Origin of the sequence: Crocosphaera sp. XPORK-15E (genome assembly GCF_034931425.1) — a bacterium.
Classification (GTDB): Bacteria; Cyanobacteriota; Cyanobacteriia; order Cyanobacteriales; family Microcystaceae; genus UHCC-0190.
This window is the reverse complement of sequence record NZ_JAYGHQ010000003.1, coordinates 56228-113898: the sequence shown is the minus strand read 5'-3', so window position 1 is coordinate 113898 and position 57671 is coordinate 56228. Positions and strand designations below refer to the sequence as shown.

Annotated in this window: 58 protein-coding genes, 2 tRNA genes, 2 pseudogenes and 1 riboswitch (2 of these 63 running past the window's edge); of the genes and pseudogenes, 36 read left to right on the top strand and 26 right to left on the bottom strand. The window is 36.9% G+C overall.

Going from position 1 to position 57671, the window contains the following annotated elements; translation table 11 throughout:
• Positions 1-389 carry the final stretch of a dipeptide epimerase gene (locus VB691_RS03445; RefSeq protein WP_323290059.1) on the top strand. It extends 661 nt beyond the left edge of the window, so the window shows 389 of its 1050 coding nt (coding positions 662-1050); its start codon lies beyond the left edge, outside the window; it ends in the stop codon at positions 387-389.
• A 98-nt stretch (positions 390-487) separates the two neighbouring features.
• Positions 488-2482: a DUF262 domain-containing protein gene (locus VB691_RS03440; protein WP_323290058.1), complete on the top strand. Its 1995-nt coding sequence runs from the start codon at positions 488-490 to the stop codon at positions 2480-2482.
• A gap of 156 nt (positions 2483-2638) precedes the next feature.
• Here the strand turns inward: VB691_RS03440 and VB691_RS03435 are convergent, their stop codons facing one another.
• Complete coding sequence (locus tag VB691_RS03435; RefSeq protein ID WP_323290177.1) at positions 2639-2779, bottom strand: type II toxin-antitoxin system RelE family toxin; 141 nt, start codon at positions 2777-2779, stop codon at positions 2639-2641.
• 117 nt (positions 2780-2896) lie between these two features.
• Positions 2897-3112, bottom strand: coding sequence for a hypothetical protein (locus VB691_RS03430; protein WP_323290057.1), 216 nt, complete (start codon positions 3110-3112; stop codon positions 2897-2899).
• 257 nt (positions 3113-3369) lie between these two features.
• Between VB691_RS03430 and VB691_RS03425 the strand changes: the two genes are divergently transcribed.
• The 5 genes from VB691_RS03425 to VB691_RS03405 all read left to right on the top strand — a co-directional run bounded on the left by VB691_RS03425 (position 3370) and on the right by VB691_RS03405 (position 6479).
• A complete protein-coding gene (locus VB691_RS03425) occupies positions 3370-3612 on the top strand; it encodes a hypothetical protein (RefSeq protein ID WP_323290056.1) in 243 nt (80 codons plus the stop codon).
• Positions 3609-4049, top strand: coding sequence for an HNH endonuclease (locus tag VB691_RS03420; RefSeq protein ID WP_323290055.1), 441 nt, complete (start codon positions 3609-3611; stop codon positions 4047-4049). The genes VB691_RS03425 and VB691_RS03420 overlap by 4 nt, the downstream gene beginning before the upstream one ends.
• Before the next feature lie 190 nt (positions 4050-4239).
• Positions 4240-4677 carry a DUF29 domain-containing protein gene (locus VB691_RS03415; protein WP_323290054.1) on the top strand — a complete coding sequence of 146 codons (438 nt, stop codon included), beginning with the start codon at positions 4240-4242 and terminating at the stop codon, positions 4675-4677.
• A gap of 30 nt (positions 4678-4707) precedes the next feature.
• Positions 4708-5301: a Uma2 family endonuclease gene (locus VB691_RS03410; protein ID WP_323290053.1), complete on the top strand. Its 594-nt coding sequence runs from the start codon at positions 4708-4710 to the stop codon at positions 5299-5301.
• A gap of 149 nt (positions 5302-5450) precedes the next feature.
• Positions 5451-6479 (top strand): DUF1611 domain-containing protein, encoded by a 1029-nt coding sequence (locus VB691_RS03405; protein ID WP_323290052.1) that lies wholly within the window; start codon positions 5451-5453, stop codon positions 6477-6479.
• Positions 6480-6523: 44 nt separating this feature from the next.
• On the opposite strand, the gene VB691_RS03400 is transcribed toward VB691_RS03405, so the two are convergent.
• The 3 genes from VB691_RS03400 to glpX form a co-directional block, all read right to left on the bottom strand.
• The gene (locus tag VB691_RS03400) at positions 6524-7810 is read right to left on the bottom strand and encodes a glutamyl-tRNA reductase (protein WP_323290051.1); all 1287 of its coding nucleotides are present in this window, start codon (positions 7808-7810) and stop codon (positions 6524-6526) included.
• 262 nt (positions 7811-8072) lie between these two features.
• On the bottom strand, positions 8073-9308 hold the full coding sequence (locus VB691_RS03395) for a transposase (RefSeq protein WP_323290050.1): 1236 nt from the start codon (positions 9306-9308) through the stop codon (positions 8073-8075).
• A 307-nt stretch (positions 9309-9615) separates the two neighbouring features.
• A complete protein-coding gene (gene glpX / locus VB691_RS03390; RefSeq protein WP_323290049.1) occupies positions 9616-10653 on the bottom strand; it encodes a class II fructose-bisphosphatase in 1038 nt (345 codons plus the stop codon).
• A 673-nt stretch (positions 10654-11326) separates the two neighbouring features.
• Here glpX and VB691_RS03385 point away from each other — a divergent pair.
• Together VB691_RS03385 and VB691_RS03380 are read left to right on the top strand one after the other, a co-directional pair.
• Positions 11327-11533, top strand: a complete 207-nt coding sequence (locus VB691_RS03385) for a type II toxin-antitoxin system HicB family antitoxin (protein ID WP_323290048.1) — start codon at positions 11327-11329, stop codon at positions 11531-11533.
• Positions 11530-11712, top strand: coding sequence for a type II toxin-antitoxin system HicA family toxin (locus VB691_RS03380; protein ID WP_323290047.1), 183 nt, complete (start codon positions 11530-11532; stop codon positions 11710-11712). The genes VB691_RS03385 and VB691_RS03380 overlap by 4 nt, the downstream gene beginning before the upstream one ends.
• Positions 11713-11756: 44 nt before the next feature.
• On the opposite strand, the gene VB691_RS03375 is transcribed toward VB691_RS03380, so the two are convergent.
• From VB691_RS03375 to ppsA, 4 genes are all read right to left on the bottom strand, one after another.
• Complete coding sequence (locus VB691_RS03375; protein ID WP_323290046.1) at positions 11757-11981, bottom strand: DUF2283 domain-containing protein; 225 nt, start codon at positions 11979-11981, stop codon at positions 11757-11759.
• Position 11982: 1 nt separating this feature from the next.
• Positions 11983-13098 (bottom strand): hypothetical protein, encoded by a 1116-nt coding sequence (locus tag VB691_RS03370; RefSeq protein ID WP_323290045.1) that lies wholly within the window; start codon positions 13096-13098, stop codon positions 11983-11985.
• Positions 13095-13601 (bottom strand): DUF4365 domain-containing protein, encoded by a 507-nt coding sequence (locus VB691_RS03365; RefSeq protein ID WP_323290044.1) that lies wholly within the window; start codon positions 13599-13601, stop codon positions 13095-13097. Before VB691_RS03365 ends, VB691_RS03370 begins: the two co-directional genes overlap by 4 nt.
• Positions 13602-13812: 211 nt before the next feature.
• Positions 13813-17481 (bottom strand): phosphoenolpyruvate synthase, encoded by a 3669-nt coding sequence (gene ppsA / locus VB691_RS03360; protein ID WP_323290043.1) that lies wholly within the window; start codon positions 17479-17481, stop codon positions 13813-13815.
• A gap of 331 nt (positions 17482-17812) precedes the next feature.
• Between ppsA and VB691_RS03355 the strand changes: the two genes are divergently transcribed.
• The 3 genes from VB691_RS03355 to VB691_RS03345 all read left to right on the top strand — a co-directional run bounded on the left by VB691_RS03355 (position 17813) and on the right by VB691_RS03345 (position 21625).
• A complete protein-coding gene (locus tag VB691_RS03355) occupies positions 17813-18406 on the top strand; it encodes a Uma2 family endonuclease (protein ID WP_323290042.1) in 594 nt (197 codons plus the stop codon).
• Positions 18407-18960: 554 nt separating this feature from the next.
• Positions 18961-19437, top strand: coding sequence for a hypothetical protein (locus VB691_RS03350; RefSeq protein WP_323290041.1), 477 nt, complete (start codon positions 18961-18963; stop codon positions 19435-19437).
• 508 nt (positions 19438-19945) lie between these two features.
• Positions 19946-21625, top strand: a complete 1680-nt coding sequence (locus VB691_RS03345; RefSeq protein ID WP_323290040.1) for a transglutaminase domain-containing protein — start codon at positions 19946-19948, stop codon at positions 21623-21625.
• Positions 21626-21714: 89 nt separating this feature from the next.
• On the opposite strand, the gene VB691_RS03340 is transcribed toward VB691_RS03345, so the two are convergent.
• Positions 21715-21788 (bottom strand) — tRNA-Arg (locus VB691_RS03340).
• 195 nt (positions 21789-21983) lie between these two features.
• Between VB691_RS03340 and VB691_RS03335 the strand changes: the two genes are divergently transcribed.
• From VB691_RS03335 to VB691_RS03300, 8 genes and pseudogenes are all read left to right on the top strand, one after another.
• Positions 21984-22604: a Uma2 family endonuclease gene (locus VB691_RS03335; protein WP_323290039.1), complete on the top strand. Its 621-nt coding sequence runs from the start codon at positions 21984-21986 to the stop codon at positions 22602-22604.
• A 286-nt stretch (positions 22605-22890) separates the two neighbouring features.
• On the top strand, positions 22891-23409 hold the full coding sequence (gene hoxE, locus VB691_RS03330) for a bidirectional hydrogenase complex protein HoxE (RefSeq protein ID WP_323290038.1): 519 nt from the start codon (positions 22891-22893) through the stop codon (positions 23407-23409).
• Between the two features lie 6 nt (positions 23410-23415).
• On the top strand, positions 23416-25023 hold the full coding sequence (locus VB691_RS03325; RefSeq protein WP_323290037.1) for a NuoF family protein: 1608 nt from the start codon (positions 23416-23418) through the stop codon (positions 25021-25023).
• Positions 25024-25033: 10 nt separating this feature from the next.
• Positions 25034-25751: pseudogene (gene hoxU, locus VB691_RS03320) on the top strand (bidirectional hydrogenase complex protein HoxU).
• Positions 25752-25812: 61 nt separating this feature from the next.
• On the top strand, positions 25813-26358 hold the full coding sequence (locus VB691_RS03315; protein WP_323290036.1) for an oxidoreductase: 546 nt from the start codon (positions 25813-25815) through the stop codon (positions 26356-26358).
• An 85-nt stretch (positions 26359-26443) separates the two neighbouring features.
• The gene (locus VB691_RS03310; protein WP_323290035.1) at positions 26444-27868 is read left to right on the top strand and encodes a Ni/Fe hydrogenase subunit alpha; all 1425 of its coding nucleotides are present in this window, start codon (positions 26444-26446) and stop codon (positions 27866-27868) included.
• A 201-nt stretch (positions 27869-28069) separates the two neighbouring features.
• Positions 28070-28549: a hydrogenase maturation protease gene (locus VB691_RS03305; RefSeq protein WP_323290034.1), complete on the top strand. Its 480-nt coding sequence runs from the start codon at positions 28070-28072 to the stop codon at positions 28547-28549.
• A 20-nt stretch (positions 28550-28569) separates the two neighbouring features.
• Positions 28570-29010, top strand: a complete 441-nt coding sequence (locus VB691_RS03300; RefSeq protein ID WP_323290176.1) for a gamma-glutamylcyclotransferase family protein — start codon at positions 28570-28572, stop codon at positions 29008-29010.
• Here VB691_RS03300 and VB691_RS03295 read toward each other — a convergent pair.
• The 4 genes from VB691_RS03295 to VB691_RS03280 all read right to left on the bottom strand — a co-directional run bounded on the left by VB691_RS03295 (position 28970) and on the right by VB691_RS03280 (position 31562).
• The gene (locus tag VB691_RS03295; protein WP_323290033.1) at positions 28970-29455 is read right to left on the bottom strand and encodes an anti-sigma factor; all 486 of its coding nucleotides are present in this window, start codon (positions 29453-29455) and stop codon (positions 28970-28972) included. The two genes, VB691_RS03300 and VB691_RS03295, sit on opposite strands and share 41 nt — an antisense overlap.
• A 115-nt stretch (positions 29456-29570) precedes the next feature.
• Positions 29571-30224, bottom strand: coding sequence for a sigma-70 family RNA polymerase sigma factor (locus tag VB691_RS03290; RefSeq protein WP_323290032.1), 654 nt, complete (start codon positions 30222-30224; stop codon positions 29571-29573).
• A 92-nt stretch (positions 30225-30316) separates the two neighbouring features.
• Positions 30317-30838 (bottom strand): late competence development ComFB family protein, encoded by a 522-nt coding sequence (locus VB691_RS03285; protein ID WP_323290031.1) that lies wholly within the window; start codon positions 30836-30838, stop codon positions 30317-30319.
• Positions 30839-31352: 514 nt separating this feature from the next.
• The gene (locus VB691_RS03280; RefSeq protein ID WP_323290030.1) at positions 31353-31562 is read right to left on the bottom strand and encodes an Hfq-related RNA-binding protein; all 210 of its coding nucleotides are present in this window, start codon (positions 31560-31562) and stop codon (positions 31353-31355) included.
• A gap of 101 nt (positions 31563-31663) precedes the next feature.
• Here VB691_RS03280 and dapF point away from each other — a divergent pair, with 101 nt between their 5' ends.
• From dapF to hemN, 9 genes are all read left to right on the top strand, one after another.
• A complete protein-coding gene (gene dapF, locus VB691_RS03275) occupies positions 31664-32506 on the top strand; it encodes a diaminopimelate epimerase (protein ID WP_323290175.1) in 843 nt (280 codons plus the stop codon).
• A 114-nt stretch (positions 32507-32620) separates the two neighbouring features.
• Complete coding sequence (locus VB691_RS03270) at positions 32621-33325, top strand: Uma2 family endonuclease (protein ID WP_323290029.1); 705 nt, start codon at positions 32621-32623, stop codon at positions 33323-33325.
• Positions 33326-33540: 215 nt separating this feature from the next.
• The gene (locus VB691_RS03265) at positions 33541-35256 is read left to right on the top strand and encodes a metallophosphoesterase family protein (RefSeq protein ID WP_323290028.1); all 1716 of its coding nucleotides are present in this window, start codon (positions 33541-33543) and stop codon (positions 35254-35256) included.
• A 219-nt stretch (positions 35257-35475) separates the two neighbouring features.
• Positions 35476-35904 carry a hypothetical protein gene (locus tag VB691_RS03260; RefSeq protein WP_323290027.1) on the top strand — a complete coding sequence of 143 codons (429 nt, stop codon included), beginning with the start codon at positions 35476-35478 and terminating at the stop codon, positions 35902-35904.
• 5 nt (positions 35905-35909) lie between these two features.
• Entirely contained in the window at positions 35910-36371 is a 462-nt protein-coding gene (locus tag VB691_RS03255) for an NADAR family protein (protein WP_323290026.1), read from the top strand.
• Between the two features lie 23 nt (positions 36372-36394).
• Positions 36395-36958: a Uma2 family endonuclease gene (locus VB691_RS03250; protein ID WP_323290025.1), complete on the top strand. Its 564-nt coding sequence runs from the start codon at positions 36395-36397 to the stop codon at positions 36956-36958.
• A gap of 104 nt (positions 36959-37062) precedes the next feature.
• The gene (locus VB691_RS03245; protein WP_323290024.1) at positions 37063-38019 is read left to right on the top strand and encodes an MDR/zinc-dependent alcohol dehydrogenase-like family protein; all 957 of its coding nucleotides are present in this window, start codon (positions 37063-37065) and stop codon (positions 38017-38019) included.
• A 365-nt stretch (positions 38020-38384) separates the two neighbouring features.
• A complete protein-coding gene (locus tag VB691_RS03240) occupies positions 38385-39149 on the top strand; it encodes a heme oxygenase (biliverdin-producing) (RefSeq protein ID WP_323290023.1) in 765 nt (254 codons plus the stop codon).
• Between the two features lie 140 nt (positions 39150-39289).
• Positions 39290-40687, top strand: coding sequence for an oxygen-independent coproporphyrinogen III oxidase (gene hemN / locus VB691_RS03235; protein ID WP_323290022.1), 1398 nt, complete (start codon positions 39290-39292; stop codon positions 40685-40687).
• Positions 40688-40856: 169 nt separating this feature from the next.
• Here hemN and fumC read toward each other — a convergent pair whose 3' ends face one another.
• The 6 genes and pseudogenes from fumC to VB691_RS03205 form a co-directional block, all read right to left on the bottom strand.
• The gene (fumC, locus tag VB691_RS03230; RefSeq protein ID WP_323290174.1) at positions 40857-42236 is read right to left on the bottom strand and encodes a class II fumarate hydratase; all 1380 of its coding nucleotides are present in this window, start codon (positions 42234-42236) and stop codon (positions 40857-40859) included.
• Between the two features lie 68 nt (positions 42237-42304).
• Positions 42305-43300, bottom strand: coding sequence for an HTTM domain-containing protein (locus VB691_RS03225; RefSeq protein ID WP_323290021.1), 996 nt, complete (start codon positions 43298-43300; stop codon positions 42305-42307).
• The gene (locus tag VB691_RS03220) at positions 43288-43854 is read right to left on the bottom strand and encodes a hypothetical protein (RefSeq protein WP_323290020.1); all 567 of its coding nucleotides are present in this window, start codon (positions 43852-43854) and stop codon (positions 43288-43290) included. Before VB691_RS03220 ends, VB691_RS03225 begins: the two co-directional genes overlap by 13 nt.
• A gap of 217 nt (positions 43855-44071) precedes the next feature.
• Positions 44072-45385: an ABC transporter substrate-binding protein gene (locus VB691_RS03215; protein WP_323290019.1), complete on the bottom strand. Its 1314-nt coding sequence runs from the start codon at positions 45383-45385 to the stop codon at positions 44072-44074.
• Between the two features lie 498 nt (positions 45386-45883).
• A pseudogene (locus tag VB691_RS03210) lies at positions 45884-46066 on the bottom strand (IS1634 family transposase); the annotation flags it as partial.
• Positions 46067-46149: 83 nt separating this feature from the next.
• Entirely contained in the window at positions 46150-46428 is a 279-nt protein-coding gene (locus VB691_RS03205) for a hypothetical protein (RefSeq protein WP_323290018.1), read from the bottom strand.
• A gap of 200 nt (positions 46429-46628) precedes the next feature.
• On the opposite strand from VB691_RS03205, the gene VB691_RS03200 reads away from it, so the two are divergent.
• A complete protein-coding gene (locus tag VB691_RS03200) occupies positions 46629-47006 on the top strand; it encodes a hypothetical protein (protein ID WP_323290017.1) in 378 nt (125 codons plus the stop codon).
• Between the two features lie 444 nt (positions 47007-47450).
• Here the strand turns inward: VB691_RS03200 and VB691_RS03195 are convergent.
• Positions 47451-47523 (bottom strand) — tRNA-Phe (locus tag VB691_RS03195).
• A gap of 124 nt (positions 47524-47647) precedes the next feature.
• Positions 47648-47743: riboswitch (TPP riboswitch) on the top strand.
• Between the two features lie 7 nt (positions 47744-47750).
• Here VB691_RS03195 and thiC point away from each other — a divergent pair.
• Genes thiC through VB691_RS03175 form a run of 4 tightly spaced genes read left to right on the top strand, consistent with a single transcriptional unit; the run spans position 47751 to position 50290 of the window.
• Entirely contained in the window at positions 47751-49130 is a 1380-nt protein-coding gene (gene thiC, locus VB691_RS03190) for a phosphomethylpyrimidine synthase (protein WP_323290016.1), read from the top strand.
• A 55-nt stretch (positions 49131-49185) separates the two neighbouring features.
• Positions 49186-49773 carry a Uma2 family endonuclease gene (locus VB691_RS03185; RefSeq protein ID WP_323290015.1) on the top strand — a complete coding sequence of 196 codons (588 nt, stop codon included), beginning with the start codon at positions 49186-49188 and terminating at the stop codon, positions 49771-49773.
• Between the two features lie 32 nt (positions 49774-49805).
• Positions 49806-50021, top strand: coding sequence for a hypothetical protein (locus VB691_RS03180; protein ID WP_323290014.1), 216 nt, complete (start codon positions 49806-49808; stop codon positions 50019-50021).
• Positions 50018-50290, top strand: coding sequence for a type II toxin-antitoxin system mRNA interferase toxin, RelE/StbE family (locus tag VB691_RS03175; RefSeq protein ID WP_323290013.1), 273 nt, complete (start codon positions 50018-50020; stop codon positions 50288-50290). The genes VB691_RS03180 and VB691_RS03175 overlap by 4 nt, the downstream gene beginning before the upstream one ends.
• Positions 50291-50303: 13 nt before the next feature.
• Here VB691_RS03175 and VB691_RS03170 read toward each other — a convergent pair whose 3' ends face one another.
• The 5 genes from VB691_RS03170 to VB691_RS03150 all read right to left on the bottom strand — a co-directional run bounded on the left by VB691_RS03170 (position 50304) and on the right by VB691_RS03150 (position 56052).
• Positions 50304-52364 (bottom strand): prolyl oligopeptidase family serine peptidase, encoded by a 2061-nt coding sequence (locus VB691_RS03170; RefSeq protein WP_323290012.1) that lies wholly within the window; start codon positions 52362-52364, stop codon positions 50304-50306.
• Between the two features lie 134 nt (positions 52365-52498).
• Positions 52499-53431 carry a copper resistance protein B gene (locus VB691_RS03165; RefSeq protein WP_323290011.1) on the bottom strand — a complete coding sequence of 311 codons (933 nt, stop codon included), beginning with the start codon at positions 53429-53431 and terminating at the stop codon, positions 52499-52501.
• Positions 53432-55276: a copper resistance system multicopper oxidase gene (locus tag VB691_RS03160; RefSeq protein WP_323290010.1), complete on the bottom strand. Its 1845-nt coding sequence runs from the start codon at positions 55274-55276 to the stop codon at positions 53432-53434. It lies immediately after the preceding gene.
• A 118-nt stretch (positions 55277-55394) separates the two neighbouring features.
• Positions 55395-55598: a hypothetical protein gene (locus VB691_RS03155; RefSeq protein ID WP_323290009.1), complete on the bottom strand. Its 204-nt coding sequence runs from the start codon at positions 55596-55598 to the stop codon at positions 55395-55397.
• 88 nt (positions 55599-55686) lie between these two features.
• Positions 55687-56052, bottom strand: coding sequence for a hypothetical protein (locus tag VB691_RS03150; protein WP_323290008.1), 366 nt, complete (start codon positions 56050-56052; stop codon positions 55687-55689).
• A 155-nt stretch (positions 56053-56207) separates the two neighbouring features.
• Here VB691_RS03150 and rppA point away from each other — a divergent pair, with 155 nt between their 5' ends.
• Together rppA and rppB are read left to right on the top strand one after the other, a co-directional pair.
• Entirely contained in the window at positions 56208-56909 is a 702-nt protein-coding gene (gene rppA, locus VB691_RS03145; protein WP_323290007.1) for a two-component system response regulator RppA, read from the top strand.
• Positions 56910-56919: 10 nt separating this feature from the next.
• A protein-coding gene (rppB, locus tag VB691_RS03140) for a two-component system sensor histidine kinase RppB (RefSeq protein WP_323290006.1) crosses the window boundary here: on the top strand, positions 56920-57671 show its 5' portion. The gene runs 610 nt beyond the window's last position; 752 of the gene's 1362 nt are visible here — the first part of the coding sequence; the start codon lies at positions 56920-56922; its stop codon lies beyond the right edge, outside the window.

The window sequence follows — 57671 nt, the reverse complement described above, 5'->3', positions numbered from 1 at the left end:
GAGATGAAGGAAACTTACCCCAATTATATCAGCGATCGCCTTTACCTATTTTTGCCGATGAAAGTTGTTTTAATAGTGAAGATATTATCAAACTTTCTCCCTATATTCATGGTATTAATATTAAACTAATGAAAGCAGGAGGATTAACGGAAGTAATGCGAATGATTGCTATAGCTAAAGCTTGTAAATTACAAATTATGTATGGTTGTTATTCTGATAGTATTTTAGCCAATACTGCGATGTGTCATCTTGCACCTTATGCTGATTATTTAGACTTAGATAGTCATTTAAACTTGATTGATGATCCTTTTGACGGTGTTACTTTAGAAGAAGGAAAGTTAATGTTGAATAATTTACCAGGATTAGGCGTAAATTATTGCGGATATTAGAATTTTAAAAATAGATTTATATAATTTATCATCGTTTGTGTGATTTTTCTTACTTAGATGGGAATACTAAGAAAGAAGATCTATTTAGGGATAAACTCATGCAAGCATCACAAACTAAACTACAAGATATTCTTGATAATACAAGACAATATATTATTCCTCTCTTTCAACGCCCCTATAGTTGGAAAAAATCAGAATGGCAAACCTTATGGGATGATATTTTAGAACTCTATACAACAGACTCTCCCCGCATTCATTTTATGGGATCGATTGTAACAAGTCAAATCCCATCAGTACCTCAAGCAGTAACCAAATACTCATTAATTGATGGTCAGCAGAGACTAACAACTATTGTTATTTTATTTTGTGCTTTGCGAGATTATGCAAAAAAAGCTGAAGAACAGAGACTAGCAGAAGAAATTAATGATAAAATGTTAGTTAATAAGTTTAGCGAAGGAATAGATTATTATAAATTGCAACCAACACAAGCTGATCGTCAAGTATTTCAAAATATTATTAATAATGAAGAAAATTTAAGCAATTATAGCGATATTTTAGAATGTTATATATTTTTTGATAAGCAACTTAGAAAAAATCGAATAAATACAAGAAAAATCAAACAAATTATCGGCAATAATCTATCTTTTATTAGCATTTTGTTAAGTGCAGATGATGATCCTTATCTTGTTTTTGAAAGTCTTAATGCAAAAGGAAGACCTTTAACGCAAGCAGATTTAATTCGCAATTACTTTTTTATGAAAATTAAGACCGATAAGCAAGAGTCAGTTTATCAGCAATACTGGCTTCCTATGCAAGATAGTTTAGGAGATAATCTTACTGAATTTATTCGTCATTATTTAACTAAAAGTGGTAACGTCGTCAAACAAAATGATGTTTATTTTGTCATCAAAGAACAAATTAATAATAAAGAAGCATTGCTTTATCTTCAAGATTTAGTGAAATTTTCTAAGTATTATGCAAAACTTTTAGATCCAAATTTAGAACAACAAGAACAAGTTCGTAAATGTTTACATCGGATCAATCGTTTAGATATCGCTACCGTTTATCCATTTTTATTGAATTATTATGATGAATGGACACAAAACCAGATCACACAACAAGACTTTATTGATGTTTTAAAAATAATTGAAAACTTTATTTTACGCCGCTTTGTCTGTAATATTCAAACTCAAGGACTTAATCGTATTTTTGCATCTCTTTATTTACAAATAATTAAAGATATTGACCTCGCTTCTCAAACTTTAGTTGATCGATTAAAATTAGTTTTACAAACTCAAGGATATCCTAAAGATAATGAATTTAGAGAAGGATTAATACAAGTCAAGCTTTATGGTGGTAATCGCTCTGAAAAAGCTAAAATTATCCTTGAATCTATTGAAGAATCATTTAACCATAAAGAACAAGTCTCTTTTGATAATCTTTCTATTGAACATATTATGCCCCAAAAATTGACAGATTGGTGGCAGCAGCATTTAGGAGAAGATTGGGAAATAACCCATGAATTATTAATACATTCTCTAGGTAATTTAACATTAACTGCGTCAGAATATAATAGTAGTATTTCCAATCATAACTTTTCTGATAAACAAAAGCAGTTCAATAACAGTCATTTAGAATTAAATAAGTATTTTGGTAATCAAGAAACTTGGAAAAGAGAAGATATTGAAAAGAGAGCAGAATATTTGGCTGATATTGCCCTTAAAATTTGGAATTATTTTGGAGATGAATCTATGAAAATCATTCAACCGAGTAGTGTTACAGGAAAAACGCCGAAGTTACTTAATATGTTAGGAACAGAATATCATGTTAAAAGCTGGCGAGATGTTTTAGAAATAACCCTTAATACAATTGCTGATTTTGAACCAGATAGTTTTAAAGATATTATGGAACAATTTCCTCGTTTTGTGGGGTTGGATGACAAAAACTTCCGTGATACTCGAAAACTTAAAAATGGAGCATTTATTGAAGTAAATTTACCAGCTAAGAGCATTTATGCTTTTTGTCTCAAAGCCATAGAAACAGCAGAACTTTCACAAGAAGAATGGGATGTTGAAACTATCCTTAGAACTTAATAATTAAACCATAATTGTTTTCTTGATTGTGATTTTACAAGACAAAAAGCGAATGTTGTCCTCTAACTTGTTCGATTTCCAATAATTCAGGATTAGGAGAACCTTTTAAGAAATCAGTGCGATCGCTGATCTTGTTGATTAAACTTTAAACTAAAACTAATCAGAATAAATATCTCGACGATGACCAACTTGATGAATTGTAATAAAGTCATCATCAAAAGAATATATCACTCTGTAATCGCCAATTCTAAGTTTAAACAAACCGCTTAAATTAGCACTTAATTCTTGATGTCTAATATCATCAAAATTTTCACTTATCCAACGAATCTTTTTAAAGATACGCTCCCGAACAAATTACCGTAAGCGACTCTAAACCTTCAACGGCTTTATCGGTAAATTCTATACGGTGACGCATTACCAATTTAACCCTAATCTTTGAGCTACTTCTTCCGCAGAAATTCCCCGTTCTCCGTTTCGAGTTCGCTGTAAAGAGTCAGCTAGAGATTCAGCTACATCAGGCTTAAGCCGTTTATCAACATCAGGATCGCTTAGCAGAGATTGAACTGTTTCCGTAATAGTTTCTTGAATCAAAAACTTAAAATCTTCAACACTTAGGTCTTTAACTTGCATTCTTGTACTTACAACTCACTATTCTGACTATAACATTGTTTGAGAATAGTGCGGTCTGCTTCGCAGTGCCTTCGGCAACGCCGATCTTGTAGGTTGGGTTGACGAAGGAAACCCAACACCTAATAAATAAAATATACTTAGATTATGCTAATTTACTTAGTGCGATCGCCGATCTTGTAGGTTGGGTTGACGAAGGAAACCCAACACCTAATAAATAAAATATACTTAGATTATGCTAATTTACTTAGAGGTCAAATATGATTACAGAAAATATGGTAAAACCCTCTTTTTGGGTAGAAACAGGAGTAAAAATAAGTAAAGTCAGACAGCTTTACTTATTCAAATTCACCGATCAACTTCAAGAACGTTTAGACGAACTTTCGGAAAAGAATAAAACAGAAACTCTAACTTTAGAAGAAACCGCAGAATTAGCAGGTATTTTAGAACTCAATCAAATTTTTACCCTGATGAATGCCAAAATAATTGCAGAATCTAAATGATTGATAAAAACATCCGTAAATTAATTCGAGAACGGGCAAAATATCTCTGTGAATACTGTCATTCTCCCGAAGAAGCAAGTGCTGCATTATTTGAAATCGACCATATTATTCCCCAATCTTTAGGGGGATCTGATGCTTCCGAAAATCTCGCCTTAGCTTGTCAGCGTTGTAATGGATATCGCTATAATTTTACAAAAGGAATCGATCCAGAAACAAAAGAAGAAATTCCTCTATTTAATCCTCGCCAGCAAAAATGGTCAGAGCATTTTATTTGGACAGAAGATGGACTGAAAATTATCGGTTTTACTCCAATTGGTAGAGCAACCTGTAAACGTCTTGATTTTAATGATGAGTATCACAATGAAGGATTTATTATCAAAGCTCGTCGTTTATGGATAAAAGGGGGTTGGCATCCTCCTGATGAAGATTTGCAATAATTTGTAGTGCGATTCCAGTGCGATCGCGGCTCTTGTAGGTTGGGTGATCGGAACTCAACCCAACACCAACACCTACCGATTCCCCTATTTGTTGGGTTTCCTTCGTCAACCCAACCTACAATAATAGAGGGTTTGAGTAATGTGCTTTATAATAGGAAAAGGGCTAAAAAAATCGTTAGAGAATTCTAGAATGACTAACTATAATAGCGATTTAACAATTTGGGCAAAGAATACTGCTCAGTTATTACGAGAACGTCGTTGGGATGCAATTGATTGGGATCATCTCATTGAGGAAGTTGAAGATTTGGGAAAAAGTGAACGAAGCGCGATCGCCTCTCAAATGGAACGAATCATGATACATCTGCTTAAGTGGCAATATCAACTCCAACGTCTCACCGATAGCTGGTTAGACTCTATCAATGATGGACGTTCCCAAATTCGTCGTAAGCTTGAAGATAGCCCTAGTTTAGTCAATTATCCCCGGCAAATTCTAGAAAAAGAATATATAAGAGCGCGTCGAGAAGCATCCCGACAAACTCGTCTAGAAATTAGCATTTTCCCTGAATCATGTCCCTACATCATTGAACAGGTAATTAATGATTGGTTCCCTGATGATAGTGTTGATTAGATTAGAAATAAACTTAAACTAAGATAAGTCATGATTGCAATTAAACCCAATAATTACCTATTCCCAGAAGACTATCTAGAATTAGAACGTCATAGTGAGATTAAACACGAATATATTGATGGAAAAATCTATGCTATGGCAGGAGGAACAAAAGCACACAATACCATTAGTCTCAACCTAGCAATTCTTTTCCGAGAACATTTACAGGGTTCACTTTGTCAAACGTTTATGTCAGATATAAAAGTTAACTTATCAAATAAAAAACGCTTTTTTTACCCTGATATTGTGGTAACTTGTGATGATAATGATGATCAAAATGCCTATGAAATTGAATTTCCCAAGGTCATTATTGAAGTTTTATCAGAATCAACTGAACAATTTGATCGGGGCAAAAAATTCCAATTTTATCGCACTATTCCCAGTTTACAAGAATATATCTTAGTTAGTTCTCAACAATATTTAGTGGAATGTTTTCGACGTACAGCTAATAATTTATGGCTCTTAGAAACCTATGAAAATTTAGAGGTAATCGCTCATATTGAAAGTTTAGAGCTTGAGGCTCCTCTATCACTTATTTATGCTACTCTTGCTCTTGATTTAATTACCAACGAAAATAATAAGTAAGTAAGTCTGATAAAAATGATAACTTCCTTAAAAAACCATTAATCTTTTTCTGATTTATAATCTAGAAACAATACAATTAAATTGAGAGATTAAGTAATAACTAGAAAATCAGAAATTTTTATCTGAAACTAGATAAGGAGTAAACCATTGTGCATTTGACAGCTAATCATCGCGTCGCTATCCTACTCCATGAAGGAATCAAAGGCACTCACGGTAAAACGGGATTAGCTTATTTACGTTATGGACAAGCTTCAATAGTTGCTGTCATTGATGCTGAATGCGCCGGAAAATCCTTAAAAGATGTGACAGGTATCGCCAAAGATATTCCCATTGTATCGAGTGTTCAAGCGGCTTTAGCTTATAACCCAGATGTCTTATTAATCGGTATTGCGCCGTCTGGAGGCGTTTTACCCGATGCTTGGCTAGAAGAAGTCAAACAGGGAGTTACCACAGGTTTATCCGTTGCTAATGGGTTACATACCCCTTTAAAGCCCTATTTTGATAGTTTACAACCTGAACAATGGATCTGGGATATTCGCAAAGAACCGTCAGGGTTAAGTATCGGGTTAGCTAAAGCGCGATCGCTTGCTTGTAAGCGTATTTTAACCGTTGGTACGGATATGTCTGTTGGTAAGATGTCTACTAGCTTAGAATGTCATGCTGCTGCCCAAAAACGGGGAATTAAGTCTAAATTTTTGGGAACGGGACAGGGAGGAATCATGATTTCTGGGGAAGGTATTGCCCTAGATGCAATTCGGGTAGATTTTGCGGCGGGAGCCGTGGAAAAGATGGTTTTAAGCGCAGGAAATGACTATGATGTGTTGTGGATAGAAGGGCAGGGTTCTTTATTACATCCAGGTTCAACCGCTACCTTACCCTTAATTAGAGGCAGTCAACCCACAGGATTAATATTAGTTCATCGTGCCGGACAAACCCACATTAGACACGCTTCCCATGTTGCTATTCCTCCCTTATCAGAAGTAATATCAGTTTATGAAAGCGTCGCTAGTGTTGCGGGTGCGACAGATAAAGTTAAAGTTAAAGCGATCGCCCTTAATACCTTCCATTTAGACACAACTGCGGCACAAAATGCCATAGAAACTGTTAAAGATATGACAGGAATTCCTTGTACTGATGTGGTTAGGTTTGGGGGAGATTATTTGTTAGATTATCTATAAACTTTGTAGGGGTAATTGATGAATTACCCCTAACTTATTACTAATTAACCAAATTGTTCTTCAATATCAAGATCAAACAACATTTGTAGAGATTGTAAACATCGTTGTCGCGCTTCAATATCCTGTTGCGCTCGTAATTGTACCATTGGTTCATGAAGAATCTTATTCACAATACCTCTGGTTAAAGCTTCAATTACCTCTTGATGTTTCTCAGCAAACTCTGTCCCTAAACGAGATAAGGCCTTTTCTAATTCCTGTTCCCGGATACTTTCTACCTTCGTCCGTAAACAACTAATAGTCGGAACCGTTTCTAGGGAACGCCACCATAATTCAAAGGCTTCCACTTCCTCCTCTAATAACCCTTCCGCTTCTTGGGCCATTTGACGACGACTGGCATGATTTTGAGCCACAACCGCCTTTAAATCATCCACATTATAGGCCTGCACCGTATCCATGTCTTTAACATCTGTTGCCACATTCCGAGGAACAGAAATATCAAACAACATCAACCCCTGTTCAACAGATACAACCCCACTAAGGTTTTCCCTGTGTAAAATAGGTTCTGTTGCCCCTGTACTGGTAAAAACGAGGTGACAGGTAGCCACCACGGTCATCATGTCTTTAAGGGGTGCTAAATGTAGCTTTGCTTGGGGAAACTGACTGGCTAATTCCTCAGCACGACGTTGAGAACGGTTAACAATGGTGATAGAAGTTGCGCCCTTGGCCAAGAGATGTTGTACCAAGAGGCGGGCCATTTTCCCTGCCCCAATAATACTAATATTACGGGTAGCAAATCCATCAACTTTCGTTTGTGCTAATTCTACTGCCGCAGAACTAATAGAAACGGCACCCGTTCCAATATTCGTCTCACTTCTGACCCGTTTTCCGGCAGTAATAGCCTGTTTAAAAAGGCGATCAAGAAGTCGTCCGATGCCTTTATATTTTTGGCCTAATTTGTGAGTAGTTTTAACCTGGGCGAGAATTTGCCCTTCTCCTAAAACTAAACTTTCCAAACCAGCAGACACCCGCATCAGATGACGTACCGCGTCTTGATGGAGGAGAGTAAATAAATAGCGTCGCAGATAATTTAAAGAAATATGTCCCGTTTCCGAGAGAAATTGAGTAATTTCTACTACCCCTTTTTCCGTATCGCTGACGACGGCGTAAATCTCTAAACGGTTACAGGTGCTAATAATAGCAACTTCTTCAATATGGGGATAACCCCGTAAATGGGCTAAAGCTTCCTCAAGTTTCACCTCTTGGATACTCAATTTTTCTCGGACTTCAACTGGGGCGGTTTTATGGCTTAGGCCCACCACTGCAATGTTCATAGGTTCTCCTACAAGGGTTTAATCTTGCGTTGCTCGAAAAAATGGACAAATGGAATAAGTGCTACTGTCTCTAATTTTTGCAATTTAGACCCAACTTGCCCCAATAACAAATATTTTGAAAACAAACTTTATAAAACTTAAAAAAAGGGACTAAAAAAATTCAGATTGAGACTAGAGCAAGGTTATCCCTACTCTGTTACCCCTTATTGTGACATCCTCCCGACACCGACCGAAGCGGTACGGTGCGGGCTTCCCCATATCACTATGAGGCTTTCCTGCTTCTACGGGAGGCTCTAGATGTCTTTTTAGGGACATCCCCGATAACCCCTTCCTCCACAGGCAGCTTGACCCCCAGTCCGAGGGCTGCAAGTCCACGTTGCTCTACTACCATGGCCGCAGCAACGTCCCTATCAGTTACAAAACCGCAATTAGAACACTCATGCACTCGTTGGGACAATTCTTTCTTGCCAGTAACCACGCCACAGTTAGGGCATATTTGGCTAGTGAAATTAGCATCAACTTTCTCAAAATAGACATCTCGTTTCCAAGCGACGTGCTTTAACGCCTCCAAAAAACCACCGAAACCAGCATCAAGAGTATGCCTGCACAGCATTCCTCTAGACATGGCTTTTAAGTTTAAATCTTCAGCAAAAATTACTTGAGCTTGGTTACAAATATGATGGGCTACCTGATAATGAAAGTTTTTGCGAGTGTTATAAATGTGTTCATGAAGTTTGGCTACTTTTTCACGGGCTTTGTGCCAGTTTTTTGACCCTTTCTGTTTTTTTGACAGTCTTCTTTGTAGCCATTTAAGCTGACTTTGAAGCTCAACAAAAAACTTGGGTCTAGCAATTAATTCCCCAAGAGATGTAGCAATAAATTTCTCAAGTCCCAAATCAATCCCAAGAGATGTTCCTTGAGGCTTTGGAGAAGGAATATCAACATCTGATTGAATACAAATAACAGCATACCAACCAGAAGCCTTTTTCACTATCTGGACTTGTTTAACAACAAATCCATCTGGGATAGGTCTGTGTAAATTAATCACCACAGAGCCTATTTTTGGAAGTCTTAATTGATATCCAGTTACAGGGTTTTCCCTGAATTGAGGAAAATTAATAGACCGAAACTGACCATATTTCTTGAATCTAGGAAAACCAAAACTTTTTTTCCAGAAAAAGTTAAACGCTTTGTCCAAACGACCCATAACTTCTTGCAATACCTGAGACTGAACTCGTTTAAGTTCTGGGTATTGCTGCTTGGCTTGAGTTAACGCTTTTTTCTGTTTATAATAGTCTGGAAAAGGTTGATCAGCAGGTATAATATATTCAGACCGAAGACTACAAGCGTTAACCTGACACTTGCGAGAATTTATCCACTCTTTTCGTTCTGCCAAGGCATAGTTATATACACCTCGACAGAGTTCTAGCCACTCAAGCAATTCTTTTTCTTGACTAGCATCTGGATAAATTCGATAGCAATAATTAAGGTTTAGCACTTCCTTTGTCTGAATAACTTAGTCCCAGTTTAACCCAGTTAGGGAAAATGTGTCAATCCCTAACAATAAATATTTGTCAACTTTCGGGGCATCGAACCCCTCAGTTGACCCGCCTATCTGTTACTGAGCTTGTCGAAGTATCCCGACGCTCCCCTATCGGGAGAGCGCGGGGCTTCTTGGCGGGGAGCTAAATCATCTATTTACAGCCAAAATCTTAAGATCTCAGGATTTCCCCAAGAATCATTAAGATGTACTGTAGGGGCGAATGGCCATTCGCCCCTACCAAGATTTGCTGATTGTGAACGCCTTATTTCAGGTTGATGTACTTAGGCTGTTCCTGGATGTGAATTGTATCCACAAAACGGGCGGTTTTCGACTGACTGGAGATGACCAAACTCTGGGTTCTGGCTCCGCCGTGGAAGAAGCGCACCCCTTCCATTAAGGTTCCAGGAGTAATACCACAAGCCGCAAATAATACGGTTTCCCCATTGGCTAATTCATCGTCATTGTAAACGCGATCGGGTTCGGTGATGCCCATTTCGTTAAGACGAGCTAGGTTTCCTTCTCGGCTTTCCCCAATTAAACCTGTTTTGACCACTTCGGGATCATAGATTAATTGTCCTTGGAAGTGACCCCCTAAGCAACGCATAGCAGCAGCAGAGATGACTCCTTCAGGAGCAGCACCAATACCCATTAAGGCATGAATGTTGGTTCCGGCAAATCCGCAGGAGATGGCAGCAGAAACGTCACCATCACTGATTAGACGAACTCTGGCCCCAGCTTGACGAATTTCTTGGATTAATTCTTTGTGACGGGGACGATCCATCACAACTACCACTAATTCTGCCACATCCCGTTCTAGGCATTCCCCTAAAATTTTCAGGTTTTCGGTAGCAGATTTGTTAATATCAACATGACCTTTGGCAGCAGGGGGAGCCGCTAATTTTCTCATGTAGAAGTCAGGAGCAGCAAATAAACCGCCTTTTTCGGAGATGGCCAAAACTGCCATTGAACCGTTTTGTCCGTAAGCGACTAGGTTAGTGCCTTCGCAGGGGTCAACCGCGATGTCAATTTCTACTAATTCATCAGGGTTACAGTAAGCATGAGCGTCTTCACGGGTGCAAATGCCTACTTCTTCGCCAATATAGAGCATGGGAGCTTCATCCCGTTCCCCTTCTCCAATGACGATACGACCACGCATATGAATTTTATTCATTCTTTCGCGCATGGCTTCTACCGCAACATGATCAGCGATATTTTTCTCGCCTTTACCCATCCATTTTGCCGAGGCGATCGCCGCTTGTTCGACAACCTCGATAATTTCTAAACCCAGTGTGCTTTCCAAGGTATATCCTCCCTATCTGCTTATCTTATTTCCCTGGCGTGGTCTTTTAACCGTCAGTCAAAAGTCTATCAGAGTCGGGGATCTCATTGAAATCTTAGCGGGGAGTAGTTGGGTTAATTTTTGTATCATTTTGCCTGATTTTGCGATTCTATCCCCTAAAAATCCCGATTAAATCTTTTCTTAATTATTTTTAAGGGTTTGTTAATTCTCAAAAAACCTCAAAAATCATGTAATTAATCTTTGTGGCGATCACCTCATTGACGGATTAACATAATCTTTGCATACTACATTTTGAAGTGCGAAAAATGGGTTTTAAAATTCTGCTTCATCAATAAACCTCCAATTTTTATAATGAGATATATTGTCAATGATGAATAATGGAGTTTTATATTTACATGGTAGCTATTTATTCTATGGGATGTGTCTTGAGTCCAGTTATGGATGAACAATTATTAATCTTGATTAAAGTAATACTGACTTAACAGTTAATTTTTGTTAGGGTATTTTATATCCATTATCTCCCAAAAACAGCAGGAATAATAATCGTTGCTGTTGCTGCAATTATCAAACTAAAGGCCAAATTAACAACCTGTTGAGATGCTTTTTGGTAAGTTTCTATCCGAATATCAATTTGTATGCTATAAATAAATCATTGGAGTAAGTTTTTAAAGTTATGAAATGCAATTTTACATTAGAATACTGGATAGACGATGGTTGGTATGTCGGAAAACTAAAAGAGATACCAAGTATTTTTAGTCAAGGACAAACTTTAGAAGAATTAGAGGAGAATATTCAGGATGCTTATCAAATGATAATAGAAGAAAATTCAGAAAGTATTCCCAACAGTCAAACCAAAGAAATTACGGTAGATATCGCGTGAAACGAGGTAATTTTATTCGAGAATTAGTCAATAAGGGATGTTACCTAAAACGTCATGGAAAAAAGCATGATATTTATATCAATCCTAAAAATGGAAAACAGTCCCCCGTTCCTCGTCATCCTGAGATCAAAGAAAGTTTATGTAACTTAATTAGAAAACAGTTGGGAATAGAGAAATAAAAGAGATAAAATGCTTTTTGGGAATTGATTCTAATTAGATTATCTTAAGCTGAAATCTTATTAGTTCCTAAGAATTGAGCAATTAAAGGCTGATTAACTGTTAGTTTACTTACACCTAAGACAGAAAATCCTAATAAATTTCCTTCTTCATCTACTCTTTCCATAACAGCATCATTATCAGTTTCTCTCATGTAACCTGCTTTATTTGAAAATAATACTTCTAAAAAATCTCCTTCTTGGTCATACCAAATTTTTACAGTTGTTTCCATATTAATTCTCCTCGTTTAAATATTTAATATCAATAACTTTTCGTTCTATTTTTTCTTCCCCTGTCGCTGGATTAATTGATGTTAATTCTTCAAAAATCACTATATATAAACGATCTATCGTTAGCTCAATATTGGTATCTTTTAGTACATGATCTAAAATATCACCTGTATATATTTTTTTATCCTCTATACTTAATATTTCAAGATAATTACGCTTACTTTTACTAGCTAATAATAGTTTTCCCCGAACTGTAATTTCTTCAGGATTTTCAGTTTCCATTTTATTAATAAAATCAATAGTATTAACTGTATTTTCATAAGTTAGATACGCATGACCACCAGCTTCAGGATTAACTGAACCCCAATCAATATAAAAGTTAGATTGATCACGAATTAATTCGGCTAAAAATTTACGATATCTGGATGCAATTCTTTTTTTTAAATGTAATAACATCTGTCTCAAATTTTCTTTATCTGAGCTATTACTAAGATTTATTAATTCTAGGAAATTTTGAGATACTCTTTCTGCAAGAGGCCTTTCTTCAAAAAGATCTAATTGCTGATTCAGTTTTGCAAAAGCTAATTTTACACCAAAAGAACCTTTAAAAGTTTCAAAGACTGAAATTTCTGTTTTCTCTAAAACTTTTGGAGAAATTCTGCTTCTTATGCTTTCACTTTCCTGACCACTTCCTAATTCGCCAAAAGCGTCGAATAAATTTTGTAGAGAAACAAGAACAAGACCCATTTTTTTAGCTGAAAATTGTTTTTTATACTCATCATATATAAATTGAAATCTTAAACTAATTATTTCTGTTTGTTGTTCTAAAGCAACTTGATGAGGACTTTTAAAGTCCTTTAGAATTTCATCTTTAGATTTATTATCTACAATTTCTAAAGTTCTCAAAACATCATACATTCGAGAATAAAAGTCAGGTATTTCTTGATCTAATGGCAATAGTAATGAATACTTTTTATTGTTTTTATTAATAGTCAATATAATTGCTCTATCATCTAGTTTCGATTCTTCTTTCCAACCACTATTTTCCAAGTATGTGTACACATAACTTGGATCTATTGAATTGATATTATCAATAGGTAGGTTAGTAGAAGTCATCATAAATTTTCCCTCCTTCCTATTTTCTCCATCATTGTTTGAAGACTAGCAGGTGTAAATAAGTTTTGACGAGGTAATTCAACTGTTATGTTCTTTGTATTTTTTGTAGGAGGTTGTCCTTTTAAAGAAACCCAATAACCACACTTTTTCATTAAAATATCTTCTTCAGTTATTTTTAACCAGTTATGTATATCACTAGGAACCAAAACAACTACTAATATTAAAGGCATAATGGCTCTTGTATCAATTAAAGTTTTATAGTTGTTAACAGGAAGAGGAAATTTGACACAATTTTGTTTTCTAATATTTTCAGATTCAGTACACTTAACCTGTGCATCAATTTTAGGAAAAATAACTTCCCCCACTTCTCCAGAAGCTTCAATAGTTACATCAATTCCAGCATTATCCATCGCTCTATTTTTGCGACAAACTGAATAACCTGCGACTGAAGCAACTGCTTCTATATAAGCATAACTAAACATTTCTTTCTGAGTATTGAGATCCATCGATAAGCTCTTATCAAGAATATCTTAAAATAGCCTTAATCGAAGGGTTTATAATAAGTAAGTAGGTTAAATTTCTAAAAATTGATTTTTTCATACTTAAAAATTTCTCCATTACATCACCAGTTTTAAGGGAATCAGTCCATTATAGCAAAAGGATGAACTATTAAAGCTCATCCTTTTAAAAATTATTAATGATTCATTAACAGTTAACTTAACCTTTCTCAACCTCCGCTACCATTAGCAAAGTTTTCAACACAGAATCAGGGTTTAAACTCATCGAGTCAATTCCTAATTCTACTAAGAATTGAGCAAACTCAGGATAATCACTGGGGCCCTGGCCACATATCCCAATTTTACGCCCTTTTTCCTTAGCAGTTTGTATCGCTAATTTAACCATTCGTTTGACTGCTTCATTCCTTTCATCAAACAATTGAGAAACTAAGGCAGAATCCCGATCTAACCCTAATGTAAGCTGTGTTAAATCATTAGAACCGATGGAAAAACCGTCGAATATTTCAGCAAATTGATCCGCTAAAATGACGTTACTGGGTAACTCACACATCACATAAATTTGTAACCCATTAACCCCTTGTTTTAAGTCATGTTTTGCCATTTCTTCGATTACTTTTTTGCCTTCTTCTGGGGTTCGACAAAAGGGAATCATGGGTATAACATTGACTAAACCCATGTCATCTCTTACGGTTTTCATGGCTTGACATTCTAAGGCAAATGCCTCCCGATACATGGGATCATAATAACGAGAAGCACCCCGCCATCCAATCATGGGATTATCTTCTTTCGGTTCAAATTGTTGCCCTCCTAATAAGTTGGCATACTCATTAGATTTGAAATCAGACATCCGTACAATGACAGGTTTAGGATAAAATGCCGCCGCAATAGTAGCAATACCTCGCGCTAATTTATCGACGAAAAATTGCGGTTTATTGTCATAGCGTTTCGTCAATTCGGCAATTTTTTCCTTAACATTTTCATCCTCTAATTCATCAAACTTCATTAAGGCTAAAGGATGGGCTTTAATATGATTGGCGATGATAAACTCTAGACGGGCTAAACCAACACCATCACAGGGAATTCCTGCTAAGGAAAATGCTTGTTCAGGGTTGCCCACATTCATCAAAATTTGGGTGCGAGTGGTGGGTAAATTATCTAAGGGTGTTTCTTGTATTTCAAAGGGTAATAACCCCTCATAAACCCTTCCTTCGTCTCCTTCTGAACAAGAAACGGTAATTTCTTGACGGGTTTTGATTTTGTCTGTAGCATCACCACACCCTACAATCGCGGGAATTCCCATTTCACGAGCTATAATAGCCGCGTGGCAGTTACAAACAATAATGGGGGTATATTTAGCCGTAAAAACGACATAATTATGATGCTCATCAACGGTAATATTGTAAACGTCCCCCTCAGTTTCTTCTGATACTTGAATAACGCGCTGCATTCTCGTATCTCCGTTAATAAGTTGCTCAAATTCACCCATTTCTTGCAGTTGTTTATCAGAAATTAGGAAGTTATTGTCATGACGAAGTTTAATTTGTCCTGTTCCTGAATTGTCAAAGAGTTGACGAGTGGCAAAAAAGCGAGTTTGAATAGTTCTCGGAGTAACTTCTCCTTTAACTCGTTGGGTATATTGCAAAATTTCCTCTAGTTTTTCCACAATTTGTACATGATAAATATTGCGGTTGTTGGTAACTTGAGGAACAGTATTAATTTTGAGACAAGCAATGATAACTGCTTGTAGTAGATTTTCTTCAGAGATATAGATGTTAATACGGTTATTATGATAACAACCATCTCCATCAATTACACCTGCTAAAAAGTGATAGGAAAGTTCAGCATCATTTTCTAAGAGAATTTGGGTGATGTTTTGTTCTTTCTCTTTTAAATCATAAGCAATCGCTTTAGAATAAAGACGATAGGCAGTCCCTTGGCCTATTACTTTTTGTCCTCGAATATAACCAGCCGAAACGGGTTTAAGTTGAGATGTAAACGATTTACCATACAGATTATTTGCCTTCTCATTCATCGTTGCAATGAAGGCTTGTTTTTCGGGTACATCTTTTTGAATAAACTGCACCTCTCCATGATTTGAACTGGTATAAATTGACCCATCGGTAATAATTCCACCCAAGAAATAAGCTAAATCTGCTGCTTGGTTATTGCTATTACCTAACTTGGGAATATTTTGGGCAACTGTAACCATTTCTTGTCGATCTAAGATCTCTTTAATCTCGGTTTTAGTGTAGCTACCTCCCCTGATATTAACCATTTTATGATCAGGAGTAAGACGCAAGGTATTATCAGTTATTTGGCCCGTTTGAGACACACTAATATCAATCATTTTAGATTGACGTTTCATCGTATCTAAAATCGGTTTCCACTCAATTTTATGGGTAGTCGTATTGAGAGATAAGGTTGATAACCCTTGATATCCTTGTTCATAGACTTGACGTAAAGTCATAAACCCTTGATTAGTCAAGATTTTTGTATTACCATCAAAACAGGTTCTACCCCCCTGGTTAGTCACGATCGCACTGGCTTTTTTCATGATCGGTTCCCAGTCAGGATCAGTACGATTAGTAACGAGGACTTCCCCTGGTTTAAATTGTTCAATTTTGCTGGCCTCAAGGATAACGCGGGCTTTTCCCTGACCGATCGCCGCCCCCACACTGCGCCCAATGGCAAGAACGTTACTATAGTCTTTTAATTGGTAATTTTTTAGGATATTTGCCGCTTTTTGGGATTGTACAGTTTCAGGGCGGGCTTGAACAATGTAGAGTTCTCCAGTACGGCCATCTTTGGCCCATTCAATGTCCATGGGGGTATACATTCCCCTGACTTGGGAGTAATGATCTTCAATAATACAAGCCCATTTACCAAGTTTTAAAATTTCCTCATCAGTTAAACAAAATTGCTCTTGATCATAGGGTAAAACTTCCACATTTTTAGTCAGTTTGGTTCCCCCTGTATCGTAGACCATTTTAATTGCTTTGGTGCCAATACGCTTTTCTAAAATGGGACGATAACCTTCTTTTAAAGTCGGTTTAAAGACATAATATTCATCGGGGTTAACTGAACCTTGAACCACATTTTCTCCTAACCCGTAAGCTGCGGTAATTAGGGCAGCATTTTTAAACCCGGTTTCCGTATCAATAGAAAACATGACTCCTGCTGAAGCTAAATCTGATCTCACCATCTTTTGAACTCCCACAGAAAGGGCAACTTCAAAGTGATCAAAATGTTTATTTTGACGATAAGAAATAGCGCGATCTGTGAACAAAGAAGCAAAACATTTATGACAAGCTTCTAAGACTCCTTTCATACTATGAATATTGAGGTAACTTTCTTGTTGTCCGGCAAAACTAGCTTCTGGCAAGTCTTCTGCCGTAGCACTGGAGCGCACTGCAACATCAAGATTTTGGGTTTCAATTTCACATTCTTCGCGGTATTTAGCATTTAATTGACTACAGTCATTACGATAGCGATCGCATAATTTTTTGTAAGCTTCTGTGATCGCTTTTTGTAAATCCAGAGGAAAGGGAGTATTTAAAATTAACGAACGGGCTAATTGTCCCCTTTCCTGTAAATTAGTCAGATCATTAACATCTAAATCCGCAAATAAATCTCTTAATCTTGACTCTAAACCTGCAGATTTTATAAAATAACGATAGGCATAAGCGGTGGTTGCAAATCCTGTCGGAACATTCACTCCTTTAGATTGCAATTCTTGGATCATTTCACCAAGGGATGAATTTTTTCCCCCCACTAAACCCACGTCATGAGTACCAACTTCTTCAAACCAAAGAATAAATGCCGTTTCTCTGTTAGTTGTTGAAGTGATTTCAGAGTTGACAGTTACCATAAATATTTAACCCTAATTCTTATCTCTATTTTAACGAGTTTTTACCCTAACCGTTATCTTATTAATTTTTGTCAATATAATATATTTTTTGTTGACAATTTTACAGAAACATACTACATATAATTTTAAAAAAATTGTGAGAGTTATGAATTAACAATAAACAACGCCTCTGTAACCTGTAAGCCTTTCAGGTTACAGGTTTGAAGGTGGTTAGTAGTTAATTAATAGTGATTTCGAGATAAGATTTTGTGACCTTGTCAAAAAATCAGGTTTATTTGCGTAAAATTTAATCATTTTGATAATATAATTACTGTAAGGTATATTAAATATTATGGTTACAGTCACCCGTAAACGATTTACGAGAGAAGAATATCATAGATTAGGGGAATTAGGGTTTTTTCACGAAGAAGAACAAGTGGAGTTAATTCGGGGAGAAATTATTACTATGCCAACGAAAAAAACTCCTCACTCAGTTTGTAATACCCGTTTAATCACTCAATTAGTCCTACTCTTAGGCGAAAAAGCGATAATTCGAGGTCAAGAACCCATTATTATTGCTCCTGATAGTGAACCCCAACCTGATGTGGTGATTGCCATTAATAAACCTGATGAATATTTATCTTCTCACCCCTATCCTGAAGATATTTTATTGCTCATCGAAATTTCAGACTCGACTTTAAAATATGATCAAAAAACTAAATTACCCCTATATAGTGAAGCCAGAATTAAAAATTATTGGATAATCAATTTAGTTGATAATTATTTAGAGACATATCAACAACCTTTTCAAGACTTACAAGGTAACTTTAATTATAGAAATAAACTAATTATCTTACCCGATACTACAGTTGCCATTCCAGAGTTTCGGGATCTATATTTAGACTTAACTAGGATATTTCCCAGCAAATCTCAGCAAAGTTCCTGACATCGAAATCAGAAACGTGTCCCCCTAAGCTGTGACTGGATTATATATTCTTGGAGATATCTAATAAACAAGGGACAAATTATTGAGAAATGTTACAGGCGATCGCCAATCAGAAAAGTATTTTTGAGCTACTCTCTAACCTGTAAGCCTTTCATAGATAAGGTTTGAAGCTGGTGCTGTAGAAAAAATTTTTATTTCCCTACGTTATAGTGTCACATTCTTGGGTTTTGTGACACTATATATCAGACATCTCTATCGGTGGCTGATATATAGTGTCATTGATAATTACCACAACAAAAGGAGGTTTGTCCTATGTCACGATGAGGAACTTTATTGCCAAATAACTCAAAATAACTCTAAATACCTAATCTAGAGGTTGCCCAGCCCAAATGATGTCTCATGCAAGTAGCATAAACAGATATTGATTTGTCCTGACTTAGACATAGACATAATCTTGAAATGATAATTTCTGGGAAATATCTAGGTAACAGTTTCATTGAGAATTACCACGACCAAAGGAGGTGTGTCCTATGTCACCATAAGGAGTAGTTCCGATGACCAAACCAACTGATAAATCACTTCAGACTTATCTATCAACACTTCTAAAACCTAAAACGCCGGAGCAAGTTAAGCAATCAAATTACTTTTTTGCTTATATTAAGCGATCGCTTCAGCAGAATTATTTAGCAGATGTTGATGCCCATGAAGTGCTTGATGAATCAGTTCTTCGGTTAATTCGTTATATGAACAAACACAAAACAGAGGTAAAAAGCTATGAAGCCATCCTAAAGCGCATTAGTCTAAATGTCATTCGTGAAATGAGTCGAAAACAAAAACTCAAGCAACGAGTTGACTATCACACTATACAACATACACTAAGTCAACTTCTCCATGAAATTGACAAAAAACTTGGTCAACAATCGAATCTCTTAGATGTAGCAAGTCTTGCTGAATATGAAAATCAAAGAGTAAAAATCAGGAAATCATTAGTGAGTAAATTTCCTCAAGAGTATAGTTTTTTAAGAGATTAAATCCTGTTTTTCAGAGAAAGTTGCTCTTATTTTCCTGTAAACAAGTCAAAAGATGGGATGAACCCATCTTATAGAATTTTAGGGATTCAGTAGGTGAGTCAAAACTAATAAAGTTAAACAATACGATATAAATATTGTGTACAAAACCAATATCTCTAAATTGTTCTCATTTTCTTGTTTGCCTTGACTCCATTGTTTCCTAATTACCCTAAATGCAGTCATCAATATATTCAAAAAATAAACCATAATTACGTCACCAAACTTTCTTCAATTAATAGTGATTTGAATGTAAGCTTTTGTGACATGATCAACATACTAAAGTTTTTTATATTTCAAAATTAATCATGTTTATCATATAGTTGTTTTGAGACATGATAACCATTTGACGTTAATGTTAAAAAAACTTTAATGGTTAATTCTGCTAGAGTTGATAAGCTAGAGAAAGCGTAACCTATGATTAATTCATGGTTGGGCCCCCTAAACTCTTTTTAAGTTCTTAACAATAAGCATGATTTCTGATTTCGCTTCATCTGTCCCCCTACAACAACAGTTTAATCGCGCTACAATTCGACCCGTTGCCGCTTCAGAACTGCATGGCATCGCCTTCTATGGTAATAAATTATTAGCAATCGATACCAGAAATGGCTATCTTTTAGCAATCGATCCCCTGACCCATAATACGCAAATTATCAATTCCCATCATTGGGAAAACTTTATCGGGGCAACAGGCTTGGCGATCGCCGATAATCAACTCTGGTTTACCTCTCGTAACAATGTCTATTATTGTTCCCTGGATGATCCAGAATTTAACTGTGAGCTTTTTACCCGAATGCCAGATCCGGCCAATGGGATAGCCATTTGGGAATCAACTGTTTATGTATCCTGTCAAAAATCTGGGTATATATTTGTCTTTAGTCGGGATACAGGGGCAGAAATAACCCGTCTTTATACTCCAGGAATTGGGGTAGAAAATTTAACGGTTAGGGGGGAAGAATTATGGGTTAGTGATAGTTTAGAACAGAGTGTTTATTGTCTAGATAGAGCAACGGGAAAACAACGTTTTAGCTTATTAACTCCCTTTGAGTCTCCCACAGGGTTAACCTTTTATCACAATACAGAAACAGGGAAAGACATTTTATATGTGTCTTATGTCAATCAAGAACCCTATATTCGGGATAATCCTAACGCCGATCCCAATCATGAACTATTGTATCGGGTTCAGACTTTTATTCATCCCCTATATTTTCATTATGATCCTGATAATCACTATGCCTTGTCCAATGGTTATCTGATAGAAATGTCCTATGTGGAAGAATTAGCACCCCTCGATCCCCTAGAATTAAACAACTTAGAATGGCGCATGGCCTTACCTGCGGAAACTCACCGTCAGAAAGTGAGAAAAGTTGAGGCTGTTGGTTTACCTTTTACGGAAATTGTCGAAAATGGTCAGCGCGTCGCTGTTTTTAAGTTTGATAAACTAACAGAGCAGACCCGTTGTATTTTTGGCTGGAAAGCGTTGCTCGAAGTGCGGAGTATTAAATATAATTTAACCCCGAAAGACTGTGAAAATGTGCCAGAGCTTCCCTCTGATTATGGCGATCGCTATTTAATTGATAATGATAATCTGGCCATGGAAACGGAGATTATTCAACGGGCCGCGGCTGAAGCGGCTGAGCGAGAAACCAATCTCCTCAGAAAAGTCTATACTATTCGTAATTATGTCTATGATCGTCTTTCCTATGGCATCAAACCTCATATTGATACCCCTGATATTGCTTTGAGAAGGGGGGTAGGCTCCTGTGGGGAATATGTCGGGGTTTTACTCGCCTTATTTCGTCTCAATGGCATTGCTTGTCGAACCGTGGGACGGTATAAATGTCCTCCCTATGCTCTAACCCGTCATCTTCCCTTACAACCAGATTATAATCATGTTTGGCTAGAATTTTATATTCCTAGCATTGGTTGGTTGCCCATGGAATCTAACCCTGATGATATGTTTGAAGGGGGCCCTTATCCCACCAGATTTTTCATGGGACTAGCTTGGTATCATGCAGAAATGAGCAAGGATGTTCCCTTTGAACGCTTGATGCTTGATGATGTCGTTTTGAATAAACAACAGGTTTCTATTGGGGCTTTAGCCATCAATCATGTTCAGTTTACCATTCTGGATGAACTTGATTTTAATTAAAAATGCGATAGCTTCCCCGTCGTCTACCCCTAAGCTGATGACAATCATACAACGCGGGGCTTTTCGGCGGGAAAGCTAACACAATCAGACGGGCTTGGAGGGACTCGAACCCCCGACCTTGTGGTCCGTAGCCACACGCTCTAATCCACTAAGCTACAAACCCTCGTTCTTCTCAACGATTAATCATCGTAGCATACCTTCCTTGGATTGCACAAGGGGGTAGACAAAATTAATTTTAGGGGGGTGGCTCTTAGTTATTCAGTACAAATATATCTAGTGCTAGGGTTTTTTCTCTAGTTTCCCGTCTCAAGGAGGGGTTAATTAGCTAAAATATATAAACCATTAAAAGAGGTAGACTATGGTTCAAACCTTCACTAAACCTATTACCTTCGATGATTTTATTGCCTGGTATCCCAACAGAGGGCAACGCTATGAACTCCATGACGGAATTATTATTGAGATGCCAAAACCAACTGGAAAACATTCAAATGTAACGGGTTTTCTCATAGAAGAATTAATTTTTCATATTAAGAAGATAGGGAAGCGAGGCATTTGGACAATTCCGAGAGAATCTATTGTTAAGCCTAGTAATGAAAAGTCTGGCTACGAACCAGATATTATTATTTTAAACCAAGAATTGATTATTAATGAGCCACGTTGGGACAGTGAATCAATTATTGAAAAAGCGGAGTCAGTCAAACTTATTGTAGAAGTTGTTAGCACTAATTGGCGTGATGATTATTTTAAAAAACGGGCTGATTATGAAGAAATTGGTATCCCTGAATATTGGATTGTTGACTATGCTGCTTTAGGGGGACGGAACTTTATTGGTAATCCTAAAAAACCGACAGTATCGGTTTACGAATTAATTGATGAGGAATATCAATTGCAACAATTTAGGGAGGATGAAACTCTGGTTTCTTCTGTTTTTCCAGACCTTAATTTAACAGCACAACAAATATTTGATGTAGCAAATTAAATAAATTTTTGTCATTACTACTTCTCTGAATAAATTTTATTTTTACCCCCCTTCTCCAATCATCAATTTTATAACCAAGCTCACTTTTTTTATGTGAGCATGAGAATTTAGAAATACTTTTGTTGTTTATCACAAAAAGTTAACATTAGAGATTAACTGCGATGTTTTTTACTAAGATAACAACAGAGAAATCTTACGAGGACAACCTTAATCTTGTCATAACCTTTGAGTCTTTTGAAGATGTATCAACAAATGAGATAATAGAAGTAAGGTAAAAGGCAAAAATATGGAAATAACAACCTTAAAGAAAAAGCCTCAAAATCATCAAAAAATTGATGGCCATAAACGCTTCAAAGTTATTGATATTACAATGAAGCGTAACCATTATCGTCAAGATGCTTTGATTGAAATTTTACACAAAGCACAAGAAGCGTTTGGTTATCTTGAAACTGATCTTTTAGAATATGTTGCCCATTCCTTAAAACTTCCTTTAAGTCGGGTTTATGGGGTGGCTACTTTTTATCATTTATTCTCCCTTAAACCTAGTGGGAAACATACCTGTATTGTCTGTTTAGGAACCGCTTGTTATGTTAAAGGCAGTGATAAAATTTTGGCAGAATTACAACAAAAATTAGGCATAAAATCGGGTAAAACAACATCAGACAATCAAATTTCTTTATTATCTGCTCGATGCTTAGGAGCTTGTGGTATTGCCCCTGCTGTTGTATTTGATGGAGAAGTTACCGGAAAACAAATACCAGAAAATGTACTCAAAACAATTCAAACTTGGCAAGAACAAGAATAAATAACTATGGATTTAGAAGAACTATTAGAAATTCAAAAAACCACCCAAGCACAACATCAACAGAAACGGAAACGGGTACGTTGTTGTACAGCAGCAGGGTGTTTATCTTCCGGATCACAAGCAGTTATTGATAACTTAAAAACAGAAGTTAACAATAAAAATCTTACCGAACAAATCGAAGTTACTTCCGTAGGATGTCTCCGTTTATGTAGTCAAGGGCCATTGATTGAAATTGATCCTGATGATACCCTTTATCAACAAGTTAAACCAGAACAAGCCGCCGCTATTATTAATAGTTTAAATGGTCAAGAAAATAGTGAAAACTTACCTCAAAAAACTGATTTAACTCATCCATTTTTTGCGTATCAACAACCTATAGTTCTCGAAAATAGTGGGAAAATTGACCCAGAAAGCATTGATGATTATATTAGTAAAGGAGGCTATCAATCCTTACGTCATGTCCTCTTAGAAATGACCCCCAATGATGTTACCCAAGAAGTCATAAAAAGCGGGTTAAGGGGACGGGGTGGGGGCGGTTATCCCACAGGGGTAAAATGGGCGACAGTTGCCAAAATGCCAGGACAACAAAAATACGTCATCTGTAACGCTGATGAAGGTGATCCAGGGGCATTTATGGATCGGGCGGTCTTAGAAAGCGATCCCCACCGTGTTTTAGAAGGCATGGCGATCGCAGCATACGCAGTGGGGGCAAATCATGGTTATATCTACATTCGCGCCGAATATCCCCTGGCTATCAAACGTCTGCAAAAAGCCATCCAGCAATCCAAAAAATACGGCTTAATGGGGTCACAAATCTTTGAATCGCTCTTTGACTTGAAAATTGACATTAGAGTAGGCGCAGGGGCGTTTGTCTGCGGAGAAGAAACCGCTTTGATCGCCTCCGTAGAAGGTAAACGGGGAACCCCTCGCCCTCGCCCTCCCTACCCCGCAGAATCAGGGTTATGGGGCTATCCTACCCTGATCAACAATGTAGAAACCTACGCCAACATCGTCCCTATTATTCGAGAAGGAGGAGACTGGTACGCTAGTATTGGCACAGAAAACAGCAAAGGAACTAAGGTTTTTGCCCTGACAGGAAATGTAGAAAATAACGGATTAATTGAGGTTCCCATGGGAACTTCTATCCGAAAAATTGTCGAAGAAATTGGCGGCGGAGTTCCCAATCAAGGAACAGTAAAAGCGGTACAAACAGGAGGCCCTTCTGGGGGTTGTATTCCCGCCCATTTATTAGATACTCCGGTCGAATATGACTCCTTACAGAAATTAGGAACTATCATGGGATCGGGAGGCATGATTGTTATGGATCAAGATACCAGTATGGTGGAAATTGCCCGATTTTATATGGAGTTTTGTCAAGAAGAAAGTTGTGGTAAATGTGTGCCTTGTCGGGCAGGAACAGTACAATTATATAACTTATTAACTAAGTTAATTGAAAGGAGAGCCAATCAACAAGATTTAGACAAATTGGAAGCTTTATGTCAAATGGTAAAAGATACCAGTTTATGCGGTTTGGGCATGACTGCACCTAACCCTGTTTTAAGCACTTTGCAGTATTTTCGAGAAGAATATCTTACCTTGCTTCAATCTACTTAAGGGAAAAAAGATGACAGTTAAAACATTAACTATTAATAATCAATTAGTTACGGCATCAGAAGAACAGACAATTTTAGAAGCAGCTAAAGAAGCAGGTATTTCTATTCCTACCCTCTGTCATTTAGATGGGGTTTCTGATGTGGCAGCTTGTCGTTTATGCCTAGTTGAAATTGAAGGCAGTTCTAAACTGCAACCTGCTTGTGTTACCCAAGTACAAGAAGGAATGAATATACAGACAGAAACCGATAAATTAAAAGAATATCGCCGTATGGCGGTTGAACTTTTGTTTGCGGAAGGGAATCATGTTTGTGCCGTTTGTGTGGTTAATGGTAGGTGTGAATTGCAGAATATGGCTATTACCGTTGGCATGGATCATTCTCGTTTTCCTTACCAGTTTCCTCAGCGAAATGTTGATCTATCACATTCCCAATTTGGAATGGATCATAACCGTTGTATTTTGTGTACTAGATGTGTTAGAGTTTGTGATGAAATAGAAGGGGCCCATGTCTGGGATGTAGCGAATCGTGGAGGTCAATCTTTTATTGTTTCAGGTATTAACCAACCTTGGGGAGAAGTTGATGCTTGTACCTCCTGTGGTAAATGTGTGGATGCTTGTCCCACCGGGGCCCTTTTTAGACAAGGAAGTACAGTTTCAGAAATGAATCATGATCCTAAAAGAATTAGCCTTTTTAGTAACCGCAAGGGATAAAAAAGAATGGACAAGATAATTACCGTAGTTGCTTAATATTATTAAGCCCATCAACAAGTTACCAATTAACAATTAAAGTCATGAAAAAGATTAAATTAGCAACAGTTTGGTTAGCGGGATGTTCTGGTTGTCATATGTCCTTTTTAGATCTGGACGAATGGTTATTAGAATTAGCCCAAAAAGTAGACATTGTTTATAGTCCCATTGCTGACATTAAAGACTATCCAGACGGGGTTGATATTTGTTTAGTAGAAGGGGCGATCGCTAATGAAGAAAATCTAGCTTTAATTAAAGAAATTAGACAGAAAACTAAGTTTATTATTTCCTTTGGAGACTGTGCTGTCACTGCTAATGTTCCTGGTATGAGAAATATGTTAGGCCCCGCAGAAACAGTATTAAAACGGTCTTATTTAGAGTTAGGAGATATTACCCCTCAATTACCTCAAGAACCTGGTATTGTCCCCGAATTATTAGATAGAGTGAGTCCAGTTCATGAAGTGGTAAATGTTGATTTATTCTTACCAGGATGTCCCCCCAATGCAGCAAGAATTCGCTCAGTAATTGAACCATTATTAAAGGAAGAAAGTCCCATTATGGAAGGGAGAAAAATGATTAAGTTTGGTTGATTTTTTGATGATTAATGCCCTTATGGGCTTAACAGTGTTAAGCCCCTACATTATTCTTAAATGTCTCCTATAAATAGAGGTAATTATGTCTAAAACAATCGTAATTGATCCCGTCACCCGTATTGAAGGCCATGCTAAAATTTCCATCTTTTTAGATGATGCTGGACAAGTAGAAGATGCTAGATTTCATGTAGTAGAATATCGTGGTTTTGAGAAATTTTGTGAAGGTCGTCCCATGTGGGAAATGGCCGGAATTACTGCCAGAATTTGTGGAATTTGTCCTGTTAGTCATTTACTCGCATCAGCAAAAACAGGAGACAAAATTTTAGCAGTTAAAATTCCTTTGGCAGCAGAAAAATTAAGAAGATTGATGAATTTAGCCCAAATTACTCAATCCCATGCCCTCAGTTTCTTCCATCTTAGTAGCCCTGATTTCTTATTAGGATGGGACAGTGATCCTGCCCAAAGAAATGTTTTTGGTTTGATAGCATCTGATCCAGAATTAGCCAGAAGTGGCATTCGTTTAAGACAGTTTGGGCAGACAATTATTGAACTTTTAGGAGCAAAAAAAATCCATGCAGCTTGGTCTGTACCTGGAGGAGTGAGATCTCCTTTATCAGAAGAAGGCAAACAATGGATCAGCGATCGCTTACCAGAAGCCTACGAAACTGCTAATAATGCACTCAATTTATTTAAAGGACTTCTTGATAGATTCGACACAGAAGTTAAAACATTTGGTCAGTTTGATTCTCTGTTTATGGGGTTAGTTGGAGAAGACGGAATTTGGGAACATTATGACGGCCATATTCGCTTTACTGATAGTCAAGGAAATATTGTTGCTGATAACTTAAAAGAAGAAGACTATAAAGACTTTATTGGGGAGTCAGTTGAAAAGTGGTCTTATCTTAAATTTCCCTACTATAAACCATTAGGATATCCTCAAGGAATTTATCGAGTTGGCCCCTTAGCAAGACTCAATATTTGTTCTCGTTTTGGTACACCTAAAGCAGATCAAGAATTACAAGAATACCGCGATCGCGCCGGAGGGGTAGCCACATCTTCCTTCTTCTATCATTATGCTAGATTAGTGGAAATTTTAGCCTGCTTAGAACATATTGAAAGGTTAATTAATGACCCTGACATTTTATCAAATCATACCCGTGCTAAAGCCGGAATTAATAATTTAGAAGCCGTCGGAGTTAGTGAAGCCCCCAGAGGAACGCTTTTTCATCATTACAACGTAGATGAAAATGGCTTAATTAAGAAAGTAAACCTCATTATTGCTACGGGAAATAACAACTTAGCTATGAATCAAACCGTTGCCCAAATTGCCAAACATTATGTTAAGGGGAATGCCATGACAGAGGGAATGTTAAACCGTGTTGAAGCCGGAATTCGTTGTTATGATCCCTGTTTAAGTTGTTCCACTCATGCAGCCGGACAAATGCCCTTACATATTCAATTATTTGGAGTTAATGGTGACTTATTAGATGAGGTTTGTCGAGATTAATTAAAATCAAATATTTTTTGTTGAGTGATAGAAAATCACTATTTTTGGGAATAATAAGTAATGGGAATAATTGCTATTATGGGAAAGTTTCTAACGAAAATTCTGAGATGAAGTGTAATGAAGGTCTAGAAGTTAAATAAGAATAAACATCATATAAATTAATTTTGAATCTCAATTTTAGCATCTTACAAGGTTAAATTAATGAAAAAAATATCAAAATCTGCATCATCACAAATTCTTATTATTGGTTATGGTAATACCTTAAGAGGAGATGATGGAGTGGGTTATAAAATAGCAGAAATAATTGACCAATGGAACCTTAATAATATAACATCTCTTGCTGTTCATCAACTAACCCCAGACTTGGCAGAAAAAATTTCTCAAGTTGATACTGTCATTTTTATAGATGCTATATATGTAACTGATATGAATAGGGCAAAAATTGAAATAAAAACCATTTCTATTAACCGAAAAATAAATAATTTAGGGCATCATAATAACCCCGAACAATTATTGTCTCTCACTCAAGCTATTTATCAAAAAATCCCTTTAGCCTATTGGATATTAGTCCCTGCTGTCAACTTTAATTTTAGTGAATCTTTTTCTTCAACAACCCAAAAATATGCTAGAGTTACATTAGAAAAAATTAAAATATTTTTATCTGATCAATCCCTGAAATAAAAGATGTTTTCTCTGGAATGATATTGAAAGTTTTTGTTTACGGAACCCTAAAACCAGGGGAACGAAATTATTCTATTTACTGCAAAGGCCAAGTCATCAAAACCTGTCGGGCCTACACCTATGGCTATCTCTATCAACTTAACTTGGGGTATCCTGCCATGACAGTAGGAGATAATAAGGTCAAAGGTTATTTATTGACCTTTGCTGAAGAAACGGCCCTAGAAAACTTAGACGAGTTAGAAGACTATCACCCTCAGCGATCGCCGCAAGATAACCAATACCTAAGACAAAAACTGGCGATTTATAATGTTACAGGAGAGCCACTAGGGGAAGCTTGGAGCTACCTGATGACCCCCGACAACATCCAAAAATTTCGTGGAACTTTTCTTAAATCAGGATGGTGGACAGACAAGGAAAACCCTAGGGAATCGTGGGAGGAATATCAACCACCGGACGATTGAGGGCAATGGTCAAAGCCTCTCCTTCTCCTTGAGGGTTTGTTAAATTGTCAGCATAACGAGGAGACAAAAAACCATCTCGTAACCCCAAATGAGAAACCGCACCCACCATCACAGCGGCGATCGCTAACCCGCCAACCAATATCCCTCGTCTGCTACCCCGTTGATGATCAATGGCATCAAAAACGCGATCAGACAACTGCTCAGCAGTTACAGGACTATGGGGGACAGGGGTGGTTGGTATTTCCCTCTGAAGACGCAACAGTTGCTTATACAGGTGATGAAACTGAGGATCAGTGTCAAGCCATTGCTGGACTTGTTTGCGTTCTGCGGCTGTCACTTCCCCATCCAGATAGGCACTTAACAACTCAAAACGCTCAAACTGATTATCCATATCCATTGAATCAGTGGCCTCGGGCCCTTTCTCTTGTTGAAAATCAGACATCATGAATTAACCTCTCCTAGAAGCTAAACCAAGACACTTGGCTGCGGAGACGGATGCTAAATAATAGCAGTGTCATGACACCCCTCACAGACGATGATTGGGATGACTATAATCCCAATTAGTCGAGATATTGTTGTAGAACTGATTGTAATTTAGCTCTAGCCCTAGCAATGCGAGATTTAACAGTTCCTAAAGAAACTCCCGTCATTTCCGCGATTTCTTCGTAAGCGAGGCCTTCAATTTCTCTCAGGACAATGGTAGTACGGAACGCTTCTGGTAAATCAGCGATCGCTACCTGCAAACGGTCATAAAATTCGCGGGTGGTGAGATCATCATCAGGACTTGGATAATCAGACACAATATCCCATTCAATTTCTCCATCTTCGACCCGCCGAGGCGCGTCTAGGGAGATCGGATGACTTACCCGTTTGCGCTTACGCAATTCATCGTAAAACAAGTTAGTGGCAATGCGGCTCAACCAACCCCGAAATTTCATCGGTTCGTTAAGACGCTTAATGTTGCGGTAAACACGAATCCAAACTTCTTGGGCGAGATCGGCCCGATCTTGCCAGTCAGGGGCGAGATGGTACAGAATCCGATCTACATGGGACTGATAGCGGTGCAACAGTTCAGAGAATGCCCCTCGTTCAGGCTGCGAACCTTCCTGACACCGGAGAATCAGATCATAATTTGAGAGTTTTTCTGGGGACACCTTGGACTGAGACTGTTGCCATTGGCCTAATAATCCAGGTGCAGAAATTGCTTGACTCATGAGATTACCCAACGCATAATTACTCCTCACGTTATCATCTCTTGACGCATAGGTAAAAATAAGGTTCCCTGCTGGCTCATTTTTGTAGGCGTTTAATCAGGGGCCAGGGATTTGAGCAGATCAGTCATTTTCTCGAAAATGTCATTCCTTTGGGTCTTTTCCAGGGGATTTCGGCCAGGTACCATAGGACGAGATAAATAGCGTTGAATCCCTTCTTCTACCTGTTGAGCAATCAAGTTTTGTAGTTCTTCTTTTGCCCGCTGACGTTGGTATTCTGCCCCTTCCTGGGTAGTCGCATAAAGAGGGGGTAAGCGATTAAGAGCATAAGCAGCAATATCTCCCACATCTAACTGACAAGGTTCTTTTGACTCTAGTTCAGCAATACGATTAATGGCTTCACCCAGTGCTAGTTCTTCCATGACGTTGATAAACTGTTTTCGTGGCACGGCTTTTACTTCCCCTGTCAATAACGCTCCCATCAGTCGATCTAACGCCATATACTCATCCATAGGAAGTTCTGCGGCTGATTCACAAATCCTTCCGACCTCTTTTTCCATGGTTGGTGTTAAATAGCCATCTTTGAGGGCTTGGTCGATAATGTTTTGAATGCTCATAGGGTCTAATAATGTCTTGCTTGAGTCGAGCAGTCTGGTTGTTGACACTCCACTGCCGTTCATGCGAGTGGATTCTTGGTTCAACGAGTCCACTTACCATAAAATAATTGCTTATTTTATACCAGAGGTGGTTCTCTCCCCAAGCTTTTACTTCATTGCAGAAGTCGATTCCGGTATGCCCTACCGTATCGTTCAAAACCTAAAATATTGGCTTATCTGGTACTTGGTGCATAAACATTTTACCTAATGGTGCTTTTCCCATTAGAACCCTATATGTTAAGTTTTCAAGGCTTCGGCCGTGAGCTCAGCCGAACGGTGCGTTCATCCTTCGATGACTGGGTTTTTAAAGCGGTTGATTACCCTGCCCGCTATCCTTAATATCATACACCATATAAAGCCGTCCTAAAAGGCTTGCACTGAGCTTGCCGAAGTGACGGGGAACCTTAAACCCAATTTTTCGGTAATCTCAGGTTGCCCATTTTTTGGCTAAAAGTTTCAAGTTGAGAGAAATTGCTTAGGCTGGTTTAATATACACCAATGCCTGTCGCCAAATCATAATCGATTGTTGAGACTCATCGGCTAGACAAAGACATTGAGAATCTTGCCAAATAACATTGCCCACTAATATCTCCTCAGTTACCAGCTTGATGGCTATTTTCTGTTTATCTTTGATGTACTTTTGGACTTGTCGCACATTGGGCAACCCTGTATCAAATTCAGTCATTATTGCTCAAAATAAATGTTGACTATTCTTCTAATTATCAGCGATCGCTTGTCGTTGTTTCTCAGTTGATTGATAATTGTTTATAGACATGGGAAGGACTTATCATCATGGAATTTACCAAATATCACGGATTGGGTAACGATTTTATTTTAATTGACAACCGCGCTAGTTCGACTCCCCTCATCTCTCCTGAACAAGCAGTTAAGATGTGCGATCGCCATTTTGGGATTGGGGCCGATGGGGTTATTTTTGCTCTCCCAGGGGATCAAAATAGTGATTACACTATGCGGATTTTTAATTCTGATGGATCTGAACCACAAATGTGTGGTAACGGAATTCGCTGTTTAGCCCGTTTTTTGGCTAAGTTAGAGGGTCAGGAAATCATCGGAAAGTCCTATCGTATCCAAACTTTAGCGGGTATCATGATCCCACAAATAGAAGCCCAAGGACAGGTTAAAGTGGATATGGGAACTCCCTATCTGTTGGCTAAAGAAATTCCCACAACCCTAGGAACTCCTGATGATAATGTTATTAACCAACCAATAGATGTGGCCGGAAATTCCTGGTTAGTCACTTGTGTGAGTATGGGAAACCCTCACTGTATTACCTTTGTTGATGATGTTGCTGCTATTGCCTTAGAAAGCATTGGCCCTAAGTTTGAACATGATCCGGTGTTTCCAGAACGGACAAATACGGAGTTTATTGAGGTAGTTCGTCCTGATTATCTGAAAATGCGGGTTTGGGAACGAGGGGCCGGTATTACTTTAGCTTGTGGGACGGGGGCCTGTGCTTCTGTGGTTGCAGGGGTATTAACAGGAAATTGCGATCGCCACTGTACTGTAGAATTGCCTGGAGGTTGTCTGACTATTGAATGGTCAGAAATTGATGGAAGACTCTATATGACTGGCCCTGCAACAGCAGTTTTTACGGGTCAATATTATTAATCTTTGTCAAGAATTGGGACATAATAGTATTATGTCCCTGGGGTTAAATTTTGTAGGGATTTAATCCATAAATAACTATTGCCACTGAAATATTCATAAGCAAGTTAAGATAAGATGCTATTAAACTACAATCCTCGTCATTGTTTGCCTTCTGCTGAAGATTTACCCGACTCTGACGATACACCCGTGGATAACGAACTACAAGACCTAATTCCTCATGTCCTTAAAGCTATTCTCGCCTTAATTTGGTCGGAGAGAATGGATTGGTTTTTTGGGGTAGATATGGGAATCTACTATAATCCTAATCAACCCACTGATGTGATTGTTCCTGATGGTTTTTTAAGTGTAGGAGTACCCCGTATAATTGATTCAGATTTACGGTTATCCTATGTATTGTGGGATGAACAAGTTATTCCTACTATAGTCTTAGAAGTGGTATCTCAAACCAGACGGGCGGAATATACAAAAAAGAAAGAAAATTATGCAAAAATGGGAGTTTTATATTATGTAATTTATAACCCATTACGCAAACGTAAACCCCGTTTAGAAGTCTATCAATTAAACAATAAAAAATACGAATTATTGGAAGGGGAACCAGTTTGGTTGTCTCAAATTAACTTAGGAATAGGGAAAGAAACTGGCATTTATCAAGGAGTCTCACGGGAATGGTTATATTGGTATGATCAACAAGGTAAACGGTATTTAACCCCTGAAGAAAAGGCAATGGAAGCCCAACAACAAGCCTTGGAAGCTAAAGAAAGAGCAAAACTACTAGAAGAAAGACTCAGAAGTTTAGGAATTGATCCTAATGAATTATAAATTAGTTGGGGTCAGGACATAATACTATTATGTCCCTACCGTTAATGTTTGTAGGGATTTAACAATGTTAAATCCATGATTATCCATTGGTTACTGTTAAACCTTAATGATAAATTGGGCTTACTCATTATGTAAAAAAATAGGAGAAAAATATCATATTGAATTTAATTAAATTTATCTTTAGTATACTGTTTATAATTACGCTTTTATTAATCATGGAAACTCCTTCGATCACCTCATCATCGTCTTATTCTCTATTAACCGATCCTTTCCTCCAATTTCCCACAGAAACCTCTGTTAAAGTTGTCTGGTTTACTGAGTTTCCTGGGGTTGATCATAAAATTGTTTATGGAGATAATTTAGATAAAATAGCCATCGCTAATACAACAAAATTAAGTCGAATAAGAGAAGATGAAGGCTCAAAAATTACCCCATCCTATTCCCAAACAACTCCTAGAGATATTTGGCGACATGAAGGAGAAGTTACAGGTTTAATACCAGGGGTTAGAATGCCTTATCAAGTAATTAGTGCAGTAGAAGAAAATGCTACTCAAAATAACATTATTAAAAGTCAAATTTTCTCCTTAACTTCCTTACCTAAACCTAAACAAGCATTAAAAATACTCTTGACATCTGATCATCAATTAATGCCAATGGTAGCAGCTAATTTACAAAAAGTTGTGGAAACTATTGGTCAAGTTGATGCCATTTTTTTTGCAGGAGATTTAGTTAATATAGCTGATCGTGCTTCGGAATGGTTTGATGATCAAAGAGGTGGGGCATTTTTTCCCTGTCTTCAAGGAAGGGGAAATTATATGTTAGAAAAAGAAGGCAATACAACCCTTTATCATGGGGGAAAATTAATTCAATATGCGCCTTTATTCCCCACCATTGGGAATCATGAAGTTATGGGAAGATTTTTAGAAAATACTCGATTAAACCAACAATTTGTTGAGGCAATACCTTATGAAGTAGCAAATAAAATCTATTTGCAAAAAGCCTCACAAATTAATCATAATAACAATATTCAAATCAAGCAAAACTGGATTAAAAATAATTCTTTTAATACAGATACTTATCAAGAAATCTTTTCTTTACCTAAAAATAATGGAAACAATCAAAACTATTATACTGTGACTTTTGGTGATATTCGTTTAGTGGTTTTACAAGTAACTAATATTTGGCGATCGCCGAGTTTAGAACCCAATGTTAAAGGGAGATATCAAGAGTCTCAACAGGATTTAAACAACCCTGAAAATTGGGGTTATGGACAACATATATTTGAACCTATTAAAAAGGGAAGTTCTCAATATCAATGGTTAGAAAAAGAACTGAATAGTCAAGAATTTAAACAAGCAAAATATAAAATTGTCATGTTTCATCATCCTGTCCATACATTAGGGGGAAATATTGTTCCTGCTTACACCGATCCTCTGCCTAATATTAATTATAATCAAGATGGTAATATAGAAGCAATTCGTTATGAATATCCCAAGGAAAATGATTATATTATTCGTGATTTAATGCCTCTTTTAGAAACAGCAAAAGTCAACTTAGTTTTCTTTGGACATTCTCATCTTTGGAATCGTTTTCTTAGTCCTAGTGGTATCAATTTCTTAGAATCTTCTAACGTTGGCAATAGTTATGGCGCACATTTAGGAGACAATAAACGTCCTATTCCCCCTAATTATTCTAAAAAAAATTATAGAGAAATAGGTAATCCCAATGGACTAGAACCAATTATTCCTAATCTTAATCCTTTAAGAGATGAAAATAATAATCCCTTGCCTTATATTGCCAGTAATGATATAACTATATTTAGTATTTTAGATACAGAGAAGGGAACCATTAGTAGTTATCGCTTTGATACTCGTCAAGGGAATTCAGAAGTCATTAAATTTGATGAATTTACAATTCTTAGGGGGTATTAAGGTTAGAATACTCCTAGCTCATTGATCCTCATCACCAAAGCAATTTTGTCAATTGCTACAATTAGGGTACAAATCTTGATATGCTAATAACAGTGTCACCGAAGCAACTCCCTGTAATGACTGCATCGCAAACGCCATAATAGTTTGCTCTGTGTGTCATGGTCTGTCATAATATGTGCTGATTTACTTATCAACCCTTATCGTGAGTTCTTGATAATTATGAATCGTTTTTTATATGAAAAATCAATAACTTATAAAGGATATTTAATAATTCCTTTTCTGTTTACTAGAGTTGGAGGAGAGTTTATTTATTCCTATGCTTTATTAGCAGCAGAAGGTTATGAAGATGAATTCCACAAAGCGAAAAACCCATCGGGACTCTGCGCTAATAATTTGAGTGGTATTGTCGAAATTGCTCAACAACATCTTAACAAGTATAGTCAAAACTTAAAAGAGGATAACTATTTTGAGCAACGTTATACTTATCAAAATCATCTGATTATTATTCATCAAGAAGGAAACAAATGTTTTTACGATCATTATCCTTCTAATGAATTAAGAAATATTGCAGCACCAACCTTATTTTTCAATCCTGATGACTGTATTAATTGGATTAAACAAAGATTAAATCGTTCTCAGGTAAGGTAAAATTAATGAGTAAACCCATCAGATTTTATCACCAAAACAAGTCCTATGGGTTCTTTTCAAATTTTGCTCCCTATCCCATATATTTAAAAGATAAAATCTGGCCGACTTCAGAACATTATTTTCAAGCTCAAAAGTTTGCCGGAACGATGTATCAAGAACAAATACGTCAAGCAAAATCACCAGGAGAAGCAGCACAGTTAGGGCGCGATCGCCATAAACCATTATGTTCTGATTGGGAACTCATCAAAGATGATATCATGGGAGAAGCTCTTTATGCTAAATTTACCCAACATCCTGAACTAACAAAGAAGTTACTAGAAACAGGAAATGCTGAACTAATTGAGCATACAAGAAACGATGTTTATTGGGGAGATGGTGGGGATGGTAAGGGCAAAAATAAACTGGGTAAATTATTAATGGAAACTCGTGAACGTATCCGTGATGAGTTCTCAAGTCAACCAAATTAATCTATGTTGAAAGGTAATTGAGCATGATACAAACTCCCGCAAAAACTCTAACTTTAGAAGCGTTTCTCAAACTAGCTGAAACGAAGCCAGCCAGTGAGTATATTGACGGTAAAATCATTCAAAAACCAATGCCACAGGGAAAACATAGTATTATCCAAACTGAGTTCTCTACTATCGTTAATGTAATACTTAAACCTAGAAAAGTTGCACGAGCCTTTTCAGAACTACGTTGTACTTTTGGGGGACGCTCTATTGTTCCTGATGTCTCTGTTTTTACTTGGGAAAGAATTCCTCGTGATAAAAATGGAGAAGTTTCTAATACTTTTATGATAGCTCCAGATTGGACTGTTGAGATTTTATCTCCCGATCAAAATCAAACTAAAGTAACTAAAAATATTCTCCATTGTCTCAATCATGGAACTCAAATGGGTTGGTTAATTGATCCCAAAGAACAAACTGTTTTTATCTATCACTCCACACAAAAAATAGAGTTATTTGATCAACCTGAACAAATACTTATGGTTCCTTCTTTTGCTCATGATATCAATCTAAGTGTAGGGTCGATATTAGCTTGGTTATTAGAGTAAATATAGCAGAATAAATAAAAATATATTTAACATTTATTACTCATTAATTACACAAATGCTATCATTAGATAAAATAATTAAAACGTGAGCGCTTGATAAAAAACATGAAAGGACTCTGGTTAGAAAACAATCAATTACAATTAAAAACTGATCTTCCCATCCCCAAACCCTCTAAAAATGAGGCTTTAGTTAGGGTTCTGCAAGCAGGAGTATGTAATACTGATTTAGAATTATTACGGGGTTATTATCCCTATCAAGGTATTCTCGGCCATGAATTTGTTGGTATTGTTGAACAAGGGCCACAACATTTAATTAATCAACGGGTTGTGGGTGAAATTAATGCCGTTTGTGGTGAATGTCGTTTCTGTCTGGGGGGTTCACCTACCCATTGCGAAAACCGTACCGTCTTGGGTATTGTTAATCGTAATGGGGCCTTTGCTGACTATCTCACTTTACCTGTCAATAATTTACATAAAGTTCCTGATAATGTAAGCACAGACGTGGCAACTTTTACCGAACCTTTAGCCGCAGCTTTAGAAATACAACAACAGATAAAAATAGGAGAAAATCAACGGGTTTTAGTGGTAGGAGATGGTAAATTAGGACAATTAGTTGCCCAAACTTTAGCCTTAACAGGATGTGATTTATTAGTAATTGGTCGTCACCCAGAAAAATTAGCCAATTTAGCCGCTAGAAACATTAAAACAGGGTTAGAAGAAGCAGTAACAGAAAGAAGTTTTGATATTGCTGTAGAATGTACTGGAAACCCCGCAGGATTTGAGATTGCTCGTCGTTCTTTATATCCTCGTGGTATTTTAGTTTTAAAGAGTACCTATGCAGGAAAATTAACCCTAGATGCTTCTGCTTTAGTCGTTGATGAAATTACGGTTATAGGTTCTCGTTGTGGACCATTTCTTCCTGCTTTAGAATTATTAGCAAATAATCAAGTAGATGTTGCTTCTTTAATTCAAGCTCGTTATCCTTTAATTGATAGTTTAAAAGCCTTTGATCATGCTCAACGTCGGGGCGTTTTAAAAGTATTAGTTGAGGTTAGTTCTTAATACAAATTTTATTAATTATTGACTTATAGAAAAACCCTAGCACTAGATATTTTTGTACTAAACGCCTAAAGTGCGATCGCTTATCTTGTAGGGGCAATTCATGAATTGCCCCTACAACTGAGATCTGGCACCTGATGTTTAAAACCGGATTTTGAGCCGAATCTAAACGATCTGAGTAAAACAAACAGGCGGTGCGAGGGTATTGTTAAGTTTTGCTACATTTAGCATTTAGGTAACGATATAACTGTATAGTAATAAATTGAAATAGAAATTGCCGCAGTCGTTTGATGGCTTAAGACAGAGAGAGCATTTTTCGTCTAACGTCTAACGTCTAACGTCTAAACTACCACAAAGAGGCATTGATCATGAGCAATAACTTAGCCCTCAAACTTCGGGAAGGAACCAGTCATTCTCACACCTTAGCTGAAAATACAGCTTTTACCAAGTGTTTTCTCAAAGGTATTGTTGAAAAAGAACCCTTTCGTAAACTCTTAGCTGACTTTTATTTCCTCTATTCTACCCTAGAAGAAGAACTAGAACGCCACCACAATCATCCTGTTATTAGTAACATTTATTTTCCTGAATTAAACCGTAAGCAAAGCCTAGAGCAAGACTTACAATATTATTACGGAGAAAACTGGGCGCAAGAAATTTCTGCTTCAGCAGCCGGTCAAACTTATGTCAATAGAATTCGGGAAGTTTCTAATAGTGACCCTGCTTTATTGGTAGCCCATTCTTATGTACGTTATATGGGTGATTTATCCGGTGGTCAAAGCTTAAAAAATATTGCTCGTTCTGCTTTAGCATTACCCGCAGATCAAGGCACACAATTTTATGAATTTGAGCAAATTCCTACGGCAGAAGCAAGACGGGAATTCAAAGGAAAATACCGTGATGGGTTAAATTCTTTACCCATTGATGAAGCTTTAGAAAATAAGATTGTTGAAGAAGCAAACACCGCTTTTACACTAAATCGTGATGTGGTTCATGAATTAGAAGATGATGTCAAAACTGCCATTGGTGATCATGTTTTTGACCTGATTACTCGCCAAGAAATTCCTGGAGCAACAGAACACCATCATGGTCATGGTCATGGTCAACATCCAGAGAATTTAGTAAGAGCAGAATAAGACTAATTATCTTTTGTTAGTCAAGTGTGATGAAGTCAGTCAAACAGATAGTTAAATCAATATTTTCCTTTAACTGACTTCCTTTTTTTTCGCTCCATCCTTCTTTATTTACTGAAACCATTGAGAGGTTAATAAACAGTATGAACTTAACATCACAAACCGTAGTATTTAATACTGATTTATTGAATAAGTACGATAAATCTTTACCCAGATATACGAGTTATCCTCCTGCAACGGAATTAAAGACCAAGGTAGGAGAACAAGAATTTAGAGCAGGAATTGCTACAGGAAACCATAAAAAAACGCCTCTTTCTTTATATTGTCATATTCCTTTTTGTGAAAGTGCTTGTTATTTTTGTGGTTGTAATACCATTATTACTCGCAATAAAAAAGTTGCTCCTCCTTATGTAGACTATTTAATTAAAGATATTGAAAGAACGGCTGAATTAATTTCTTCAGATCGTTCTGTTAATCAAATTCATTGGGGAGGTGGAACCCCTAATTATTTAGATCAATCCCAAATTGATCAATTATTTACTGCTTTAGTCAAGAACTTTAATATTGACAAAGATGCCGAGATATCCATTGAAATTAACCCCAGATATATTGATCGAAACTTCATCTTTTTCTTAAGAAGTATCGGGTTTAATCGTATTAGTTTTGGCATTCAAGACTTTGACCCCAAAGTGCAACAGGTTATTAACCGTATTCAACCCGAAGAAATGTTATTTAATGTCATGGGTTGGATGCGAGAAGCTGAGTTTGAAAGTGTTAACGTTGATCTAATTTATGGACTGCCTTATCAAAACCGACACACCTTTGAAAAGACAGTTAAAAAGACCATAGAATTGAATCCTGATCGCATTGCTGTCTTCAATTTTGCCTATATTCCTTGGATTAAACCTGCTCAAAAAAATCTACCTGTTGAAGAACTTCCCAATGCGTCAGAAAAGTTAGCAATGTTGCAAATGACCATTGAAGAATTCAACCGCAATGATTATTTATACATTGGAATGGATCACTTTGCCAAACCCAATGATGAACTATCTATTGCTCAAGCAGAAGGTCAATTACATCGCAATTTCCAAGGATACACCACTAAGCCAGAATCAGATCTTTTTGCCTTTGGAATGACATCAATTAGTATGTTACAAGATGTCTATGTTCAAAATCATAAAGGAATTAAAGACTATTATCGGGCATTAGATGAGGGACATTTACCCATCGAAAAAGGTGTTACCTTAAGCAAAGATGACATTATTCGTCGTGCGGTGATTATGGAATTAATGTGTCAATCACAGTTGTACAAAAATCGCATTGAAGAAAAATATAATCTTGATTTTGATCTTGATTTTGATGAATATTTTGCCCAAGAATTAATCGATCTCAAACCATTAGAAGCGGATGGATTAATTAATTTATTCCCTGATCGTCTAGAAGTAACAAACTCAGGACGGTGGTTAATCAGAAATATTGCTGCTGTGTTTGATCCTTACCTCAAAGGACGCAAAGAACAGTCTTTTTCTAAAGCAATTTAGTTTGTTTTAGAAAGTGAAATAAGCTGATCTCCTATCTTTAAGATAGGAGATTTTTCTATAATATTATTAAATGAATAATGAATAATGAATAATGAATAATGAATAATTATTCATTATTATAGCAGTAGGAGATCTTAATATTATTAAACCCCTACTACTTCTGACTTCTCTAAGGATGAGTCATTGTTTCAGGACGTACAATGTTTTGAAATTCTTCTGCACTGAGAAATCCTAACGCAACACAAGCATCTTGTAAACTTGTTCTTTCTTCATAAGCTTTTTTCGCAACTTTCGCCGCTTTATCATAGCCAATATGAGGATTTAAAGCAGTCACTAACATCAAAGAATTGTTTAAATAATACTCAATTTGTTCCTTATTTATCTCCATTCCTACTACTAAATGATCCGTAAAAGATGAACAAGCATCTGCTAACAACCGAATAGAATTAAGCAGATTAAAAATCAACAAAGGTTTAAACACATTTAACTCAAAATTCCCCTGACTTCCTGCCATACTAATAGCTGAATCATAGCCCATTACCTGCACACAAACCATCGTCATAGCTTCACATTGAGTCGGGTTAACTTTTCCTGGCATAATGGAAGATCCAGGCTCATTTGCAGGTAAAATAAGCTCACCAATACCACAACGAGGCCCCGATCCTAACCAACGAATATCATTAGCAAGTTTCATCAAAGAACAGGCCAAAGTTTTGAGCGCACCACTACACATTACAATGGCATCATGGGCAGCTAAAGCGGCAAACTTATTCGGGGCCGCAACGAAGGGTAAAGCCGTTATTTGGGCAATTTCCGCCGCAACCCGTTGGGAAAATTCAGGATGAGTATTTAATCCCGTCCCCACTGCTGTACCACCGATCGCCAATTCATAGAGATCGGGTAAGGTTAATTTAATGCGTTCAAGATCTTTATCGAGTTGGGAAACATAAGCCGAAAATTCCTGTCCTAATGTTAAAGGAACGGCATCCATGAGATGAGTTCGCCCAATTTTGACAATATTTTCATAAGCTGTCATTTTAGCGGCTAAACCATCCCTTAATTTAGCGACCATTGGTAACAATTTATGATGTATTTCTTCCACTGCTGCAATGTGCATGGCCGTGGGAAAGGTATCATTAGAAGATTGGGACATATTAACATGATCATTCGGATGAATGGGAGTTTTACTTCCTAATATTCCCCCTGCTAATTCAATACCACGGTTAGAAATTACTTCATTGGCATTCATATTAGTTTGGGTTCCGCTTCCCGTTTGCCAAATACTTAAAGGAAAGTGATCATCAAGAGTTCCTCCTATTACTTCATCTGCTGCTTGAAGGATTAAATCTGCCTTTTCTTCGGTTAATTTTCCTAAGTTTTTATTAACAATTGCTGTGGCTTTTTTTAGGATACCAATAGCCCGAATCATTTCCCTGGGCATTACATCTTGACCAATGGCAAAATAGTATAATGATCGCTGAGTTTGTGCGCCCCAATAACGATCTGATTGTACTTCAATACTACCCATACTATCGGTTTCAATTCGCATTTTTTCTCCTGATTTATTGCTCATTTTGTTTACAAGTAACAAGTAAAAAGTTATAATTTTTTAGTTTATTACTTATTACTTAATTCCTGCTTCTCTATTCCCCATTCTCCAATTGAGAAGCGATAATTACGTTGGAAATAACTCAAGAATTTTCTCACGGTTTCCGGTTCCAAAAATAAGGTATAAGAAACTAACATGACTGCGCTAATTTGCAAGACAAAAGCATTCATCAAAATAGCAATAGAAATGTGTAGTAAACTCATCAAAATGAGCATCGGATATTTAGTCCGCTTAAACCAAATAAAAATGAAAAAAGACAACTCAAGAATTAAGGTACCATAAGTCATGGCCATACTCATGATATGACTGTGTAAAAAATCAACATCACTAAATCTAAACCATTCATCATACAAAGAAATATAGTACATAATATTACCTTCACGCCAAGCGATATCACTTCTGAGTTTATCCAAAGCAGAAAGGGGATAAATTAAAGCAATAGAAAGCTGAAGAAGTCGCCAACTCCATACGGATTTTTTCTGAGGATAATATTTAGTTAAACTCTGATGCTTTTTACCCCACTTACGTCTCAAAAAATTATCAACAGATAAACTATTACCCAAGGGAGCAAAACAACTATAAAATAAAAGCATCCGAATGATCAGATCTTTGCCATCAATAATAGCAGTATTGCGATTACAAATTGAGAACCACAAAATATAAAGAATAATTGTTGTAATTCTGGTGCCTATTCCTAAAATAAAGGCGATGGTGGTTAATAAAGTAGCCCCATAAATTACCCAAACAAACTGAGGAGAATCTGACAAAGCAAAGAGAGATTTAAACGAAGCTAAAAACCAGCCTCCTCTGGCATCTATAAACCGATCTAGGGTAATCATTCCCTGAACACCATAGAATTCTTCCCAGTCAAAATAACTGACTAATAAGACAACAAAAATGAAAAGTCCGAAAACAATCCTAAAAAATCCTAAGGTCAGCGTTGATTCTTTCTGAAACCAAAAATCATAGAATCTTTTGATACTTTTTCTTATTAATTCCGACATTGAAATTCCCCTAATTTTCCTTTATCACTAAACTCTTCAGTCAAATATTGTTTACGGATAGCAGATTGTTCTGGTGGTAATATTTGCCGCCAAAATAGATCAAAACGAATCGCCTTAATCGGATTATTGGGATCTTGATAAATTCGACAAAGATAGTCAGTATAATGCTCACGGGCATCTTTATAATGGAACAAACTTTGCTGTAATTTTCCATCCCGAAAATTGACAAAGTTATCTGTAACATTATCTTTCTCTTTCTGGGAGAATATGGGTAAAACACTGGCCTCTCCATTTTGATGAATTGCCACCACACCAAGTCGCCAACTAAATCGATCAACCACGGAAAACATTCGCCAAGAAGAACTCATTCCTAAAAAAGATGTTACCTTAGGTACAATATTAGGAATAAAGGGAATTCTGATGGTAGTATTTTGAACAAGATGGGACCACAAAGATACTGATATTATAAAGATCACTGCGGTTTTTTTGAGTAAATCTGTAGAACGATAACTTTCCATATTTGTCACTAAAATTCCGGCAAAATTAGGAATCATTAATCATCAACAACGACTAAATAATCCTTAAATTTGCCATGCAAAATCTAAAGTCAGATTGATCCTGTTCAATCTTCTAAATTCTATGTAAAGCTTCATTGAAGATCTAATATATACAGAAACTTTTAAACTTTTGAAATCAAATATTAACTTAAATGAAGCTAAAAAAAATAAGCCCGCCGTAGCGGGCCTTTCCCTTTAGATTATTTTAAGATTATTATTGAGCCGGACTGACTTTATCAATCACTTCAGTGGTTCCATCTTCTTTGACTGTCCAAACATCATAACTCCCCACAACATCGCCATTTTCATCAAGATCCACATTACCGCTGGCCCCTTGATAATTAATATCTTCTCCCTTACGAACCAAGGCCATTGCTTCACAAGGATCACTCACCTCTATACCTGGGGCATTGGCCACCTCACGGATTTTACTCTTAATGCCTTCTCCAGTGTTAGCATCTGCTGCTTCTGCGGCCAACATTAATAAAATCGTAGCATCCCAACTATGGGGAACAAAAGCCGTCACATCCTTGCCTGTTTTCTCATTCCACTTAGTCGTAAACGCCCCCAATGCTTGACCATTTGCCCCAGGTACGGTTCCCAAGGCCCCGGCCAAGATAAACTTACCATCAGCCGTTTTACCCACCTGTTTAACGAAATCTTCCGAATACACCCCATCTGTTAACAAGAGAGTGACACCATTGGTTAACCCCTGTTTATAGGCTGCTTGTATCAGAATACTACCCGTCTCCGCATAAAGAACCGCGGCCACCCCATCCGGTTTATTGGCAAAAGCTGCGGCCGCCTCACTATCAAGGGTTGAAGCTTTGGGATCATAACGAACAGGTTTCTCTTTATTAGTAATGTTACCCCCTGACTTCTCAAAGGCTTTGACAAATTCCTGTTCAAACCCCACCCCATAATCATTATTAATGACCACAGTGGAGACATTTTTAAAGCCCTGTTTAGCTGCTAAGGCCGCTAAGGCTTGGGCTTGATAAGTATCAGGGGGAGCCGTTCTCGCCCAATAACCATCAAATTCGCCATTTTTGGCCTGGTCTGTAAACACAGGGCTGGTACTGCCAGGAGACACCAACATGACCTTATTTTGTGCTGCAATGCCTACAGCGGCCCCAGAAACACTACTAGCAAAGGCCCCAACCACACCAGCCACCCGATCCACTTCTGCTAATTTAGTCATGGCGGCGGCCCCTGCGGCCGGATCGGTTTGACTATCTTCCGTAATTAGGGTAACAGGTTTCCCATTGACTCCATCACAGGCATTCACTTCCTCTACGGCTAATTTAACGGCTTCTGGCATATTAGCCCCAATGGAGGCTAAATCTCCCGTGACAGGTAATAAAGCCCCTAATTTTAGCCCGTCTGCGGGGGTGGTGGGACTAGGGGGGGAAGATGTATCTGTGGGTTGTTTCTGATTACAGCCCCCTAATAAACTGGTACTGAAGGCGATCGCTAGTCCCAAAGCTAGGGGAGACTTTAAGCGGTATTTTGTCAACAATGAATTCATTACTAAGGTCGCTCCTCGCTGCAAGTTATTCTGCTTAACTTTTGACCTTCCTTTATAACTCCTAACAGACTAAAAAGCAATCAATCAGTTAACCCGCTATCATCCCCCAACGGTTCATAAGTTTTCGAGCTTCGACAGGCCCATTAAATATTCCTCTGCTTTTAGTTTTAATTTATCTCCTTCTAAAATTAATTTATCAATGTAATCTTTAAGCCCACATTCCGCACTTCAAAAAAGTAGCATAACCGTAGTATGAAATCAGGGGCTAATAGAGATGACTATTAGATTCAAAATTAGTAAATTTTAAAAATACATTGTACATGGCAAAATCTGCATTTTTGAAAATCATAAATTTGGACATCAAAAAGTAGGGGACGCTCTGATAGTCCCGATTGACAATTAATTGTAGAAAAGCCTATTGATTATCAGAAAATCAGAAAATTATAGATAGTATTTTTGACAAGATGCAGGTAAAAAACTTAAAATGAAACGTCTTTCTTCTGTTTTCCAGGTATAACCTTCTAAATGTAGGTGACTTCTTTTCTTCTTTTCGTCATCTGTTATTTCTTCTATTTCTACATTTTGCATTAATTCTTTCGCTTTTTTGAGCGTCATTGGAACCCTAGTTATCCATTTTAAATGTTGGATTAGTTTGAGATTTTCTTGACTATAACAATCACTTATACACTCTGCCATCTGAGTAAACAAACCCTTAAAAATCGATTAAAGGCCCGTTAAACTGGTCTTTTTTTTGACTATAATTATTAAGGATTACCAGTAAAAAAGAATCTAGCCGATGCTGTAGCAATAGCCCCGAACAATAAAACGATTAACGCCCAAACTTGACTATTTTGGGTTGTTTCTACTTTTTCTAGTCGCTTGTCCATACCCTCGACTTTCTCGGTTAGGGTTGCTACGCCTACCTTTAAATCCGTTACATCTTTCTGAATAGTGTCCAGTTTCTCCTCTATCTTCTTGAATTTGTCCTCTATGCCCTTAAGGACTTCTGCAATGGAATAAGTAACAGTAGTGGGTTCAGTCATAGGTTAAACTCCTAATAATTCTATTTTTTTAATGTCTCCTAGGTTTCTCTCTGGGGGACTTATCTTTATTTTATTGCCAATTTTGTGAAATCCTTTACGGAACTTCCAAGTAATTAAAAGTTACTTACTACATATAGTGTCATTGAATCGGCGATCCCTGGGTTTGTTACACTAGATATAGTGTTTTCTCCTCAAATACCATGCAAGTCTTTTTCTTAATCACCCTAGCCCATCTCATTGAACACATGGCCCAAGCCTGGGAACTATGGGTCATGAATTGGGCCCGTCCTGATTGCTTAGGTCTTCTCGGATTACTTAGCCCTTGGCTGATGAAGTCGGAATGGCTTCATTATGGCTATGCCCTATTCATGTTGATTGGACTGTGGGCCTTACGTCCTTACATCAAATCAGGTAAGGCTTATTTTTGGTGGTCTGTCGCCTTGTGGTTCCAGTTTTATCATCACATAGAACACGCCTTATTATTAGGACAAAAACTATTTGGGGTTAACTTCTTTAATTCTCCCGTTCCTAGGCGAAGAGTGATCATCTTAGCTCCCTTATTTCCTTCTAATAGATAAGTAAATTCTAGCCTGACTTTGTTTCGGGGGTCTGCATAAATAAGGCACGGATTTATATGATCGTCCCATCTGAACTTATCAAGGGTCAACTGACCACTAATTTCCTTAGCCTTACCCTTGGCAACCTGTAAACCTTCATCCGTTGCGGGTAAATTAAGCGTTAACCGTTGTTGATGGGAATTACTGAACTTGGAGTTAGGACGGGGCGGGAATGTTCCCCTAAGCAACAATTTAGATCCCCGTTGTTCAATTGTTAAATTAATTGAACCTGCTTTTAAGATCTCGTTAGCTTTTTTCAGCTTTTGGATAAAATTACTCATTTTTGCTCTGGACTAAATTTAGAAAGGCTAATTAGTCTCAATCAATCCTAATTAGTCCTTATTTAGATAGAGCAAAAAGACCTGAAAACCTTAGTCAATCAGAGTTTTGATTATAGACATGATATGCCAGGAACCAGACTTGAACTGGTGACACGAGGATTTTCAGTCCTCTGCTCTACCAACTGAGCTATCCCGGCAACTGTATTTTTTCCAGCGCTTAACAAGCATAACAAATCTTTTTAACCATTGCAAGAGGATCAGCAAAAATTCTTTACCTAAAGCATCATCTCAAAACGCTCAAGCATCAATGGTACAATTAACACTTATAGCTAGGGGTGTCTGGGAATCCAGGCTGAGAAAGACCCTTAGAACCTGAGACTGGGTAATACCAGCGTAGGGAAGCTGTTTCTAGAGGTATACAAGTATGAGATCACAATGGGTTGCCAAGCGACGGGGACAAAACAATGTATCCCAGATGCACTATGCGCGTCAAGGGGTCATTACGGAAGAAATGGACTATGTGGCCAAACGGGAAAATCTTCCCCCTGAGTTAATTCGAGCAGAAATTGCGCGGGGACGGATGATTATTCCGGCTAATATTAATCATACTAATTTAGAACCAATGGCTATTGGTATTGCTTCTAAATGTAAGGTTAATGCTAATATTGGTGCTTCTCCTAATTCCTCCAATCTTGATGAAGAAGTCGCTAAACTGACATTAGCGGTTAAATATGGGGCCGATACGGTGATGGACTTATCCACCGGAGGAGGAGACTTAGACACCATTCGCACCGCCATTATTAATGCGTCTCCCGTTCCCATTGGGACTGTTCCCATTTATCAAGCGTTAGAAAGCGTTCACGGTAACATTGAAACCCTGACCCCTGATGATTTTCTCCACATCATCGAAAAACACGCTCAACAAGGGGTAGACTATATGACCATTCATGCGGGTATTCTTATAGAACATCTGCCTTTGGTCAGAAATCGTCTAACGGGTATTGTCTCTCGCGGGGGTGGTATTATTGCCCGTTGGATGTTGCATCATCACAAGCAAAACCCTCTCTATACTCATTTTGACGAAATCATCGAAATCTTTAAGAAATACGATGTTTCTTTTAGTTTAGGGGACTCTTTACGTCCTGGATGTACCCATGATGCGTCAGACGAAGCGCAACTTGCGGAACTGAAAACCCTTGGCCAGTTAACCCGTCGCGCTTGGGAACATGATGTCCAGGTGATGGTTGAAGGGCCGGGCCATGTACCGATGGACCAAATTGAGTTTAATGTTAAAAAGCAGATGGAGGAGTGTTCAGAAGCACCTTTCTATGTTTTAGGTCCCTTGGTGACAGATATTGCCCCAGGTTATGACCATATTACCTCAGCGATCGGCGCGGCCATGGCGGGTTGGTATGGTACGGCTATGTTGTGTTATGTGACTCCTAAAGAACATTTAGGGTTGCCTGATGCAGAGGATGTCAGAAATGGCTTAATTGCCTATAAAATAGCAGCACACGCCGCCGATATTGCCCGTCATCGTCCGGGGGCCCGCGATCGGGATGATGAACTGTCTCAGGCTCGTTATAATTTCGATTGGAATCGTCAATTTGAGTTATCTTTAGATCCTGAAAGGGCGCGAGAATATCATGATGAAACCTTGCCCGCAGACATCTACAAAACGGCGGAATTTTGTTCAATGTGTGGGCCAAAGTTCTGTCCCATGCAAACAAAAGTTGATGCAGATGCGTTAACAGAGTTAGAGCAATTCTTAGCCCAAAAAGACAAAGAAAAAGTCGCTCAATAGTTTAGTAGGGTGGGCAATGCCCACCTTATTTTTAAATAGGAGAACAGAGGTTAATATGCAAGTCCAAATCGAAAAACAGTATTACACACCTGAAGAATATTGTCAGTTAGAAGAAACAGCAGAGTATAAAAATGAATATCGAGATGGAGAGATTATTCCCATGACAGGAGCAACAACTAATCATAATCTAATCGCTTTGAATTTCTGTCGACATTTTCCTACTAATATCAACAATGAGGATTATTGGGTTTTTATGAGTGATGTCCGGTTATGGATGTCAGACTATCGCTTATATACCTATCCGGATGTGATGGTGGTTAAAGGTAAACCTGTTTATGAAGGAAAAGGGACAAATAATATAATCAATGCGTTAATTATTGTAGAGGTATTATCGAAATCTACGAGAGATTATGATCGGACTGATAAGTTTAAATTTTATCGCTCAATTCCCGAATTTAAAGAATATATATTAATCGATCAATATAGTTATTATATTGAACAATTTTATAAACAAAATAATGGGGAATGGCTTTTTAAAACTTATGAATCAGAAAATGATATTTTAAAATTATATTCGGTGGATTTTCAACTTTCTATTTTAGATATTTATAATCGAGTAGATTTTGCTCTAGAAGAAGAATGATAAAATAGAAAAAATCAATCAATTCTAATCCTATGGAAAATACCTCAACCTTTCAAAAAGCAATAGAAACTGTCGAAGCTCTTTCGCCAGAGGAACAAACTATACTCATAGATATTATTCAAAATCGTCTAAGAGAACATAAACGCCAAGAACTCTTACAAGACATTACTGAAGCTGAACAGAATTATCTTTCAGGTAATTTTAAACAAGGTTCAGTGGCAGATTTAATGGCAGAATTAGACGAATGAAAAATTTACTTTGGACTGAGACATTTACCCGAAAGTTTAAGCGTCTAGTTCGTCAAAATCCTCAACTGCGGATACTTATCGAACAGAGGCTACAGCAGTTAAGCAAGAATCCTTTTCATCCCAGTCTACGAACCCATAAACTAAAAGGGGAATTGTCAGGAATTTGGTCATGTTCCATTGATTATAGTTATCGTATTTTGTTTAAATTTACTAGAGAGGAAAATGATATTTTGTTGCTAACGCTAGGCTCTCATAATGAAGTTTATTAGAAAACTTTCTGATTTAACAATTCATGTGTAAATTATCGACTAAAAATGACCACTTATCAGCAATTTCTTCTATCATTTTAGTGGTAGGTTTTCCCGCCCCATGACCCGCTTTTGTTTCAATGCGAATTAATATAGCTTTATCTCCAATATGGGCATTTTGTAAAGCCGCAGCAAACTTAAAACTATGGGCAGGAACCACCCGATCATCATGATCTGCCGTTGTAATCATTGTAGCAGGATAAGCAGTTTTTGACTTTAAATTATGCAAGGGAGAATAGGCATAAAGTGTCTTAAAATCTGCTTCATTTTCTGCACTTCCATATTCGGAACACCAAGCCCAACCTATGGTAAATTTATGAAATCTCAGCATATCTAACACCCCAACAGCAGGTAAAGCAGCCGCAAATAAATCGGGTTTTTGGGTGATACAAGCCCCCACTAAAAGCCCTCCATTACTACCTCCACCAATGGCTAATTTTTGAGGAGATGTATAGTTATTTTTGATTAACCATTCGGCAGCACTAATAAAGTCATCAAAAACGTTTTGTTTCTTATTTTTCATTCCTGATTGATGCCATTCTTCTCCATATTCTCCACCTCCTCTTAAATTGGGAACTGCATAAACACCTCCCATTTCCATCCAAACCAGGTTGCTAATGGAGAAATTAGGGGTTAAGGACACATTAAAGCCACCATATCCATAAAGATAAGTTGGGTTATTGCTATCAAGTTTCAATCCTTTTTTATGAGTAATAAACATGGGAATTTCTGTCCCGTCTTTACTCTGATAAAAAATTTGTTTTGTCTCAAACTCATCAGGATTAAAGTCTACATTTGGTTGACGAAAAAGGGTACTTTCTCCTGTTATAATGTCGTAACGATAAATAGTTGAAGGCGTAGTAAAACTGGTAAAATTATAGAAGGTTTCTTCATCATATCTTTTACCACCAAAACCCCCAACTGTTCCAATTCCAGGTAAGGTGACTTCCCTGATAAAATTACCTTGTAAATCAAATATTTTAATACAGGAATAAGCATCTTTGAGGTAATCACAAATAAATTGATTATTTAAAATACCAACATCTTCTAGGGTTTCGTGAGTTTCGGGAATAAGTTCTGTCCAATTTTCTTTATTAGGTTGATTAATATCAATCTTAATTACTTTACCTTTAGGGGCGTTTAAATCAGTGCGAAACCAAAAGATTGACCCATCATTATCAATAAAGCTATAGTCGGCTTCAAATTCGTTGATCAGTTCAATTACTTGAGCATTGGGGTTAGTTAAATCTTTATAAAAAATGAGATTTTTGGGATCTGTTCCTTTCCAAACACTAATAATTAAATATTGTCCATCTTCGGTAACGTTTCCACTAAACCCCCATTCTTTTTCATCAGGACGATCATAAATTAAAATGTCTTCAGATTGGGAAGTTCCTAACTGATGATAATAGAGTTTTTGATAATAATTAATATCTTCTAGTTTAGTTTTTTCCTTGGGTTCATTGTAGCGACTGTAGAAAAAACCTTGATGATCTTTTGTCCAAGATGCACCAGAAAATTTAATCCATTTGAGATGATCGGATAAGTTTTTTCCTGTTTCAATTTCTTTGACTTTCCATTCTACCCAATCTGATCCTGATGTTGATAACCCATAAGCTAAATATTGGGCATTTTTAGCAATAGATAGTCCTGATAGGGCAATGGTTCCATCTTGGGATAAGGTGTTAGGATCTAATAAAATTGTGGGTTCATCATCGAGATTTTTTAAGGTGTATAAAACACTTTGATTTTGTAACCCGTTGTTCTTAAAATAAAAATAGCGATCGCCTTCTTTAAAGGGAATACTATATTTTTCATAATCCCAGAGCTTAGTTAACCGTTGTTTAATGGTTTCTCTTGCTGAAATTTGGGATAAATAGTCAAAAGTAATCTTATTTTGCGCTTCTATCCAAGCTTGACTGTCTTCTGAGTCTGGGTTTTCTAACCAACGATAAGGATCTTTAACTTCGATCCCATGATAAACATCAATTATATCTTGTTGCGGGGTATTTGGATAGGAGAACTTAGGTGACATTTTTAGGAACTTCTGAGGTAATGACCATCGCTTACAATCTTATCATAAATTTTTATCGGAAGTTTAAGATTAACCTGATTTTAAAATTAAATTATATCTATATTTCCATAATTACCTTAATAATTAGGCTATTTTTAAAATAACATCCTAATCCCTCCTAACACCGAAAAATTATCAACGCTTTCTCCTTCTTCTCTTGCAAAATCAGATGTTTTTCCGACTAAACGTATCCAATTAATACCCAAATAAGGAGCATAGTTACGATTGATTTCATAACGTAACCGTAACCCTAATTCAACATCATTAACCCCTGAACCAATACCAAAATTTTCTACTTCTTGAGCAGCAAGATTAATTTCAAATCTGGGTTGTAAAATTAATTTTTGAGTAACTAATAATTCTTGTTCTACTTCAAGTCTTGCTGATATATCTCCATCTTCACTAATAAATAAAGCGGTATCAACTTCAAATAAATTAGGAGCTAAGCCTTCTACTCCAATGACAGCAAAGACACGACCTTTATCATCATCAGGGCTATATTCTCTATCATATCGTAAACCTACTTGTAAATCCCAAAAAGGGGCAATTAAATAACCATAAAGCAACTGTATTTCAGCGTCTCCGCTTTCTTGTTGTGCAAAAGCAACTTCTCCTTCAGTTTTTAACCAAATTCTTTCATAGTCACCTCCTATCCAACCTTGAACATCCCAATAAAATAAATCTTTTCCATCACTCCCACGATATTCTAATCGATCTACTAATAAAAGCCAAAAAATTTCGTCATCTTCTATGGGTGATGGCCAGTCTTCTTGGTTTTCTTCATTAGTATTAGGTGCTTCATATTCTTGTTGTGCGAATTCTTGATTAAAGTTTTCATTAATTATAATATTTTCGGCAAAATCTTGTTTAAATATGTCCTGATTATTGTTAGTAATAGTTTCATTGAGCTTGAAATTTTCTAAATGCTCTAAAGTTTCAGCTTTAATCATAGAAACATCCGTCAAAAGATTAACAAAAGACAATATTCCTGTAAAAATACTAGAATAAATTATTTTTTTTGAGTGCATTTAACTGGCCTCAACCGGACGATCAATAATAGCAACAGTCCGAAACATTCCTACTTTCATGTGATAAAGAAGATGACAATGTAAGGGCCATTTACCAGAAACATCGACGTTAACTTCGACAGACATTTTCTCAGCAGGTTTCACAATAACAGTATGTTTACGAGGTTTATATTTACCTGCTCCATTATCTAATTCCATCCACATTCCATGTAAATGTATGGGATGTTCCATCATGGTTTGATTGATAAAAGTTAGACGTAATCTTTCCCCTTTATAAAAGGTAATTTCTTTTTCTTCTGAATATTTTTTGCCATTAAATGACCACATATAACGTTCCATATTTCCCGTCAAATGTAGTTCTATTTCTCTGTCTGGTTTTCGTTGGTCATAACCAGGAGAAATATTACGAAGATCGCTATAAGTTAAAACACGAGTTCCTGTATTTTCTAACCCTATTCCTGGTTCATTTAAGCGACTTTGTACCATCATAGGAACACCAGCATTTCCTACTCCGAAATCATTTGAACTGTTCATTACTGCTTCATCATTAAACATATCATGATCCATCGTTGCCTGATCATTATGTTCTGACATATCATGATTCATAGTTGAATTATTATTCATTCCCGACATATCATGATTCATGTTTGAATTATTATTTATTTCCGACATATCATGATTCATGTTTGAATTATTATTCATTCCCGACATATCATGATTCATATTTGAACTATTATTCATTTCCGACATATCATGATTCATTCCCATATCTTTCATTGAACGGACGGGACGTTCTCGAAGTTTAGGAATAGGTGCGCTCATTCCTTTACTAATAGCTAAAGTTCCACGTGCATAACCACTACGATCCATTGTTTCTGCAAAAATAGTATAAGCTTCCTCTTTTCTTGGTTGTACAATAACATCATAAGTTTCTGAGACTCCAATACGAAATTCATCAACAGTAACAGGTTGAATATTCTGACCATCTGCTTGCACAACGGTCATTCTTAAACCTGGAATACGCACATCAAAAAAAGTCATGGCCGCAGCATTAATAAATCTCAATCTGACTTTTTCCCCTGGTTGAAAAAGTCCCGTCCAATTTGTTTCTGGAACTAAACCATTCATTAAATAACTATAAGTAGCACCTGTTACATCAGCAATATCTGTGGGGTCCATTCGCATTTCTCTCCACATTGAATCATCAGATAAATGCTCAATAGTTCGTCTTTGGTTGTTGTAATAAGCACTCATTTTTTTGAGATTACTTAATACATCGTGGGGGTCTTCATAAGTCCAGTCAGAGAGAATTACAACATAATCTTTGTCATATTCAAAGGGTTCTGGTTCTATGGGATCAATAATCATTGCACCAAAATGGCCCCGTTGTTCTTGTAGTCCACTATGACTGTGATACCAATAGGTTCCATTCTGAATAACTGGAAATTCATAAGTAAAGGTTTGACCTGGTTTTATTCCCGCAAAACTAACCCCAGGAACTCCATCCATTTTAGATGGTAATATGATACCATGCCAATGAATAGAAGTATCTTGATTAAGATTATTAGTAACGTTAATTTTGGCGGTTTGTCCTTCTTTTAAGCGTATTAAAGGCGCAGGAATTGTATTGTTAACGGTGATTCCTGTGGCAGCTTGACCACCAATTTTAACGCTGGTTTCTTGAATTGTTAAGTCAATAATATCAGAGTATTTTATCTCGTTTTTAGATGATTTAAGAGACTTAATAGGTTTACCATAAGCAGGAATTAAATAATCTAATCCAACAGCTAAACCTAGTCCTGTTGTCAAACGCAAAAAATTACGTCTATTTAATGGGTTTTTCATTCTTTTAGAGATATTGTTTAGAAAGCTTAAACAAAATGAATTACACCGAGAGGGTGATTTTATCGAAATCTATCAGTTAGAATCATGGGATTTTATCAAGAAAATAATCATAGATAATTTATGATTTTTTCTTTTTAGGAGGACGGGAATTTTGATCATGTCCTTCATGGTCATGATTACCACAATTATTGTACCAATCTTGTGTTAATTTAGATTGATCATTGTCCAATGTTTTCGCATTGACTGGGTTAGCAATGAACTCAATAGCAAAAGTTCCACTAATGACTATTCCCAATATTAAGGCAGATTTTAACCTTTTCATTATTGTTGAAGAATCCTAAAATTGACTACATTTTGAGTATGACAAAAGAAAATGAAATCACCATGAAATGGCTTTAAAAATTTTCAGTTTATTGTTGGGTCTGATGATGGTTCATAGTTCCGGTTCCAATTCCCACCATTTCCCCCATTTGGTGTATTTGTCCTGCTAATTGCTCCATTTCTGACATCATCTGTTGATGTTGCTTGTGCATTTGGGTGATTTCTTCTGGAGTCATTTGCTCCATTTCTTCTTGCATTTCTTTAAGCATTTGCTGCATTTGTCCGATGGATTTTTGATAACTTTGACGTATTTGCTCAGGAGTCATTGATGAGCTTGCTTGAGCGACTATAATAGGGGTAATAGGAGAAGTTTCTGCGACAACAGGAAGACTGGTTAATGATGTGCTTATTCCCAATGCGATCGCTATCATAACTTGATTACTTATAAGTTTCATGATGTTATCCTTTTTAAGTCTGATTTATCTCACTTCTATTATTGCTCCTAAAAATGAAATCAGGATGAAATGACTCTATTATTTTTTTAAGTCACAATTATTGATTATTATGTTAATCATAGAAGTATCAAAATCAAAGGGAGATAATTGAAATAATGCGTATTCTTTTAGTTGAAGATGAACCCGACTTAGGAAAGGCAATTAAACGCACTTTAACTGAACATAATTATATTGTAGATTGGGCGCAAGATGGGGAAGAAGCTTTAAGCTTTTTAGAAATGGGTTCTCAACAGTATACTTTAGGAATCTTTGACTGGTTACTTCCTAAGTTGTTAGGAATTGATTTACTCAAAAATATACGACAACAAAATAATCCTTTACCTGTTTTAATCTTAACAGCTAAAGATCGGGAAGAAGATAAGGTTATTGGTTTAGATGCAGGTGCAGATGATTATTTGGTTAAACCCTTTGGTATGGCGGAATTATTGGCAAGATTACGCGCTTTACAACGTCGTTCACCTTATATAAATCCCCAAGAATTAACTTTAGGAAATATCACTCTAGACTATGGTAAATATGCCATTTTTTATAAAAAGGGAAAGGGCAATAATCAGTTAATAGAATTAACAAGAAAAGAATTTCAATTATTGGAATATTTCATGAAACATTCTAATCAAATTGTCACCCGCGATCAATTACTCTCTCAACTTTGGGAATGGGGAAATGAACCGATGAGTAATGTTGTTGCTGCTCAAATTCGTTTATTAAGACAAAAATTGGCTCCCTATGGTGGAGAAAATTGGATTAAAACAATTTATGGATTAGGTTATCAATTTACAGTTGATAATCAAAATTAATGGGGTAGTAATGAAACAAAAACAAAAGTATTTTTCCTTATTTAAACAAACACAGAGACGTTTAGCTAGTTGGTATGTTGGAATTATTAGTATTGTTTTGATAATTCTGGGATTTGGCGTTTATGAAGCAATTATTCATGCTCATCAGATTACTATCGAAAAAGAATTAAAAACCATTGCAGGAACCCTACATGATAGTTTTGAACCGATTCTTGATCAACCTGGTATATTAGAAGATGAAGTTATTCAATTAATGCCTAATTTGTGTCGGGTTAATAATCCTTGTATTTCTAAAAATAATCTTTCTAATTATCGTTTAGGAGCAATTGAAAAGGGCCAATATTATTTACATCTCTTTGATCTTTCTGGTAATTTAGTCGCCTTTAATGGACAACAACCCAAAGGACTACCGATTAAAAAACACAAAAAAAAACAGGAAATTTTAAAAGATAGTCAACAAAAACGTTATTTACAAATTTCCTATATGTTACATAATAGAAAGGGAGAAAGTTGGGGATATCTCCAAGTTGTTAGAAGTCTTGAAGATTTTGACAATTATCTAAAAATTGTTGCTATAATATTACTATTGGGATTGCCTTTGGCGATTATTATAATTGGTGTTTCTGCTTGGATATTAACAGATTTAACCATGAAACCTGTTTATCAATCCTATCGTCAGATTCAACAATTTACTGGGGACGCGGCCCATGAATTAAGAACACCTTTAGCGGCAATTCGTGCAACAGTAGAATCTCATTTAAT

Coding starts and splice junctions, on each gene's coding strand:
- VB691_RS03255 (WP_323290026.1), top strand. CDS start 35,910: ATGAGTAAACCCATCAGATTTTATCACCAAAACAAGTCCTATGGGTTC.
- VB691_RS03265 (WP_323290028.1), top strand. CDS start 33,541: ATGGAAACTCCTTCGATCACCTCATCATCGTCTTATTCTCTATTAACC.
- VB691_RS03420 (WP_323290055.1), top strand. CDS start 3,609: ATGATTGATAAAAACATCCGTAAATTAATTCGAGAACGGGCAAAATAT.
- VB691_RS03165 (WP_323290011.1), bottom strand. CDS start 53,431: ATGCACTCAAAAAAAATAATTTATTCTAGTATTTTTACAGGAATATTG.
- VB691_RS03215 (WP_323290019.1), bottom strand. CDS start 45,385: ATGAATTCATTGTTGACAAAATACCGCTTAAAGTCTCCCCTAGCTTTG.
- VB691_RS03185 (WP_323290015.1), top strand. CDS start 49,186: ATGCAAGTCCAAATCGAAAAACAGTATTACACACCTGAAGAATATTGT.
- VB691_RS03350 (WP_323290041.1), top strand. CDS start 18,961: ATGACCAAACCAACTGATAAATCACTTCAGACTTATCTATCAACACTT.
- hemN (WP_323290022.1), top strand. CDS start 39,290: ATGAACTTAACATCACAAACCGTAGTATTTAATACTGATTTATTGAAT.
- VB691_RS03155 (WP_323290009.1), bottom strand. CDS start 55,598: ATGAAAAGGTTAAAATCTGCCTTAATATTGGGAATAGTCATTAGTGGA.
- VB691_RS03355 (WP_323290042.1), top strand. CDS start 17,813: ATGGTTACAGTCACCCGTAAACGATTTACGAGAGAAGAATATCATAGA.
- VB691_RS03325 (WP_323290037.1), top strand. CDS start 23,416: ATGGATTTAGAAGAACTATTAGAAATTCAAAAAACCACCCAAGCACAA.
- VB691_RS03250 (WP_323290025.1), top strand. CDS start 36,395: ATGATACAAACTCCCGCAAAAACTCTAACTTTAGAAGCGTTTCTCAAA.
- fumC (WP_323290174.1), bottom strand. CDS start 42,236: ATGCGAATTGAAACCGATAGTATGGGTAGTATTGAAGTACAATCAGAT.
- VB691_RS03200 (WP_323290017.1), top strand. CDS start 46,629: ATGCAAGTCTTTTTCTTAATCACCCTAGCCCATCTCATTGAACACATG.
- VB691_RS03375 (WP_323290046.1), bottom strand. CDS start 11,981: ATGGAAACAACTGTAAAAATTTGGTATGACCAAGAAGGAGATTTTTTA.
- VB691_RS03310 (WP_323290035.1), top strand. CDS start 26,444: ATGTCTAAAACAATCGTAATTGATCCCGTCACCCGTATTGAAGGCCAT.
- VB691_RS03365 (WP_323290044.1), bottom strand. CDS start 13,601: ATGGATCTCAATACTCAGAAAGAAATGTTTAGTTATGCTTATATAGAA.
- VB691_RS03385 (WP_323290048.1), top strand. CDS start 11,327: ATGAAATGCAATTTTACATTAGAATACTGGATAGACGATGGTTGGTAT.
- VB691_RS03400 (WP_323290051.1), bottom strand. CDS start 7,810: ATGAACATTGCAGTGGTGGGCCTAAGCCATAAAACCGCCCCAGTTGAA.
- VB691_RS03370 (WP_323290045.1), bottom strand. CDS start 13,098: ATGATGACTTCTACTAACCTACCTATTGATAATATCAATTCAATAGAT.
- VB691_RS03415 (WP_323290054.1), top strand. CDS start 4,240: ATGACTAACTATAATAGCGATTTAACAATTTGGGCAAAGAATACTGCT.
- VB691_RS03440 (WP_323290058.1), top strand. CDS start 488: ATGCAAGCATCACAAACTAAACTACAAGATATTCTTGATAATACAAGA.
- thiC (WP_323290016.1), top strand. CDS start 47,751: ATGAGATCACAATGGGTTGCCAAGCGACGGGGACAAAACAATGTATCC.
- hoxE (WP_323290038.1), top strand. CDS start 22,891: ATGGAAATAACAACCTTAAAGAAAAAGCCTCAAAATCATCAAAAAATT.
- ppsA (WP_323290043.1), bottom strand. CDS start 17,481: ATGGTAACTGTCAACTCTGAAATCACTTCAACAACTAACAGAGAAACG.
- VB691_RS03295 (WP_323290033.1), bottom strand. CDS start 29,455: ATGATGTCTGATTTTCAACAAGAGAAAGGGCCCGAGGCCACTGATTCA.
- VB691_RS03160 (WP_323290010.1), bottom strand. CDS start 55,276: ATGAAAAACCCATTAAATAGACGTAATTTTTTGCGTTTGACAACAGGA.
- VB691_RS03335 (WP_323290039.1), top strand. CDS start 21,984: ATGGTTCAAACCTTCACTAAACCTATTACCTTCGATGATTTTATTGCC.
- VB691_RS03175 (WP_323290013.1), top strand. CDS start 50,018: ATGAAAAATTTACTTTGGACTGAGACATTTACCCGAAAGTTTAAGCGT.
- VB691_RS03245 (WP_323290024.1), top strand. CDS start 37,063: ATGAAAGGACTCTGGTTAGAAAACAATCAATTACAATTAAAAACTGAT.
- VB691_RS03315 (WP_323290036.1), top strand. CDS start 25,813: ATGAAAAAGATTAAATTAGCAACAGTTTGGTTAGCGGGATGTTCTGGT.
- VB691_RS03225 (WP_323290021.1), bottom strand. CDS start 43,300: ATGTCGGAATTAATAAGAAAAAGTATCAAAAGATTCTATGATTTTTGG.
- VB691_RS03205 (WP_323290018.1), bottom strand. CDS start 46,428: ATGACTGAACCCACTACTGTTACTTATTCCATTGCAGAAGTCCTTAAG.
- VB691_RS03220 (WP_323290020.1), bottom strand. CDS start 43,854: ATGATTCCTAATTTTGCCGGAATTTTAGTGACAAATATGGAAAGTTAT.
- VB691_RS03240 (WP_323290023.1), top strand. CDS start 38,385: ATGAGCAATAACTTAGCCCTCAAACTTCGGGAAGGAACCAGTCATTCT.
- VB691_RS03410 (WP_323290053.1), top strand. CDS start 4,708: ATGATTGCAATTAAACCCAATAATTACCTATTCCCAGAAGACTATCTA.
- VB691_RS03285 (WP_323290031.1), bottom strand. CDS start 30,838: ATGAGCATTCAAAACATTATCGACCAAGCCCTCAAAGATGGCTATTTA.
- VB691_RS03170 (WP_323290012.1), bottom strand. CDS start 52,364: ATGTCACCTAAGTTCTCCTATCCAAATACCCCGCAACAAGATATAATT.
- VB691_RS03180 (WP_323290014.1), top strand. CDS start 49,806: ATGGAAAATACCTCAACCTTTCAAAAAGCAATAGAAACTGTCGAAGCT.
- VB691_RS03260 (WP_323290027.1), top strand. CDS start 35,476: ATGAATCGTTTTTTATATGAAAAATCAATAACTTATAAAGGATATTTA.
- VB691_RS03150 (WP_323290008.1), bottom strand. CDS start 56,052: ATGAAACTTATAAGTAATCAAGTTATGATAGCGATCGCATTGGGAATA.
- VB691_RS03280 (WP_323290030.1), bottom strand. CDS start 31,562: ATGACTGAATTTGATACAGGGTTGCCCAATGTGCGACAAGTCCAAAAG.
- VB691_RS03305 (WP_323290034.1), top strand. CDS start 28,070: ATGAAAAAAATATCAAAATCTGCATCATCACAAATTCTTATTATTGGT.
- VB691_RS03270 (WP_323290029.1), top strand. CDS start 32,621: ATGCTATTAAACTACAATCCTCGTCATTGTTTGCCTTCTGCTGAAGAT.
- VB691_RS03290 (WP_323290032.1), bottom strand. CDS start 30,224: ATGAGTCAAGCAATTTCTGCACCTGGATTATTAGGCCAATGGCAACAG.
- VB691_RS03345 (WP_323290040.1), top strand. CDS start 19,946: ATGATTTCTGATTTCGCTTCATCTGTCCCCCTACAACAACAGTTTAAT.
- rppA (WP_323290007.1), top strand. CDS start 56,208: ATGCGTATTCTTTTAGTTGAAGATGAACCCGACTTAGGAAAGGCAATT.
- VB691_RS03425 (WP_323290056.1), top strand. CDS start 3,370: ATGATTACAGAAAATATGGTAAAACCCTCTTTTTGGGTAGAAACAGGA.
- VB691_RS03430 (WP_323290057.1), bottom strand. CDS start 3,112: ATGCAAGTTAAAGACCTAAGTGTTGAAGATTTTAAGTTTTTGATTCAA.